Below are 56,389 nucleotides of genomic sequence, written 5' to 3' on the forward strand. Positions count from 1 at the left end.
GACCGGCGGGTTGGGCGCGGACGTGGTGCTGGACTTCGTCGGCATCGCGCCGACGGTGCAGATCGCGGCGCAGTCGGTCGCGGTGGAAGGCGACATCACCATCGTCGGGATCGCCGGAGCACCGCTGCCGGTCGGTTTCGGCCTGCTGCCGCACGAGGTTTCGGTGGCGTCGCCGTACTGGGGCTCCCGCGCGGAGCTGATCGAGGTCTTCGACCTGGCGCGGCAGGGCGCGCTGCGGGCGCACGTGGAGACCTTCGGCCTCGACGAGACGCCGGAGGTCTACGAGCGCTTCCACCACGGCCAGATCAAGGGCCGAGCGGTCATCGTCCCGTAACCCTGGGACCGTGTGTGTTTTGCGCTGCTATAGCAACACAAAACACACACGGATGCCCCTCCGCATCAACCGATCCGATCGTTGGCGAGCGCGAGCAGAAAAGACGGGTGCCCCGAACCGGTTTCGGTTCGGGGCACCCGTGCGCGTTGCGCGTCAGTACGGCCGGTCGGTGACGTTGCCGGTCGCGGCATCCCAGACGACGTAACCGTGCTGGAAGTCGCTGCGGCGCCCACCCGGGACCGCGTACTCGTCGCTGGTCGGGTAGCCCAGGTACGACCGCTCCCAGCCCACCTGCGCCCAGCGGTCCTTGATCGCCCCGCGGATCTCGTGCGCGCCGGTGCCCGGCGTCCAGTAGACCGAGCCGTTCGAGCGGTCGAAGTGGTTGTAGCGCCCCACCCCGTCGGGCGTGCCCAGCTCGTCGGTGCGCGGGTAGCCCAGCGGGCCGTTCTCCCACCCGAGCTGCGCCCACTTCGCCTTGATGAGGCCCCGGATCTCGTGCGCCCCGGTCCAAGGCGTCCAGTAGATGGAGCCGTCGGCACCGGCGAAGTGGTTGTAACGACCGGAACCGTCCGGTGTGGACAGTTCGTCGGTGCGCGGGTAGCCCAGCGCCCCGGCCTCCGCGCCGTGCTCACGCCACTTGTCCCGGATCATGCCCTCGATCAGCGACGCCTCGGTTGCCGGGGACCAGTACGCGGACTTGGCTCCGCGCGCGAACGCGGTCTGGCGCCCGCCGTCGGCGGCATCCTGCTCCAGCTCGTAGGCGCCGCCCAGCGGGCCCGCGTCGGCGCCGGCGGCCTGCCACTTCTGGTAGATCGCGCCCGCGGTCCAGTCGCCCATCAGCTCGGCCACCCGCTGCCGCAGCGCCGGGAGTTCCTGGTAGGCCAGGTCGCCGGGGCATTCGGTGTAGCCGACGTCGCGGTGGCCGTGGATCACCGGCAGGGTCACCGCGGTCCCGAGCGGGTACTTCGCGGACGATCCCCCGTAGCCGGACACCATCGTGACCTCGCCGAGCGGATCGCGGTAGTTGCCGGCGAGCTTCCACGCCAGGACCTGCGCCACGGATTCGAGCTGCGTCGCGCTCGGCGCCACCGAGGTGAACTCGCCGAGCATCGACACGCCGACCGTGTCCTTGTTGAAGCCCTGCGCGTGCGCGCCCCACACCGGGAGTTCCAGGCCGCCGTAGCGCCCTTCGAAGACCTGCCCGAACTTGTCGACCAGCACGTTGTAGCCGATGTCGCACCACTGCAGTTCGCTCGCGTGGTAGGCGTAGATGCCGCGCACGATGCGCGCGGAGTCGGCCGCGGTGTAGTCGTTGCTGCCCGCGGTGTGGTGGACGATCGCGGCCTTGACCGTGTCGCCGTACTCGACGCCGACGCCCTGCTGCTGGAAGCACTGGGTGCGCAGCGATTCGTCGGCGCCCCATTCGGCGCGGCTGATCGCGGTGGGCTTCGCGGCGGTGCTCGCGGCCTGCGCGGTCCCGGGGTCGATCAGCAGCACGGACACGGTTTTCGCGTCGACCGGGGCGCCGTCGGATTCGGCGCGCACCCGGATCGCGGTCGAGTCGCCGAGCCAGGCCGCTTCGCTCGCCTGGTTCTTGCCCGGTCGGCCGCGGTCCTGGCCGTCCACGGCGGGCAGCCGCAGCCACTCGCCCCAGGTGCCGTCGAGGTGCTGCGCCTGCACCTCGACGAGGTCCGGGTTCTTGCCGTTCCACCGCAGGGCGGCCATCGCGAACGGCTTGGACCGGCGGATCTCCCGCCCCTTGCCGGGGACTTCAGGTGCGGCGTCGGCGAGCGGCACGCGCTCGACGGACACCTTCTTCGACGGCGGCGCGGCGGTTGCGGACGGCGCTGCGGCACCCGCGGTCAGGACCACGATCAGCGCAGCAAGACATCGACGAATCACGCTACTCCCTTACCGAACGATCACGAACGGTCGCGGGGGGAAGCGGCGACCACGGAGATATTAACCCGATCAGACGAAAAAGCTAGTCCACAATGGTCACTGATAGTGCCAACTTCCCGCGGCGAACAGAGATCACCGCTCGCCGCGCCGGACGGCCGGCACAGTCGTCAGAGATCGGCGGCGTAGGGGATCTCGTTGGATGCTTCGGAGGTCATCCAGCGGCGGATCGTCCAGGTCGCCCGGACGTCGTCCTCGTTGTAGTCGAGGATCCGGTCGCGCTGGGACAGCACCGGCACACCGCCGCCGAGGCCCACCGCGTCGCGGTACCAGCGCATCGAGTTCTCGCCGCTGGCCTCCGCGTCCCGCCAGCCGAACCCGGCGCTCGGCGCGATCACCTTCAGGCCCTTGCCGTTCGGGCACAGGAACTGCTCCCGCACCGACGCGAACAGGTCGACCCACTCGGCCGAGCCGATGAACTCGCGCACCTCGGCCACCGATGGCACGCCCGGCTTGCCGGCGAACCGCTCGGCCGAGGCGAGCATCCAGCGGTTCTCCGCGAGCTCGTTGTAGCAGTAGGCGCGGAAGCTCAGGCCCCGCTCGTACGCGCGGCGGCGCACCGAGCCGAACCACGTCCAGAACTCCGCGAAGGACCGCGCCTCATCGTCGGACGGCAGCGGCTCCCAGCTGACGAACGCCCGGTAACCGGGCTCCTCGCCGATGTCCGCACCGGACAGCCAGCAGCCCCACAGGTAGGCCCCGGCGTCGGCGTAGCTCTCCATGTCCACGTCGACTTCCACGTCCGCGCGCGGCACCGACAGGTCGCGGACGCGCCGCACCAGCGGCAGGTTCCGCAGCCACGCCTTGGCGAGCAGGATCGCGTCGGTGTTGCGGACACCGGTCAGCGGCAGCGATTCCGCCTCCGAAAGCGGCATCGCGGCCAGTTCATCCACCGTGGACACACCGACCTCGCGCAGCGCCACCGCGTCCTCGCCGCGCACCACCAGGCTGACGTCCCGGCCCTCGCGCAGCTGGGACTCGCAGGTCGGCCACCACGGGCAGCCCTTGCACTCGTTGATCCGCGAAGGCAGCGCGAGCGGCTCCGCCTCCGCGGCGGCCGCCGAGGCCACCGCCAGGCGATCGGCGAACCGCGCCTCGTACTCGGCGATCGCGGTGCGGCCGCCAGGCCAGTTCGGCACGTCCAGGTAGTGCCAGACCACCACGTCGGCCTCGACGCCGATCACGCCGCCGAGGTTCGGCGCCGCGCTCATCCCGCACGCCTCCAGCAGCCGCAGGGCGTGCGCCAGGCGCAACTGGTCGCGGGGCTGCGCCCGCACCTTGCGGCCCTGGTCGATCCGGGCGGCCGCCGGCACCGGCCGGCCGATCGGCGACACCCGGGCACCGCTGCCCGGATCGGTGATCTTGTGGCGCACCACCAGCACCGGAACGTAACCGTCGCCGCTGCGCACCAGCAGGTCGACCGAACCGCGGCGGCCGCCGGCGGGGTCGGCGGGCAGCTGGGCGGCGGAGATGTAGGGCGTGCCGGCGCGCATCGCGGCGAGCGTGAGCTCCTCGCGGGCGGCCGCGGCCCCGCGCGGGATCTCCGCCCAGTCCTGGCCGAACGCGTTGCCCAGCAGTTTCGCGACGTACCGGCGGTGTTCCGCGGCATCGGCGATGCGCTGCTCGATGCCCAGATCCATCTGCGCGGGCGGTTCGTCCTGCGCCGGATCGTTCTCGAGGTGCACGCGTCGACGGCACCGTGTTACGACGCCCGCGTCGAGCAGCACCTTCTCCTTCACGTGTGAAGCGTATGCCGTCGCTCCGACAGACGCGCCCATCACCCCGGTGACATGCCTCCGAGGCGACTACCCACCGTGCCCGAACAGGCGCAGCTCGAAGTCGTGCCGCCCGAGGTCCGGTCTTAAGGTGATCGCAACGCCAACGCAGGACGGGGAGGTGTCGGCCGCGGTGAGGAAGCGCACGACCGGACGCGGGGTCCGGAAGACGGGCACGAGAGGCTCCCGCAAGGCCGTCAAGGCGGCGAAGAAGGCGGACAAGAAGGCCGCCAAGGCGATCGAGAAGGGCGAGCACGGGCGCATCACCCCGGGCAACGCCAAGAAGATCATCGGAGTGGCCAAGGTGGTCGGCCCGGTGATCGCGCCGTTCGCGATCCACGCGGTGGCGGTGGCGCGCGAGCGCTACGAGCGGATGCGCGCGCATCGGCTCGGCGTGCCGGTGGACCAGCTGGGCAGCTTCACCGGCCGGGGCGCGGCGCTGCACGCGCGGATCGCCGGCGACGGCGAAGCGCTGCGCGAGCTCCGCGAGCAGTCGGCGAGCGGCGAGGAGGCGGCCGTCGCGGAGCAGTACGCGGAGCGGACGGCGACGCGGCTGGCGCAGCTGACGAGCGCCGTGCGGGCCGCGGAGCGGATGCCCGCGCAGCGGCGGAAGTCCGCGCACCGCGCGGTCGACGCGGAGCTCGGGCGGATCGAGGACGACCTGCTCAGCCGCTTCGGCGTCGCCAGGCCCCGGCGCTGAACCCCCTGCCGCATGCCGCAAGCCTGTTCCGGCTCCCGGCATGCCCCGGGGCTTTGGGCGTGAATGCGGGTGACCCTCGCTTGGGTCACCGTCCGCAATTTCAATGGAAATCGAACCTCTGATTTCCATTGAAATTGCGGACCCGATCGGCCCGGACCCGTTCGGTCGCGGGTGCCCCTCTCCTCCGGTCAGCGGCCTGCGGCTTCTCCGCCGGGGAGCTTCACCAGGCCCTGCTGGACCATCCACTCCCTCGCCACGTCCGCCGGGTCCCGGCCGTTGACGTCCACCTGGGCGTTCATCTTCAGCAGTTCCGCGTTCGTCAGCTTTTCCGACACCGGCTCGAAGACCGACGTGATCTGCGGGTAGCGCTGGAGGAGCTCGTCGCGGGTCGTGATGCCGAGGTTGTACCTGGGGAAGAACTGGCGGTCGTCCGCCAGGACCTTCAGGTTCAGCGCCTGGATCCGCCCGTCGGTGGTGAACACCTCGCCGAAGGTGCAGGTCCCGTTCTGGGTGGCCTGGTAGATGCTGCCCTCGGTCAGCACCTTCATCTTCGACCGGTCCGCGGTGAAGCCGTACTCCTTCTCCACCCCGGGCATGCCGTCGTTGCGGCTGGCGAACTCGGTGTCCACGCAGAACGAGGCCTCGTCCGGCTTCTCCGCGATGATCTTCGGGAGCTCGGAGAGCTTCTCCACGCCCAGCCGCTGCGCCGCGTCCTGGTTGACCGCGAACGCGTACGTGTTGTCCACGTTGTAGGTGATCGCCGTCCAGGCGACGCCGTTGCGCTCCAGGTCCAGCTTCTTGACGGCCTCGTACTGGGCGCGGGCGTCCGGGATCGGGTCGGTGTTGCCGTTGTAGCTGATCCAGGACGATCCGGTGTAGTCCCACAGGATGTCGATCTGACTGCTCTCCAGCGCCTTCCGAGCGCTGGCCGAGCCGACGATGCTGGTCAGGTCGCGGACGTCGGCGCCTGCCGCGGACAGCGCGAACTCGGCGATGTAGCCGAGCACCAGCTGCTCCGTGAAGTCCTTGGAGCCGACGGTGATCGTGACGCCCTGCAGCTCCGGCACCGGCCGGATGGTTCCCGGTGCCACCGCGAGCGGCACCGAGCCGCCGGAGCTGAGCCCGCAGCCGGTCAGCAGCACGCCCGTCACCGCCACCGAGGCCAGCTTGAACGCGTCGCGGCGCGACATCTTCCGGTTCATCGCAACCCCCTCGGCGACAGGTACGTCTCGGCCAGCGCGCCCAGCCAGTCGACCAGCAGCGCCAGCGACATCGCCAGCACCGCACCGACGACCATGACGGTCCAGTCGTTCAGCTTGTACCCGGTGTTGATCATCTCGCCGAGCCCGCCGGCGCCGACGAACAGCGCCAGCGTCGCGGTGCCGACGGCCAGCACCAGCGCGGTGCGCAGGCCCGCCAGGATGTAGGGCACCGCCAGCGGCAGCTCGATGCGCGCCAGCACGCCCGTCGCCGACATGCCGATGCCGCGGCCCGCGTCGATCAGCGAGGGATCGACCTGCTGCAGGCCGACGATGGTGTTGCGCAGCACCGGGAGCAGCGCGTAGAAGGCGATCGGCAGCACCGCGATCCAGAACCCGGTCGCGCCGCCGGTGATCAGGAAGAACAGCACCAGCAGGCCCACCGAGGGCGCGGCCTGGCCGATGTTGGCCAGGCCGATGACCAGCGGCACCGCCCGCCGCGCCCAGCTGCGGCTGAGTACCACGCCCAGCGGCACCGCCACCACGACGACGATCACCGCGACCGCGAGGCTGAGCAGGAAGTGCGTCCAGGTCAGGCTGAGGATCGTGGTCGAGTTGATGCTGCGCGCGGTCACCTCGTCGTTGTCCTGGCTGAACGCCCAGCCCAGCACCCCGGCGACCAGCGCCACGACCGCGATCGGCTGCGCCAGCAGCCGCAGCCGCTCCGCCCTGCGGGACCCGGAGTCCGAAGCGAACTGGCTGCTCATGACTGGTCCTCGGTCGGTTCGTCGTCGGCGTGCTCCTCGCGCAGCGCCTTGATCGTGTTCATCACCGTGTCGATGTCGACCACGCCGACGTACTCGCCGCGGGAGCCGGTGACCACCGCGACGCCGTCGTCGTCGGTGAGGATCGCTTCCAGCGCGTCCTGCAGCGTCGAGGCCAGCGCCACGCTGTCCTCCACCGGCCGCCCGGCGCGGTCCAGCGTGGCCACGGCGCCGGCCTCGCGGGCGGTCGCCCAGCGCAGCGGGCGGTTGCGCTTGTCCAGCACCAGGCCGATCGCGCCGCGGCGGGTGCCCAGGCGCTCCTTCAGCACCGCGGGCGACTCGTCGATGGTCGCCGTCGGCACCTGGCCCACCTCGATCTCGCGGACCCGCCGCAGGGTGAGCTGCTTGAGCGCGGCACCGGCGCCGACGAAGCCGGCCACGGTGTCGTCCGCCGGGTTGGCCAGGATGGCCTCCGGCGTGTCGTACTGCAGGATCTTGGAGCGATCGCCGAGCACCGCGATCCGGTCGCCGAGCTTGACCGCCTCGTCGAAGTCGTGCGTCACGAACACGATCGTCTTGCCCAGCTCCGCCTGCAGGCGCATCAGCTCGTCCTGCAGGACCCCGCGGGTGATCGGGTCCACGGCTCCGAAGGGCTCGTCCATCAGCAGCACCGGCGGGTTGGCCGCCAGCGCCCGCGCCACGCCGACGCGCTGCTGCTGACCGCCGGAGAGCTGCCGCGGGTAGCGGCCGCGGAACTCGCCCGGGTCGAGGTTGACCAGGTCGAGCATCTCGTCGACCCGCTCGCGGATGCGCTTCTTGTCCCAGCCGACCAGGCCGGGCACCATGCCGACGTTCTCGCCGACGGTCAGGTGCGGGAACAGGCCGGCCTGCTGGATCGAGTAGCCGATCTCGCGGCGCAGCTTGTCCGGGTCGAGGCCGAGGACGTCCTGCCCACCGATGGTGATCTTGCCGGACGTCGGCTCGATCAGCCGGTTGATCATCCGCATGGTGGTGGTCTTGCCGCTGCCGGACGGCCCGACCAGCACCACGGTCTCGCCGGCCGGGATGGTCATGGTCACCGACTCCACCGCGGACAGCTTCTGCCCCGGGTAGCGCTTGGAGACCTCTTCCAGGCGGATCTCGACGCCGTGCCCGCCGGCGGGGGTGTTCTTGTCGTCAGCCACGAATACCTCTCGATGTCGTCAACCGCCCGAACAGCACGAAGAGGGCGTCCAGCAGCAGCGCCAGGATGATCACGCCGACGGTGCCGGCGATGGCCATGTTCAGCGCGTTCGCGCCGCCCAGCTGGCTCAGGCCGCTGAAGATCAGGTTGCCCAGGCCGGGGCCCTTGGCGTAGGCGGCGATGGCGGCGATGCCCATCAACATCTGGGTGCTCACCCGCATGCCCGCGAGGATCGCGGGCCAGGCCAGCCGCAGCTCGACGCGGGTCAGCACGCCGAACCGGCTCATGCCGATGCCGCGGGCCGCGTCCAAGATCGGCTGGTCGACTGTAGACAACCCGACGATCGTGTTTCGGATGATCGGCAACAGCGCGTACAGCACCAGCGTCACCACCGACGGCGCCACGCCCAGCCCCAGCACGGGGATGAGCAGGCCGAACAGGGCGAACGACGGGATGGTCAGGATCGCGCTCGAGAGAGCGGTGGCGATCGCCGCCCCGGCGGGGCTGCGGTAGACCGCAACCCCGACCAGGACGCCGACGATCGTCGCCAGCACGATGCACTGCACCACCATGCTGGCGTGCTGGTAGGAATCCACCAGCAGCGATTGCCACCTGGATGCGACGTAGTCCAGGAAGTTCACGCTAGTTACTCTTTTCCGCCGGCAGGCGCCGTCGCGGTGGCCTCGCTCTCGTCGGCCTCGGCCGGCGTGGTCACCAGCTGGAACTCGCCGTCGTGCTCCTCGGTACCGGCGATGACCGCCTGTTCGAGCACCTCGGCGCCCTTGGCGTCGCGCAGCGTCACGTCGTCGCTGCGCAGGTCCTTGAGCAGGGCCACGCACATGAACACCATGACGATGGCGAACGGGAGCGCCGCGATGAAGGTCAGCTTCTGGATGCCGTCCAGCGCCTTCTCCTCATCACCACCGGCGCTGCCGATGACCAGCATGATCGCGGCCACGGCACCGGTCGCGGCACCCCAGAAGATGACCACCCACTTGCTGGGCTCGATGGCGCCCCGCTGGGACAGCGTGCCCATCACGATCGACGCGGCGTCGGCACCGGAGACGAAGAAGATCGCCACCAGGACCATCACCAGCACCGAGGTGACCGTGGCCCACGGCATGGTGCCCAGCACGTCGAAGGTCTGAGCCTCCGCGTTGCCCTCGCCGTAGACGTTGGCACCCGCCTTCTGGGCGTCGATCGAGGCACCGCCGAAGATCGCGAACCAGATCAGGCTGACACCGCTGGGGACCAGCAGCACGCCGGCGACGAACTGCCGGATCGTGCGGCCGCGGCTGATGCGGGCGATGAACATGCCCACGAACGGCGTCCACGAGATCCACCAGGCCCAGTAGAAGATCGTCCAGCCGGCCAGCCAGTCCTGCATCTCGTCGCCACCGGTGGCGCCGGCGCGCGAGGCCATCTCGCCGAACTCGCTGAGGTAGGACCCCACCGAGGTGGGCAGCAGGTCGAGGATGAACACCGTCGGGCCGACGACGAACACGAACAGCGCCAGCACGCCGGCCAACACCATGTTGATGTTGGACAGCCACTGGATGCCCTTCTCCACGCCCGACACCGCGGACAGGATGAAGCACACCGTCAGGATGGCGATGATCGCCACCAGGACGGTGCTGCCGGCCGAGTCCTTGGCCAGCCAGCCCGCGCTCTCCAGACCGCTGCGGATCTGGAGGGTGCCGATGCCCAGCGAGGCTGCGGAACCGAACAGCGTCGCGAACAGCGCGAGGATGTCGATCGCCTTGCCGAGCGGCCCCTCGGCGTTGCGCTTGCCGATCAGCGGCAGGAACACGGCGCTGATCGTCTGGCGGCGCCCGCGGCGGAAGGTGCTGTAGGCGATCGCCAGACCCGCCACGGCGTAGATCGCCCACGGGTGCAGCGTCCAGTGGAACAGCGAGGTCGCCATGGCCGTCTTGATGGCCTCTTCGCTCTCCGCGGGGGACGTCCCCGGTGGCGGATCGACGAAGTGGCCCAGCGGCTCGCTAACGCCGAAGAACATCAAACCGATGCCCATACCGGCGCTGAACATCATGGCGATCCAGGAGATCGTCCGGAACTCCGGCTGCTCCCCGTCCTTGCCGAGCGGGATCCGGCCGAACTTGCTGAAGGCCAGGTACAAGGCGAAGATGACGAACCCGGTGGCCGCGAGCACGAAGCCCCAGCCCGTGTTGGTCAGCAGCCAGTCCAGTGCCGTCTTCGACGCGGTGCTCAGCGAGTCGGTGCCCACCGCACCCCAGAGCACCACGACGAACATGATGGCCGCGGTGACTCCGAACACGACCCAGTCCGTGCGCGGTTTCCCGAGGAACTCGGGGCTTCCTGTCAATCCAGTTGTATGGTGACCCTCGGTGGGGTCACCGCTTTGTTTAGTTTCGGTCGACACAGGTTTCGGCGCCGACTTTCGGCGACGCCCCCTCCTCTCCGTCGTCAGTTACGACGATCTGGAACTAAGTGGCCGGCAAATGTGCAGCTGGTAGCTCCGGACCGTCTGCAACCCGTAAACCGTGACCCAATCGGGTGAACAAGGCAAGCTCACCTGCGGTCAGCGTGGCCGAACCGACACCTAGACTTGGCTGCCGTGGCAGCCGGAATCAGACCTACGCAGGGCGCGTTGCGCGTCCTGCGCGGTGCCGGTTTGGCCACCACGTCGGCGTCACTGTCCGTGGCCGCACACGCGGCCGCCGGGGGGTCGTTACCCGATCCGGGTACAACCTTGGTGATCACCGGCCTGTTGGCCGGTGCCGGTGTGGCACTCGCTGATCGCAAGCGCGGGTCGTGGGGCATTCTAGGGGCCTTGAGCGCCAGTCAGCTGGCACTTCACGTATTTCTCCAGCTCGTGGCGTCCCACCAGGACGGCCTCGGGTACGCGGGGATGCGATTCTCGCCGCTGGTCATGACGCTCGGGCACGCCGTCGTGGTGCTGCTGACCGGGCTCGTGATGGCCCGCGCCGAGCGGGCACTCTTCGTAGTCGCGCGCCTCCTCGGATCCATCCTGCCCCGCAGGTCCACCCCACTACCGGTGGTTGCGCAGCCGCGCACGGTGTGCGTCGTCGTGGTCACGGTGCGTACCCTGGCGCAGCTGATCTACCAGCGCATTCATGCCCGTCGTGGGCCGCCGGAATCTCCTGCCGCCGGCGGCGATCACGTGGAATTCGCCACCTGATCGTTGCCCTTTCGTCATTTCGTCGCGTATCCGCGCGCGCGAATAGCTCGAAACGCAGGAGATTCAAGTGAACATGTCGACAAATCGATTCGCGGTTCGATCCGCGGCGCTGACCGCTGCTTGCGGGATTGTTGCGCTAATTGGCGCAGGCACGGCGTCCGCGCACGTTTCCGCACAGCCCGGCGAGGCGGCCAAGGGTGGCTACGCCAAGGTCGCGTTCCGGGTCCCGAACGAGCGGCCGAACGCCGGAACCGTGCAGGTCAAGGTGAACCTGCCGGAGCAGTACCCGCTGAGCTCGGTGCGCACCAAGCCGATGCCGGGCTGGACCGTCGAGGTGGAGCGGGTCGCGATCGCGCCGGTCGAGGTGGCGGGCGCGCAGGTCACCGAGACTGTGCGCAGCATCACGTGGACCGCGCAGCCGGGCAACCGGATCGGGCCGAACGAGTTCAACGAGTTCGAGGCGACGCTCGGCGCCCTGCCGACCAACACCGACGAACTGCTGCTGCCCACCACCCAGACCTACGACAACGGCGAGGTCGTGAACTGGGACGCTCCGACGCCGCCGAACGGCGAGGAGCCGGAGCACCCGGCCCCGACGCTCAAGCTGGTCGAGGAGGCCGAGGAGGGGCACTCGCACGGCGGGAGCTCGGACGGCCAGGAGGCCGGCGAACAGCCCGCCGTCGCCGGTGACGACACGGCCCGCTGGCTGGGCGGTGCCGGACTCCTGGTCGGCGCGCTCGGCCTGGGCGTGGGGGCCGGTGCCCTCGCGCGCAGCCGGAACGCCGGACAGGCTGCGAAGCAGCAGGAATCCGAGAAGGACGAGTCGTGAAGCGGTTGATGGCGATCGCGGTGCTGGCGCTGGCCGCGCTGCTCGGTGGCGCGGGCACGGCGCTCGCGCACAACGTGCTGGTCAGCAGCGACCCGCCGGAAGGCGCTCAGCTGGCCACCGGGCCCCGTGAGGTCCGGTTGACCTTCGATCAGCCGGTGCGCACCGGCGAGGGCTACAACACGGTCAACGTGGTCGGCCCGGACGGCACGTACTGGACCGACGGGGAGGTGCGGGTCGAGGGCAATTCGGTCGTCGCACCGGTCCGCGAGCTCGGTCCGGCGGGTGTCTACACGGTCGGCTACCGGGTGCTGTCCAACGACGGCCACCCGGTGCCCGGCAAGGTCACCTTCACGCTGACCGCACCGGGCAAGGGCACGCCGGCCCCGGCCCCGCAGAACGCGGACCAGCCCGGCCAGCAGGCGGAGTCGGCGGAGTCCGGCGGCACGCCGATCTGGCCGTGGATCGTGGGTGCGGTGGTCGTGGTCGCCCTCGGCCTCGTCCTCGCCCTACGCCTGGGCAAACCGAAGAACTGACGCCCGGGCAGATCGACGGCTGAAGGGCACCTCCGACCAGGTTCACCACCCGATGAGGTGGGTTCTTCCGCAATTTCAATGGAAATTGGACCTTCGATTTCAATGGAAATTGCGGGGCTCGATCGGAACGTGCCTGGTCGGACGATGGGTGAAGGGCACCTCCTGCCGAGCAACTCGGCAAGGGGTGCCCTTCACGTCGTTCAGCCGTCGAACTTGCCGGTCTTGACGGCGGCGACGAACGCCGACCACTGGGCGGCGGTCGTGGTGAAGTGACCGGCGGCGCGGTTCTTGGTGTCGCGAACCGCAGCCCCGCCACCGATGCGCCCGACCTCGACGCAGTTGGTTTCTTGGCTGCTCCGGCTCGACTTCCGCCAACCGGCGGGGGCCTGCGATAACGTCATTTCAGCGTCTCCTCCTGGTTGATGACGCGGGCAATGAGCTCGGCCGTGGCGTCTGGGCTCAACGCCACCTGCTCGACATCCTCCCGCGCTGAGACGAACGCTTTCACGTCTGCCTCGTCACGAAGAAACACCGATGACCTGTGGTGCTCTAGATGCACCACGGGCGCGGCCTTGGCGAACGCCAAGAGGACGAACGGCCCGGCGTGCGCCGGTGTCCATCCGGCAGAACGCGGGATGACTCGGATCTCGACGTTGTCCCGCTCGCCCATTTCCATGAGGAACTGGAGCTGTTCGATCATCACTTCCGGGCCACCGACCGACTGGTGCAGCGCCGACTCAAGCATGAACGCGGTAAATCGAATCGGAGCGCGCTTGCGGACGATCAAGTCACGGCGACCAAGGCGCATCATCACCCGCTTGTCGGCTTCACCGCTGGGAATTCCCTCGCTCATGATCGCCCGCGCGTAGTCAGCGGTCTGCAACAGACCAGGCATGAGAATCGGCGCGACGTCGGTGATCGCGGTGGCCATCCGCTCGAACTCCAGTAACGCGGCCAATTGATCTGCCTCACCGGTCCTACCGACTGACACCGTGTTCGGTGGTTCCGAGACCGCTTCTCGAGTCAGCTTCATCAGCCGATCCCTGGTCGCACCGTTCATGCCGAGCACCGCGCAGAGGGCCGACACGGATTCGGTCGATGGCACGCGTTGGCCGCGTTCCCAGCGCACGACGACCGAATGGGAGACATCCAGCTTCGCCGCGAGCTGGCGAAGTCCAAGCCCTGCCCTGTTTCGCGCATCCCGGAGTTCTGCGCCGAGAACGTACGCACGCGGTGCAGGAGTGGTCTCGTCCATGCACCACACACTAAGCCACCCCATAGTGCCGCGTCGCCATTCAGTCGGGCGATTGTCCACAAACGACAAGACCGAAACCATTGGTCTCGGAAACAACGAGACCAAGAGACCATCGGGGTCGGCATGACACAGCCACTTCAGCGCTACTACTGGCTTCCCGTCGTAGACGAGTCGAGCAGCGGCGGCATGGTCCGCCACGCATTCAGCGGCAGACATGCAGATTCCGGCGCAAACGATGTCTCGTTCTGCGGCAAGCGCTTCTGCCTCGCGAAACCGTCTGAAATGGACTGGATCCAGGCGCCGTCGTGCCAAGACTGCAACTCGCTGCTGAAAGCGTTGAAGGGATGACCATGATCGCCTGGACCATCATCGTCGGTACCGCTGCCGTCCTGCTCACCCTCTGGCCGATGTACCGGAGCTACTTCTACCGAGCCCAGCACGCCGGAAGCGGCGAAGGCGCGCTGACCGTGCGGTACCTGATCGCGCGGATCGAAGCCGAGACCACCAACAGCGGCCAGCACCGCCTTCGCGAAACGCCTGCGATCCGCGGGAATCCGGCCGAGCAGCTCGCCACCGACGCGGACCGGCCGCCAACCGCCGACCACGACGGCTTCACGCGTCATTCCGAGATCCTGAGCCGAATACTCGCCGGGCTCGAACGCCTGTAGACCCGGTCCGGCTGCCGTACCCCCGACCGGCAGCCGGACCATCCCACCTCGTTCCAACGGGAGTCCCCGGAGTTTCTCGGTTCACGTTTCCGCTGGTCACGTGCCGAAAGCTGCGGGCAGGCAGTTCCCCCTCCCCGATGCCTGCCCGCTCCCGCGCCCCGCAGCCCGCCCCCGGCTGCGGGGCGCCTCACATTCCGCCGGGTCACGTCGAGCAGTTGGCGGTTTCGCGCGAAACCGGCGATCCGCCTGCGGGAGCGCGGCGGTTTCGCGCGAAAACGCCGCCCGTGACCGGTCACTTGCTGCGCAGCCGGATGCGGTCGAAGAGCGCCGGGTCGAGCGTCCCGGCGCGGTCCACGGACCGGGCCGGGACCATGAACCACGGCTGGGCGCTCTCCCGCGCCGCGCGCACCGGCACGAAACCCTGGTCCACCAGCGAAATCGCGTAGTCGACCGACACCTCGCAGAGGTCGTTGAGCGCGGCCGTGCCGTGCCACGGCATCACCCCGGCGCCGCCGAGCGGGACGAACCGCAGCCGGCCCGCTGCCGGGCGGATGGACAGGCTCATCCGCACGCAGCCCTCCCGCCACAGCACCGAGTAGTCGAGCTCCTCGTCGACGTGCTTGTTCGCCAGGTAGGTGACCGTTTCCCGCCACGCCGTCGCCAGCAGGTCGCCGCGCGCCCGGCGGACCTCGGCCGGCACCGCAGGATCGGTCAGGTCGAAGGGATTCGCGTAGATCCGCTGCGACCACGCGAACGGATCGCCGCCGGGGCAGGGGATGTCGACGGCCTGCAGCACGGAGCGGAACAGCTCGGCGAACCGCGGCCGCCCAGGCCCGGCCGGGTCCCGGGCGTCGGCTTCCGCCAGCGCCGCCCGCGGATCGCGGCGGACGTCCAGCCCGGCGAACGCCGTGGCGTACCGGTCGCGGTGCTTCGCCAGCAGCTCCGGCCGCTGCGTGCGGTCGCCGCACCGCGGATGCGCGTCGGCGGCGTCGTCGAAGTCCTCGACCGCCACCACGTCCCGCAGCCCCGCGCTTTCCACCTGTGCGACCAGCTCCCGGTGGTAGCCCGCGTAGCGGTCCGGCTCCCGGAACCTGAAGTGGCTGGCATCGGTGAGCGCCCGCACCGCGATGCCCGGCGGGTGGATCTGCCGGACGGCCTCGTCGAGCTGCCGCAACCGGATCAGCATGGCCAGCTCGGCGAGGTCGGGCAGCCCGCCGAGCGCCTTCAGCCGGGAGCCGTCCTGCTTCAGCGACGGCCCCACCACGACGAACGGGATGCGCTCCCCGGCCTCGATCGAGGCGAGCATGTCCCGATCGGCCGCCGCGGGCGGATACGCCGTCCTGGCCGCGCCGAACGGCTTCGCCGTCACGACCCGCCACACCGCCCGGCAGATCGCCGCCGGATCGGCGCGGGCACCGACCTCGCGGCCGAGCCGCCGTCCGTCGGCCACCGCGGTCGCGACCAGCGACTCGACGATCCGCGACTGCTCCCCCGCGGTCAGTTCCACGCCGTGCGACCAGATCGTGGGGCGGGTGCTGAGGTCCCCGATCCGCAGCCTGCTCAGCGACGTCACGTGCGACAGCTGCGGCGCGTCGGCCGAGTGCCCGCGCCCCAACGGGACCGGCTGCGGCAGCGACTCGAACGTCCTTATCCCGCACGGGCCTTGACCACCACCGTCCACAGTGAACCCGGGCGGGCGCGCGGCCACCACCGAGGCGGCGGGGAACGCCGCCCGCAGCGCTTCGCGATTGCCGGCCGAGTCGTCGAAGGCGGCGACGAGCTCGTGCTCCGGCATGTCGTGCAGCGCCGCGACCTTCTGCCCCGCGACCGGCCCGTCATCGGTGGTGCGCAGGTCGAGGTGGCCGAGTCCGTGGCGGCTCAGGACCTCTTCGGTGGCGGCCCGCATCCGGTGGCGGCGACCGGTCAACCAGACGACCCGGGCACCGGCCTGTTCCAGATCCCGGACGAATTCCACCAGGCCCGGCGCCGGTTCGTCGGTCAGCAGGGCTTCCCGGTGCCACGCGACGTTCTGGCGGTACTCGGCGTACAACGCGTCCCAGTCGAGTTCGGGATACCGCGCCGGCAGCCCGTTCGCCGCCAGGAACGGGCGCCAGCCCGGCCGGTACAGCCCGGGCAGCACGTCGAGCCGCGCCGGGGCGACGAACTCGTCGATGCCGTGCGCTTCGCCCAACCGGCGCAACGCCTCGCCGACCCGGTGCTTCGGGTGCAAGGCGCAGAAGTCGAGGTCCACGGCGACCAGCGGGCGCGGCAGGCCCGGCTCGTTCCGGCACCGCGCGCTGCGCGACCGGACCAGCCGGACGACCCGGCTGAGGATCTCGTGCTGCTCCGCCACGACGACGTGCACGAAGCGGAGCCACGGGTGGTCACCGGCGAACGCGGCCGCGGTCGGCTCGGCCAGGTGGCGCAGTTCCTGCGCGATGACGCGCTCGAAGGCGGCCCGGACCCGGTCCTGCTCGTCGCCGCTGATGAACACGCACGCGGCCGCCAGCTCGTCCAACTGCTCGTCCAGCGCGGTGACGACGCCCGGCACCCCGGACCGCGCGCGGCGGATCCCGCCGAGCACGATGCGCCCGGTGGCCGTCGCCGCCGAATCCAGCTCGACGCCGAGCTCGCCGGCCGGCAGGAAACCCCGCGCCAGCAGCCCGCGGAACGTGATCAGCAGCGGCCGGACCACGAACTCGGCGAGGTGCTCCGGCGCCGTCCAGCCCGGCGGCCGGCCGGCCACGATCCGCTTCAACCACAGCACATCGCCGGGGAACTCCCAGCGCGCCAACTCACCCAGGGGGATCGCGTTCCGCGCCGCGGACAGCTCTCCCACCGCCCGGTGCTCGCCGGTCCCGGCCGCCGCCACGCAGTAGAGCCGCAGCAGCGGGTCCTCGTCCAGCAATTCCCCCAGCCGCTCCGACCGGACATCCGGACCGCACAAAACCATCTCCAATCCAACAATTCCGGAAAAAACGCACGCACCACGAATTCCCGCTCGCGTGCGCGAGCGGGCAGTGCAAAAATCAGCGATCACGCCCGAGCGAATTCGCCCGCACTCGAGCAAGAAACACCGGCACCGCAGGCACTACCGGCCCGCGATGCCGAAAAAAGCGACTACTACCAGGGAAAACGTCGAATTCGCCCCGACCGAACCGGCCCATGCCGATCGTCGAAGCACCAGTTCAACCGGCGCGTCGGCGCGCAGACACCCGACGGGACCGCCGATGACGCGCCCGTCGCCGAGTGGTCATTCACCATCGGCGAGTTGCACGAGCGGGACGCAGCAGTCGCCTTCCAGCCGCTGCACCGCGATCCGGCCGCAGCGCTCCAGCTCCTGCCGGGTGATCCAGCCCGCGGCGTAATGGCGGTAGGCCTGGGCCAGCAGGACGAGCTCCGCGAGGTGATCGGCGTGCCGACGCCGGAGGTCTTCGGGCAACCGGGGCAGCGAACCGGCCTGGCTGTCCACCACTTCGTCGAGCACCTGCGCAGCGCGCAACGCGTGCGCACGGCGCCAACGCGGCATCCGCGGCAAGAACTTCGCGATCCTCATCGACAGCCCGTCCCGTAGCAACGCACCGATGCAGCAGTTCGCCCGTATGGTTTACCCCTTCCGCCGGACGCTCGTCAGCAGAAATTGCCCAACGAACGCGGCGATCGACCCAACATCGCCCGTTCGGCCTAGCAATCGACCGGATCAGCTGTACGGCACCCATTGCGTGAAGAGATCTCCGTCCCTGATCGTGCGCAGCCGCTGGTGCAGTTGCTCGCGAACCCCGGGATTGCTGCGCAGGATCGGGAGCACCCCGGTGGTGATCTTCAGCTCGCGCAGTTCGCGCAGCACGGCAAAGCCGTCCCAGCGCGTGATGTCGAAGCCGTAGGCCCTGGCCAGGTCGTCGTGCCAGCCCGGCGGGTGCCCCATCCGCAGCCGCCCCACCGCGATCGGCGTCAGATCCCACTCCGGCGGGCCCATGCACAGCGAATCCAGGTCGCACAGCAGCGGCCCGTCCGCGCCGCCGATCACGTTGCCGAGGTGCGCGTCCGCGTGGATGACGCTGCGCGCCAGCGGGAACCGCAGCCCCGCCAGGCGCTCTTCCAACACGTCGCAGCGCTGCGCGAGAAACCGGTGATCGGCCGGATCGATGTCCACCGCGTCGGTCAGCCGACGACGGATATCCGCCATCGGCTGCCAGTCCAGGAACGTCGGGGACGGCGGCTTCGAGTGCATCTGGCGCAACAGCTCGCCGAGGTCGGCGCCGCCGGGCATCGGCCCGGTCTCGGGCACGTACTCCCAGAAGGTCGCCAGGTGTTCGCCCACCTGGACCGGCTGCTCAAGTCCCGGCAGCAGGCGCACGGCGGGAACCCCGTGCGCGGCCAGCCAGCGCGCGGCCTCCACGGCGTTGAAGGCTCGATAGGTGAACGACGGGGAAAGCACTACGCGGACGACCACGCGCTGGTCCCGAAGCAGGAAAACCCCGTTGTTGACGATTCGGAGCAATCGCGCGCCGGTCGGGTCGAGGCCGACGGCGGCGCAGATCTCGGTCAGTGCCAGCTCCAGCTCCGGCGGGATGCACCGACCCTGTTCCAGTGGTTGTGTCTTCATGCTCATCGTTTCGGACCGACGGCACCGCTGCCCCGGCGCGCCGAGCTCACACCCGGCGGAACCGCCGGACGGCCTCGAACAGGTCGCGGACGTCGGAGTTCATCCGGTGCTTGCTCGCTTCGAGCTCCAGCGGCTTGAGCCGGTCGGCGACGCGCTGGGACTTGACCCGCTCGCCGTGCTCCAGCGCCCGCCGTCCGACCTTGACGCCCTCCTGCAGGTCGCCGGCCCGGATGTGGTTGGTGGCCTGCAGGCTCAGGCCGAAAACGTGGGTGCGCGCCATGTCCGCGCCGTAGGCCTCGTTGCACTTGATGGTCTCGGCGACGGCTATCGACGCGTGCTTCTTGGGGTCGAACACCGACAGCGCGTCGTGCGCGGAGCCGATCATGCCGTGCAGGTCGTTCTCGGTGAAGAAGCGCACCCAGTCGGGCGCCTCGTCGGCGCGGGCGCGGGCGAACTCGTCCTTGGTGCGGCCGACCATCTTCTGCACCTGGTCCGGCTTGTTCAGCATGCCGTAGGCCCAGGCCTCGTTGGCGCACAGCACGGCCACGGTCAGCGCGGAACCGGAGTCCTGCGCGGCGATCTGGCCAAGCTGGAACAGCTTCAGCGCCTCGTTGGGCTCCTCGTAGTGCAGGTAGACGCGGCCCATCCGGTACAGCACGCTGGCCACCAGGCCGTCGTCCTCGGCCTGCTTCGCGAACTCCAGCGCCTTGCCGAAGTGGCCGCGGGCGGGGTCGAGCAGGCCCACGTCGAACGAGGTCCAGCCGGCCAGGCTGTGCATGTCCGCCAGCGCCACGAAGAGCTGCTTGCGCACGGGTTCGGCGGCGCTGGACTCGAGCAGCTGCTGCGCCCAGGACAGCTGGGCCACCACGGCGTCCCGGCAGGTTCCGCCGCCGTAGCGGTAGTCGAGGTCGCGCAAGGCCTTGGTGGCGGCGTGGATCTGCTGCACGTCGGTCATGCCGATCCGGGTCGGCGCCGGGGTCTGGGCGTTGGCCGGCAACCAGGAACTGGTTTCGGTGCCGAAGACCGCGGCGCCCATCGTCACCGCCGCGGCGTGGGACAGGAACTTCCTGCGCTTCACCGACTCGTCCTCCTCAGCGTCGGGGGCGTTGGTCGCCTTCGCGACCCGCATCGCGGTCGCCCCGTCGTACGCGAGGCCCATGTAGCCCCGCGGGATACCCAGCCCGTCTGCGATCCGGGCGAGCACGTCATAAGCCATGACCTGCCGCCCCTTGAGGATCTCGGACACCTCGGATTGCGACTGCCCCGTCGAGGCTGCAATCTGTCGCTGCGAAACGCCGTGCCGGCGAAGCTGCCGGTAGATCTCACTGACGTCCCGCCGGGCCAGTGCATCCCGCATTTCCCGCTCGTTCCAAACGTCGGGTGTAACGGGAGAGCCGCCAGAACCGATGATGTTCATTTAGACCCCCTGACGCTCTGCTCGGGCGTTGGTCGCAGAGTAAGGGCACTGCTGCATCCCGGTGAAGCGCGTATCGGTAGAGGTGATCGGCAGCGGTGAAGTCCACCGACCGCTCGTCGTTGCCGTTGGCCCGGTTATCGCCTGCGCCCTAGGCGCGACGCCCCGGTCCGTTCCAATCTAGTCACCACAGGCAACCGAGCACGAACGGGAACGGTGACGCGAGATGCGGGAAGCACAGGGTGGGAACGGCCGGTCGGCCGGCTTCCCCTCGGCCCCCGCGGACAGCCGCCGGTGGTGGCGAGTGGACTGCCGAGACGTGGCGAACTCGCACCGCTTCCTGGACGTGCTGGTCAACCGGGACAGGGTGGTGCTCGTCGGACCGCCCGGCCACTCCGCGGCGCTGTCGGCCAACGGCCTCGGCCAGTTGTCGGTCGCGTTGCGGGATGCCGCTGTGCAGGCGAGAAAGTGACGGTGACGTTTCGGTGGATGAGATCCTGGGTCAGGTGCTGCGAAGTGCGGTGCGAGAGCGGCTCGACGTGTTGACCGAGCTCGCGAACCGCGCGGACGCCCCTTCCCTGCTCTCCGTTGCGCGTTCCGAACTCCCCCGGCTCACGGAGGGGTGGCGGACGCTGCTCACCGCGCACGATGCCGACGAAAAGGGCAACTGCCCGGAGTGCTCGAGCCGCTGGCGCCCGCAGAAAGCACCGTGCTCGGTGTGGCGCACGGCTTATGAGCACCTGGTGGCAGGAGCCCTGGCACCCCGTCCCGCACGGCACCAGCGCCCGGCGCACGCTCTGCGCCCGGCCGCGCCGGTGCCGTAAGCCGGCGGACTCGGCCCCGGACAGCACTACCTCCTCCCCGACCCGGGTCACCGAGAAACCGCCAGGCGGCGGTCGATGAGCGGCTGGTCGTGTTTCCCCGACCTCGACCACTCGATCATCGGCCGCCGCCGCGAAAACTCCACATCGGACCGGCTGGCACGCCAGCGCGGTCACCCAGATTTCCGCGGGCCGGTGCTGACGCACTCCCCTCCCCCCGACCGGTGCCGGTCCGCGGAACTCCAACCACTCCGGTCACGCCGTTTCCCCGGACGGCCCCGGAGTCTGGAAAGGCCCTGGAGCTCGATTCCCCGACCGAGCCCAGGGCCTTTCCATGTCCGCATGACCGACCCGTGTGCACTTCTTGCTGCTATGGCGACAAGAAGTACGCACGGGTCTCTCAGCGGAGGCGGGCCCCGACTGCCGGGTAGTCGGTGTAGCCCCGCTCGCCGCCGCCGTAGATGCGGTCGGCGTCCACCGGTGCGAGCGGGTGGCCGCCTGCGAACCTGACCGGCAGGTCGGGGTTGCTGATGAACAACCGGCCGTAGGACATCACGTCGGCGAGACCGGATCGCAGGACGCGTTCCCCGGCTTGCCGCGTGGTCGGTTCGGGGCCGTTGAAGTTCGCGATCAGCGTTCCCTGCCACCGAGGTCGCAGATCCGCCAGCGCCGGGTAGTTCCCGCGTTCCACGATGTGGGCCATCGCGATCCGGTTCGGCAGGCTCAGGCGCGCGCCGCGGTACGGCTGCAGCAGCGGACCGGTGGTCTCGATCGTGGTGATGGGTGGCTCCTGGAGTTCCGGTGCGGTCAGCGGGCGAGAGCGATCGCGTCGATCTCGATCTGCCAGTCCGGTCGGGCCAGCGAGGACACTTCCAGCAGCGTGTCGGCGGGGAACGGCTCGGCGAGGAATTCTTCGCGCAGCTCGATGACCGCCGGCAGGTTCGCGGCCATGTCCCGGACGAGGATGGTCACCTTAACGACGTCGGCGAGGGTGGCCCCGGCCGCGGCGAGCACCCGCTCGATGTTGGCGAACGCCTGCCTGCCCTGGGTCTTGAAGTCATCGCCGACGGTGCGGCCGTTTTCGTCGATGCCCGCCTGGCCGGAGACGTGGATGAACCCACCGGCCTTGATCGCCTGCGAGATCCGGTACGGCTCGTACCAGTCGGGAACAGTGGCGATGCGCTCGATGTCGGTGGCGGTCATGGCCGTCCTCCAAGTTTCATGCCCAGTATTTGTATGTACATGCACATCTTGAGCATTCATGTACTTTGATGTCAACCACGACCACCGCGACACCAGGAGACCCGATGACCAAGCCCGCCGCGGACGATCAGCTGTGGAGCCGGGTCGTCACGTTGTCCGGCCGGGTGGAGAGCGAGCTGGCCAAGGCCATGCAGCGCAAGCACCGGCTGGGCCTGTCGGAGTACCGGGCGCTGTGCCACCTGGCCGGCGCGGACCAGGGCGAGCTGCGGATGCAAGAGCTCGCCGACGCCGTCGGGCTGAACCAGAGTTCGGCGAGCCGCCTGGTCGCCAGGCTGGAATCCGCCGGTCTCACGGTTCGCGACCACTGCCCGGCCGACCGCCGCGGCGTCTACAGCGTCATCACCGAAGCCGGGCGCGAACTGCACGCGGCGGCCCAGCCCACCTACCTGGCGGCGCTGGCCGCCGCGCTGGACCGCGCCGCCGCCGACCCCGACCTGGCCACCACCGTCAAGGCACTCCGCGGGTAGACCGTTCCGTTCGGCGAAATGACCCGTGCGCACTTTTTGCTGCTATGGCGACAAGAAGTGCACACGGGTCAGCAGACTTCCCGACTCGGACGAGTAGCGCGCCGATTCCGGTGGACGCTCGACGCATCCGAACCGTCCACAATCGACGTCCGGGTACTTCCGGACTACTTCCGGCGGAGGCGGGCCCGAGCCGCGAAGTCCGGGTCGAGCCGGATCCCCGGCGGGGTCCGCGATCCCCTCGGGGCCGGGACCGCCGCACCGATCGCGCCCGTCAGGTGGGTTCGCTGGGACGGGACCATCAGCCACGGCTGGCGGGGGCCGAGCAGCGGCGAGTACACCGGCACGAAGCCCTGGTCCAGCAGCGAGATCGCGAAGTCCACCGCCACGTTGCCGCGGTCGTCGAGCACCCCGGTGCCCTGCCAGGGCAGCAGGCCGGAGCCGCCGAGGTAGGTGAACCCGAGGCAGCCCTTGCGGACCGCGCTGAGCGTCAGCCGCACCCGGTTCGGGAACATCCGCTCGTAGCCGAACTCCTCGTCGACCTGCATCGTCGCCATGTAGCGGAGCACCGTGTGCCAAGCCCGGCGCAGCACCGCGCAGCGCGCCTGGCGCACCTCGGCCGACACGGTCTGGTCGGTCACGTTGTAGATGTCCGCGTAGACCGCCGTGGACCACTCCAGCCGGTCCGTGCCCGCGGGCACCACGACCGGCACCGAATACACCAGAGACATCAGGATTTCCCGGAACAGCCCGATGACGTGCGGCGCGAACTCGCCCATCTCGGCGGTGCGCAGGTGCACGAGCTCCAGGGTCCGCAGCGGGTTGTCGGTGATGTCGAAGGACCGCAGCGACTCCGCGAGCAACCGGCGGTAGCGGGCTACCCGCGACGCGTGCTCGGCCTTCAGCCCGGGTAAGCCGAGCCGCTGCTCGGCGACCGCGTCGATCTCCTCGACGCTGGTCCGGTCGCCGATGCCGACCAGGTCGACGTATTCGCGCAGCTTCTTCTGGTACGCGTCGGTGATCGCGTGCGGGCGGCTCCGGAAGTGCCTGCCGTCGGTGAGGATGTTGAAGTGCAGGCCGGGCCGGTGCACCGCGCTGACCGCCTGTTGGAGCTCCCGAAGCCGCGCCATGGCACCGAGTTCGGCGAAGTCCGGCAGCGGGCCGCCGGCCTTGAGCCGGTTCAGGCACTGCTTGACCGGGAAGCCGAGCAGCACCACCTCGATGGGCTCGCCGCGCCGCACGAACGGTTCGGCGTCGCGCCGCAGGTCGGCGGGTTGGTAGTTGGCGCGAGAGCCCTTGATGAACTGCTTGCGGGTGAACACGTGGTGCAGCGCCGCTAGCACCTGCTCGGGTTCGCTGCGCTCGTCGATGCCGAACTTCGCGACCGCGCTGCGCCCGGTCCGCGCCGCCGCCCGGTCCGCGTCGGCCACCACCGAATCCACGATGGACAGTGATTCCTGTTCGGTCAGGTGTACGGCCCAGCGCCGCGCCTGGCGGTTCTTGCGCAACGCGCCGATCTGCAGTTCTTCCAGCGAGTGCGTGTTGGACAGCCGCTGACCGCTGCGCGCGCCGGGGCGCGGCGTGGTCTCGAAGGTGGCGATCACCGCGGCGGCGTCGGCCACCGGCTGCGCCGGGAGGCGTTCGGCGGCCAGGCCGGGGATCTCGACGGCGACCGGAATTGCCCCGCCGAACTCCTTGGTCACGGCGATGCGGTTCGCCAGCTCGTCGTCGAAGACCGCCACCACGTCGACGTCGCCGAGCTCGCGGAGCTTCTCCACCTTCAGCTCCGTGCGCGGGCGGCCGCCGTCCTCGGACAGGCACAGCAGCATCGCGTCCGGCACCCCGGCGGTGGCCAGCACTTCTTCGGTGTGCTCGCGGAACCGCTCGCGCCGACCGGTGCAGAACACCACCCGCCCGCCGGCGTCCTGCACGTCCCAGACGAACCGGGCCAGCCCGGCGTTCACGCTGTCGGTGCGCAGCTTCTCCCGCGGCCGGGCCAGGAACGAGCGGGTGAAGTCGGCGCGCACCTCTTCCCAGTCGACGGACGGGTAGCGCTCGCGCAGCCCGCTGAGGGACACGAAGTTGTGCCAGGTGGCGGCCGCGTGGGTCGGCAGCACCGGCAGCGTGCCGGGGCCGGCCAGCTCCAGGATTCCGTCCGGCGCGCCCGGCCGAGGCCCCGAAACCGAGCGGGCGGCGTCCAGGATCCGCTGCAGCGGCACGAGCCCGCACAGGTCGACGTCGATCACGACCGCGGGCTGCGGCAACCGGTCGTCCCAGCGGCGCCGGCGGGTGCGCTGCTGGACCCGGTCCAGCACCGAGTTCAGCACCTCGTCCTGCGCTTCGGGCACGGTGTGGACGTAGCACTGCAGCGGCTGTTCGCCGGAGAGCAGCTCAGCGGTGCGCGGCCCCAGGAAGCGCAGTTCCTCGGCGATCACCCGGTCGACGGCCCGCCGCACCCGGCTCTCCCGCCGCGCGGATTCGAGGCGGCTGAACCCGGCGCTGAGCTCGTCGAGGGTCTCCACCAGTGCACGCGCTCCCGACGACACCTCGGCGCGGGTCGGCTCGTGGCTCACCCGCAGGTAGTCGGTCACCACGATCCGGCCGGTGGCCTGCAGCTCCGGTGAGAGCTCGAAGGCGATTCCGCCGCCGCCCAGGGCGAACAGCCCGATCCCGTGCACGTCCAGGGCCAGCCGGAAGGTGCGCAGCAGCGGGCGGACGAAGTGCTCCAGGAAGTACTCGAGTTCGTCCTCGCGCCGCTCGAAGCGGTTGTCCAGCACCACGCGCAGCAGGCCCGGGGTGCCGTCGTTCACCGGTTGCAGCAGCGTGGCCAGGTCGGCCGCGCTGACCCGCATCGCCGAGCCGGTGCCGGTGTCCACCACGACCGCGGGCACCGGCTGGGTGGCGCAGTGCATCCGCAGGTCGGGGTCGGATTCCACAATGGACGACAGCCGCTCCCAGCCGCGCAGTTGGCGCAGGGCGCGCTCGCGGGGACCGGCGGCCTGCAGCTGCACGGTGCGCTCCGGCCCGCTGACGGTGATCCGCTCGGCGGGGAACGGCACGCTGCGGTTGGGACCGAGCACCGCGGCGAAGCAGTCCTCGGCGAGCTGACGCCGGGTCGAGGGCAGCAGGTCCGCGCGGTCGGCGGGCAGCGGCACCGACCCGCCGGTGTCGCGGTCCGCGGCCAGCGACCGGGTCAGCCGGTGCAGCCACGCCGGGTCGAACACCCGGCGGGTGCGGCGCAGCCGGACCAGCGCGCGGTAGAGATCGGACCAGTTCGGATCGTGTCCCAGCGGCAGCCCCGCCCCAGCCCCGGCGCCGCTGAGCTGCAGCGATCCCCCGGCGGAGCGCTCGACCCGCAGGCCGTAGCCACCGGCGGAGAGCAGGTCGTTCGCGGCCGGGACGGTCAACGGGTGCCACAGCCCGGGCGGCACGTCCGCGGCCGTGGCGGGCGGGCTCGCCGGTGCGGCGAGCTCCGGGGTCAGTCGCGCGGTCACGGGGCTGCGGTGCGCGTCGCGCGCGTGGCAGCCGAACAGGCACGGGTACCGGCGGCAGGTGTGCCACCGCACCAGGTTCTTCCCCCAGTCGATGTCCACCTGGCAAGCAGAGCATGTGGAACGGCGGGAAAACGAGGGGCGGCCGGGCAGTAACCCACGATGACCTTTCTGTCACTGAGAATGACGGCTCGGATCACACTAGATAGCGACCTTGTGCGCTGACAACATGACTCACTGCATATGCCAACGGTGTAACGCGACAAGATCCGCAGGTCAGAGAACTGCCCAGAAAGCACCCGATGACCAACCGACAGGGTCTGGTCAAGCCATCAACAAAGAAACCACCCGAACGACTGATACCGTCCCCGGCATGTCCGGAGCGCACGACCGCCCGTGGGCCGGGAAACTGTGGACATCGCCGGCACCGGGAGAAATCCCCGGAACCAGCCGGTGAACCAGACCGCCGAGTCGAACTCGGCACCATCTCCCCCAGGGCTCCCCTGAAAGAGAAATCATGGTCGTGGTCGGCAAGATGGTCAGTGAACATGATCAAGGAGTCGCCTTGCCTGCCGAAGTAGCCCCGTTGCGCCGGAAGCCGGTCCAGCAACGCAGCGCACAACGTGTGGAGAAGATGCTCTCGGCCTGCGCCGAGCTGATCGACGAGGTGGGCTATGACGGTTTAACCACCACGCTCATCGCCGAACGGGCGGGCGTCGCGGTCGGCTCGCTCTACCAGTTCTTCCCCGACAAGCGCGCCGTGGTCCAGGAACTCACGCTGCGCAACCTGGACCGCTTCGTGCGCACCGTGTCCGCCCGGTTCGACCAGCTGGAGCTGGCGCACTGGTGGGACGCGGTGGACGCCGTCTTCGACGTCTACCTGACGATGCACCGGGAGGTCCCGGCGTTCAGCCGGCTGCACTTCGGCGACGTGGTGGACCTCCGGCTGCTGGATCCGAGCAAGGACAACAACGCGGTGATCGCGGAGAAGCTGACCGGGCTGATCGCCGAGGAGTTCCGGCTCGATCCGGCGGACCTGCTGCTGCCGCTGGCGGTCGCGGTCGAGGCAGCGGATGCGGTGCTGCACCTGGCTTTCCGGCGTGATCCCGCCGGCGAGCCGACGCTCGTCGCGGAGGCGAAGGAACTGGTGCGCGGCTACCTGTCCAACCGGATGCCCGAGGATCAGCCGAAGGATCTGCCTTCGCCGCGGTAGGTCGGCACGGTGGCGGTCAGCCGGTCGGCCGCCACCAGGTGGTAGTACGCGAACCGCTCGGCGGGCTCGCCCGCCTTCGCGTGCCGGAACCACACCCGGTCGCCGAGCCGGAGCCGCCCGGCCGCCGCCCCGACCACGGGCGTCTGCACCTCGCCGGCGCCCTCGGTCGCGAGCAGCCGCAGGCCGCCCGGCGAGTGCGGCACGGGCACCCGGTCGGCCCCGACGGGCCCGGAAGCGAGGTAGCCACCGCCGAACAACGTCGCGATCCGCGAGGCGGGGCGGTGCACGACCGGCAACGCGTAGAACACCGCGGGCCGCGGGCGGAAGGAGCGGTAGCCGTCGAACAGCGTCGGGCCGATCAGCCCGGAGCCGGCGGCGACCTCGGTGACGGCTCGTTCCGCTGCGGTGCCCTCCAGGCTGCCGGTGCCACCGCCGTTGACGAACTCCAGCGGGGTCAACGCCTGCACCGCGCGCACCACGGCGGCGCGGCGTTCGGCGAGCTCGGCGGCCGACCGGCGCTGCATCCAGCGCAGCGCGGCGGCCTTCATCGGCTTGCCGTTCGGCGCGTCGCCGAGCCCCGCGATCTGGCCCTCGTACGCCATCAGCCCGACCAGGCGAAAACCCTTGCGGCGCAACACGGATTCGGCGAGCCGGCGAGCCTGCGCGACGGTGTGCACCGGGGAGCGCCGGGTGCCGACGTGCAGGCCGGGCAGCGGCCGCCAGGCCGCGTCGACCTCCAGGCAGAGCCGGATGGCGGGCCGGTCGAGGCCGAGCGCGGCGTCGATGAGGTCGAGGTGGTCGACGGAGTCGACCATGAGCGAGATCGACGCGGCGGCGGCCGGGTCGGCCGCGAGGTCGCGCAGCGCCGAGCGGTCGACGGTCGGGTAGGCGACGAGGATGTCGTCGCTGAGTCCTTCGCGGTGCAGCCAGATCGCCTCGGCGAGGCTGTAGCACATCAGCCCGGCGTAGCCCGGGACCTGCAGCACCCGGTGCAGGAGCTCGCGGCAGCGCACCGACTTCGTCGCCACCCGGATCGGCCGCCCGGCGGCCCGCCGCACCAGGTCGGCGGCGTTGTGGTCGAACGCGTCGAGGTCGACCACCGCGAACGGGGGGTCGAGCTCGCTGGTGATCTCGTCGAACCGGCGCACGCGGACAACAGTAGGCCGAAAACTCTTGTTATGTGAATCTTTTTCACATAATTTCTCCGCGACGGCACCCGAAGGAGGGTTGGCGATGCAGCGTTGGACCAACTGGGCGGGCACTGCCACCGCCACCCCAAGCGCCCTGGTGGCGCCGCGCGACACCGACGAGGCCGCGGCGGCGATCCGCGACGCGGCCCGCGGCGGCGGCACCGTCCGGCCGCTGGGGACCGGCCACTCGTTCTCCGGCATCGGCTCGCCGGACACCGGCTGCGCCCTGGACCTTTCGCACTGGTCCGGGATCGTGCACGCCGATCCGCACACCGGGCTGGTCAAGGTGCGCGCCGGCACGCCGCTGCACCGCCTCAACGCCGAGCTCGACGGGCTCGGCCTGGCGATGGCGAACCTCGGCGACATCGACCGGCAGACCATCGCGGGCGCCATCTCGACCGGCACCCACGGCACCGGCGCCGGGCTCGGCGGCCTGGCGACCCAGGTCGAAGAGCTGGAACTGCTGCTCGCCGACGGCACCGAGAAACGCTGCTCGGCCGCGGAGAACCCGGAGCTGTTCGCCGCCGCCCGGCTCGGGCTCGGCGCGCTCGGCGTGATCACGACCGTGACGCTGCGCTGCGTGCCGACGTTCTCGCTGGCCGCCGACGAGCGACCGGCGCGGCTGGACGACGTGCTGGACGGCTTCGACCAGCTCGCCGCCGACAACGACCACGTCGAGTTCTACTGGTTCCCGCACGCCTCGAACACGCTGGTCAAGCGGAACAACCGGCTGCCCGCCGGGCAATCGCCGCGGCCGCTGCACCCGCTCCGGCACTTCCTGGAGTACGAGGTGCTGGAGAACCGGCTGTTCGGCGCGGTCTGCCGGCTGGGGCGCGCGGTGCCCGCATCGGTGCGGCCGCTCAACCGGTTCTGCGCCGCGACCTGGTCCGCGCGTTCCTACAGCGACAGCTCGCACCGGGTCTTCACGACGCAGCGCAACGTCCGGTTCGTCGAATCCGAGTACGCCGTGCCGCAGGAGGCGCTGCGCGACGTGCTCCAGGAGCTGCGGGCCGCGGTCGGCCGGCTCGACGATCCGGTGATGTTCCCGGTGGAGGTGCGGGTCGCGGCCGCCGACGACGTGTGGCTGTCGACCGCGTACCAGCGGCCGTCTGCCTACATCGCGATCCACCAGTTCCGGGGCATGCCGCACCGGCGCTGGTTCGACGCGTTCGAGGACATCGCCGGTGCGCACGGTGGACGGCCGCACTGGGGCAAGATGCACCGCCTCGACGCCGCGGCGCTGCGCGAGCGCTACCCGCGGTTCGACGACTTCCGCCGGGTGCGCGCCGAGGTCGACCCCACCGGGGTCTTCCGGAACCCCTACCTGGACCGGGTCCTCGGCGCCTGTGGATAACTCGCGCAATTTCAATGGAAATCAGAGGTCCGATTTCCATTGAAATTGCGGTCGACGGGTCAGCGGAGGGCCGCGCGGACGGCCTCGGGGATCGGTGTCTCGCCGTTGACGAGCTCCAGGGCACGCCTCGCCGCGGCGGGCTGGTCGAGCAGGGCGAGCAGCACCGCGGCGACGTCCGCGCGGGTCACCTCGGCCCGGTCAACCGATGCCGCCAGCGCGACGCGCCCGGTGGGTGGGTCGTCGGTCAGCCGGCCCGGCCGCAGGATCGTCCAGTCCAGCAATCTCGGCCGGAGGTCCTGCTCCGCCGCGCGCTTGGCGTCCAGGTACGCACCGAACACCGGGTCCACGTCCGGCGGGTTCGGGCGCGTCGTCCCCATCGAGCTGACCTGCAGGAATCGGCGAACTCCGGCCCGCTCGCAGGCGTCCGCCAGCAGCTCGGAGGCCGCGCGGTCCACGGTGTCCTTCCGCGACGCGCCGCTGCCCGGACCGGCCCCGGCGGCGAACACCGCGGCGTCCACATCGGACAGCAGAGCGGCGAGCGCATCGGCGTCGAGCCGCTCCAGATCGGCCAGCTGCGGCTGCACCCCATCGGCGCGGAGGTCGTCGGCGTGGTCGGGGTTGCGGATCAGCCCGAGCACGGCGTCACCGCGCTCGACGAGCATCGCCCCCAGGTGCCGCGCGATCTTCCCGTGCGCCCCGGCAATAACGATTCGCATGCCGCCCAACGTAAGCCACCCGGCGGGGCCGAGCAGGGCTGTCTTCGTCTTTGAAGCGGCGCAGCCGCTTAGCCCACCTACGCAACCGGCACCGCCGCGGGTTCTCAGGGGTCTTCTCGCGAGGACAGCCCCGACGTGGTGAATTGGTCATTCATGATGTCGGGGATCCCACAGCGAGAAGGCGCCTGAGGTTCCGCCACCCGCACCGCCACGCAAGGTGAGTTTGGAAACAGGCTTTCCACAGCCTGTGGACAACTCACCACAGGCTGTGGACAACTCGCCCCGTCGGTCGTGAGTGCGCAGCCGGGTGGCGCGCCCGATTGCGCTACGCACTCACGACCCGACCCCAGGGGCTGGCTTCGGGGTTCAGCGGCGCGACGGGGCGGGGGCCTCCGTCGCGAGCAGCTGCTGGTAGACGACCTCGTTCACCCAGCGGGACACCGCGGTGTGCTCGACCGGCGGGGCGTCGTCGAAGCATCGCCCGTCCAGCTCCACCTGCACGTCGTCGCCGTCCGCGCTGAGCACCGCGATGCCGAACTGGCGGGCGCGGATCAGGCAGGTCGAGGCGAAGTCCGGGGCCACCGCGACGTTGCGCGGCACCACGATGGCGGCGCTGGCGAACCGGGCGAACGGCACCGCGGCGGTCAGGGCGCTGCGCCAGTGCCGGGCCGGGGCGAGGACGCCGGTAACCCGGGCCGCGGGCGGCGGCACGCGCCCGTCCATCTCCGGCCACACCCAGGTGGCGATCTCGGCGCGGTCCAGCACCGGCCCGCTGCCGAAGCACAGGCGTTCGGCGTGCGCGTCGGGGAGCAGCTCGGCGGTCGCGATGATCTGCCGCCCGAGCAGCTTCACGGGCGGCAGCACGCTGCCCGCCCAACCCAACGTGTCCACCGACCGCTGGGCGAGCCGGCCCATGGAAGCGGCGAGCCCCAGCGGGGACCGAAGCTGCGTCGTCGAGCAGGCTCGGAGCTCGTCCTCGGTCCAGGCACGTCCCGGCATTCCGGTCACGGCGTTCCGCCTCCCTCAGGCACTGCGCTTGCACTCCGCGGCCTCCGACAACGGGGCCACTGCCGACTTAAACAGCTCGGAGCGGGTTTTGCGCTGCTCAACGGGGTCCCTGCGACCGGCGGCGGGCATCGGTCGGTGACTGGTCGACGAATGACATCAGGACTTCAGCCCAGCGATGCCGCCATTCAGGTGATGCCGGTACGGCACCTGCCAATCGGGTTTTCCGCGACCACCCAAGCCGAATTCGGCCGGTCCCGCAAAACGACCACCGGTGGGGCGGTCAGTGCGACAGCAGGTCGAGGTTGATCCGATCCTGCTCGACGAGCCGCTGGCGGATGCCCTCCGCGGCTGGCAGCAGCGGCTTGACCAGCTTCGAAACCTCCGCGCGGACGCTGTGCGCCACCACGCCGAGCGCCGCGACGACCGTGCCGCCCGCGTCGTGCACCGGGACCGCGACGGAGCAGTTCCCGAGCGTCATCTCCTCGTTGGCCTGCGCGAATCCCCGGCTTCGCACGGTCTGCAGCTCGCGCCCCAGCCGACCGGGCTCGGTGATGGTGTAAGCGGTGTAACGGGACAGCCCGCGTTCGCAGTACTGGTGCATCACCGCGCTCGGCGCATGGGCGAGCAGCACCTTGCCGACGCCGGTCGAGTGCAGCGGCAGCCGACCGCCGCTGCGCGAGATGATCGGCACGGCCCGCGGCGTGGTGAGCTTCTCGACGTAGACGACCTCCAGCCCGTCGCGGACCGCGAGGTGGACGTTGTCGTGGGTGTTCTGGCACAGCTCCTGCATGTACGGCAGGGCTATCTCGCGGAGCCGGCTGTTCACCGGCGCCAGCAGCCCGATCTCCCACAGCCGCAGCCCTATCGCGTAGCGGCCGTCGCCGTCGCGTTCCAGCGCGCCCCACATCTCCAGCTCGCGGACCAGCCGGTGCGCCGTGGCCAGCGGGATCTCCGCACGCCGGGCGATGGCGGTGAGGGTGAGCCGGGTGTGGTCGATGTCGAAGGCGGTGAGGACGCTGAGCGCCCGAGCCGTGACCGACCGGCCAGGATCCCGGCTGTTGCCCGCCATGACTTCCTCCCGTGCAGGTGCTTGAACTGTTCTGCGTAGCGGTGCCGGTAGCGGAGCAAGCTGCGAGGGCGGGCTGAGCGGCTGTGCCGCTGCGAGGACATGCACGTGCCCGCCTCCAGTGTCGACCCCGACGATGCGCAAAGCCCAGCACAGTCCGAGGCTGTCGCCAAGATCTGTTTTACCGCGCACCGGCGAGGTATCGGAGCGGCCATCAGGCGAGGCCGAGCAGGGCGGTGAACGCCTCGGCCTGTTCGACGTTGGCCAGGTGCGCGGCGTGCGGCAGCACTTCCAGCCGGGCGTTGGCACCGATCCCGGCGGCGATCGCGGCGCTGTGCTCCGGCGGCGTGACGGGATCTTCGGCCCCGGCGACGACCAGCGTCGGCGCGGTGATGGCGGGCAGGTCGGCGCGCAGATCAACGCGGCCGGTCAGCTCCGAGCACAGCGCGTACGCCTCGTCGTCGATGCTGGCGATCATCGCGGAGTAGATGGCGGTTTCGGCATGGCACTCGCGGAAGTGCGGGGTGAACCAACGCTCGATGGTCGGCGAGACCAGCTCGTTGGTGCCGTGCTCGCGGGCGGCGGCGGCCCGGTCGAGCTCGACCTGCTCCTGCCCCAGCCAGGCGGAGCTACAGCAGATGGTCAACGCCTCGATGCGGTCGCCGGCGTGCGCGCCCAGCCACAACCCGACCATCCCGCCGAGCGAGGAACCCATGAACGAAGCCCGCGGCACCGCCAGGTGGTCGAGCAGCGCGAGAACGTCCGCACCGAGCTCGGCCAGCGTGTAGGGGCCGGGCAGCACCGGGGATTCGCCGTGCCCGCGCTGGTTGTACCGAACCACGCGGTACGCGCCGTTGAGCGCGTCGAGCTGCGGATCCCACATCTCCCAGGTGCAGCCGAGAGCGTTGGACAGCACGAGAACGGGAGCGTCGGGCTGTCCGGTCTCCCGCCACTGAAGGCCGAGTCGTTCCCACCGAGTCACGGAAGTCCCCCTGTCAGCTCACAACCCAAGCAGCGCCCGCATCCGCGCGTACTTCCGTTCAAGCCGCTCCCGCGTCACCGCGTCCAGCACGGCCAACCGCGCGGGATCGGCGTTGTGCGCCAGATCGGCCTCCTTCACCAGCAACGCTCCAGGAGTTCCCAAGATCCGGGCGGCGTAGTCGGCGGGATCCTCATCGGGCCGCTTCGTCACAGCCAGCACGATCGCCTTGGTCTCGGGCGGCAGCGCGGCGGCCAGCAGCCACTCCTCGGAGAGGGCGTCGTCCTCGACGGCGTCGTGCAACCAGGCGGCAGCGACCTGCGCATCGCTGCCGCCCCGCTCCCGAACCCCGGAAGCGACGGCGGCCAGGTGCTCGACGTAGGGCCGCCCGGCCTTGTCGACCTGGCCGAGATGAGCGCGAGCGGCGATGGAAGCGACCTCATCGAGCCCCAGAACCGGACCAATCACACCGAAACCGTACAACCGAGCGCGAAGAAGAAACCTGTTCGCTGTCCGCTGAAGAAGAACCCGACCCCAAAGCCCCAAACCCCCCAAACCACGCGCAGAAGGCGGCCCAGCTCAACTAAAACCCAACAACGAGCGGGAAAAGCGACCTTCGCCACACCCTGAGCGAAGCACCCGAGGTTCCTGCTGGTCACGGGGGTCGTGAGCACTTTGGGGCGCCATAGCAACCCAAAACACGCACGACCCCCAACCAGCAACAACGGCAGAACCCCAAGAAAAGAAAGAAGAGCCACAAACCAGCCACCACGCCGCCCGAGGCCCGAAGAACCGAGGCCCCAAGCCACGGAGAACGGAAGACCGAGAGGCCAGGCCAAGCCGCGGAGAACCGACGAAGAGAAGCAGCGACCAGGCAAAAGACAGAAGGAAGAAGTGACAGCAGGAACAGGGAGGAGCAGAAGGAAGAAGCGACGTACCCCACAGGCTGGTCGCTGAACAGGCCGGGAACGCTCGAGAGGTGAGGAGCAGCACGAAAAGCGCCCACCGCACCGTGGGGGCCTACGGGGGCTCGGCCTCCGTATAGATATAGGAAGAGGCCCTCCCGGCGAAGCATGAGCCGGGAGGGCCTCTTACGTGGGCGAGGAGGGAGTTGAACCCTCACGTCCTTTCGGACACACGGACCTGAACCGTGCGCGTCTGCCATTCCGCCACTCGCCCGTGGCTTGCCTGGAAGCTTACCTTGCTCTCTTCCGGGCCTTGGCACCGGGGTCGCTTTCGCTTCCCGCTGCCCTGTTGGCGAGAAGAAGATTAGCACGGGCTGACGAGGGGGTTCGGCGGGGGGTTGGACGAGTTGGGAACAGGGCGGTGTCTTGACCCGTTGGCCCAGATACGATGGTCGCCAGGAGTCGTACGCGTGAAGGGATTTTGCCGTGGGCCTCGTGCAGCGCTTTGAGCGCCGACTCGAAGGCATCGTCGGTAACGGCTTTGCGCGCGTGTTCGGCGGAAAGGTCGTCCCTCAGGAGGTCGCCCAGGCTCTGCAGCGGGAAGCCGAGCTGCAGGTCCGGGAGCTTGCCGGGGGACGGCTGCTCGCTTGCAACCACTACGTGGTGCAACTGAGCCCGTCCGACCACGATCGGCTCACCGGCGATGAGGCCCGGGTGACCGACCTCCTCGCCGACTGCGTTCAGGAGCATCTCACCGAGCAGGGGTGGGACACATATGGTGACGTCGTAGTCTCCCTGGAGCGCTCTGAGACGCTGCACACGGGACAGTTTCGAATCAGCTCGACCGTCGACCCCGACGTGACTCGACGGCCGGCACAACCGCGTACCGCAGGAGACCGACCCATGAGCCAGCCACCAGGCCACTACCCCCAGGGAGATCCGTACAACCAGCAGGGGCAGTACGGCTACGACCAGGGTTACGGCCAAGGCCAAGACCCCAACTACGGCTACGGCCAGCAGCAGCCGCAGCAGCCCGGCTACGACCAGGGTTACGGCCAGCAGCCGCAGCCCGGTTACGACCAGGGCGGCTACGGCCAGCAGCCGCAGCAGGGTTACGACCAGGGCTACGGCCAGCCCGGCGGCTATGACCAGGGCTACGGCCAGCAGCCTCAGGGCTACGACCAGGGTTACGGCCAGCAGCCGCAGCAGGGCTACGACCAGGGCTACGGCCAGCCCGGTTTCGACCAGGGCTACGGCCAGCAGCCGGGTGGGGCGTACCCGCAGTCCGGCGGCTTCCCGGACCAGGGCGGCTACGGCCAGCAGCCCGGCGGCGCCTTCCCGCAGAGCGGCGGTTTCGCCGCGGGTGGCCCGCGCGGGCAGATGACCGCGACGCTGCACCTCGACGACGGTTCGAACCGCTCGTACACGCTGCAGCACGGCTCGAACATCATCGGCCGGGGCCAGGAGGGCCAGTTCCGCCTGCCGGACACCGGTGTGTCGCGCAAGCACATCGAGATCACCTGGGACGGCCAGAGCGCGATGTTGGCCGATCTCGGTTCGACGAATGGCACCACGGTGAACGGCACGCCGGTGCAGACTTGGCAGTTGGCAGACGGCGACGTGATCAGGGTGGGCCACTCGTCCCTGGTCTTCCGGGCTCAGCAGGCCTGAGCGCGGAAATCCGCGTCCGGACACGAGTAGGAGCGTTCACAACAAGTGCCAGAGCTGGTGATTCAGCTGACCAGAGCAGGGTTTCTCGCCCTGCTCTGGTTGTTCGTGCTGGCTGCGCTTCGCGTGGTTCGCTCGGATCTCTACTCGGCGTCCGGGATGCGGGTCCCGATTCCAGGTGCGAGTCGGCTCCCGGGCAAGCAGGCCCGGGGCAAGAGCAAGGCGCCCCGCCAGATGGTGGTGACGCACGGCGCTCTGGCCGGCACCCGCATCTCCCTGGACGGCCGGCCGATCCTGATCGGTCGCGCCGACGACTCCACGTTGGTCCTCGACGACGACTACGCGTCGACACGACACGCGAGATTGTCGCTTCGAGGCTCCGATTGGTACGTGGAGGATCTAGGCTCCACTAACGGCACATACCTCGATCGGGCGAAGGTCACGGGGCCGACCAAGGTCCCGCTCGGCGTTCCGATCAGAATCGGCAAGACGGTGATCGAGCTGCGCTCATGACCCTCGTCCTTCACTACGCAGCCCGCAGCGACCGCGGCCTGGTGCGCTCCAACAACCAGGACTCGGTCTATGCCGGCCCACGACTACTCGCCCTCGCGGACGGCATGGGTGGACATGCCGCCGGTGAGGTCGCCAGCAAGGTCGTCATCGCGGCGTTGGCGCCGTTGGACGACGACGAGCCCAGCGACGACCTGCTCGGGCAGCTCCGCGGTGCGGTGCTGGCCGGCAACGGTGCGATCGCCGAGCTGGTGGCCAACGACCCGGACCTGGAGGGGATGGGCACCACGCTCACCGCTGTGCTGTTCGCAGGCAGCAAGCTGGGTCTGGTGCACATCGGCGACTCCCGGGCCTATCTGGTCCGTGGCGGCGAGCTGACCCAGATAACCCACGACGACACCTTCGTGCAGTCGCTGATCGACGAAGGCCGGATCACCGAGGAGGAGGCCGCCAACCACCCGCAGCGCTCGCTGCTGCTGCACGCGTTGACCGGCCACGAGGTGGAACCGAGCCTGGCGATCCGGGAAGCCCGCGCCGGCGACCGCTACCTGCTCTGCTCGGACGGCCTGACCGGGCCGGTGAGCACCGAGACGATGGCGGAGGCGCTGCGCATCCCGGACCCGCAGCAATGCGCGGACCGGATGATCGAGCTCGCCCTCAAGGGCGGTGGTCCGGACAACGTGACCGTGATCATCGCCGACGTCGTCGACGTCGAGTTCGGCGACGACGCCCCGATCGTCGGGGGCGCGGCGGGAAATGGCGATGAGCATCCGCAACCCGATTCGTCGGCGGCGCGCGCATCCGCGGTGACCATGCCGCGGCCGCAGCCGCAGCGTTTCGAGCCCACCTCACCTCCGGCGGAGCGGCCGCGCAAGCGCCGCTGGCTGCGTTCGCTGTTGGTGACGTGCGGCGTGCTCATCGTGTTGGCCGCAATCGCACTGGTCGGGCGTTGGTGGGTGCTCAACCAGTACTACATCGGTGCGAACCGCGCCGACGAGGTGGTGATCTACCAAGGCGTGCAGGGCAGCATGCTCGGCGTTTCGCTGAACTGGCAGGTCGAGACGTCCTGCCCGGCGGACTCGGCGCAGGACTGCACGCCGATCAAGGTGACCGACCTGCAGGAGGCCCAGCGGCCGGACGTCCGCAACGGCATCACCGAGGTCAACGGGCTGCAGGAGGCCCGTGAGGCGATGCGGCGGCTCCGGATGACGGCGTTGCTGCCGGAGTGCCAGCAGCCGGAAGCCCCGACGCCGCCGCAGCAGCCGCCTCAGCAGCCGCCGGGTCAGCCCCAGCCGCCCGAGTCCACTCCGGACGCCACCCCGCTGCAGACGGAGGAGCAGAAACCGGGCGTGACCTGCCGGATGGTGAGTTGATGGCACAACCGGCCGCTACGACCGGAGCTGCCAGCGGGGCCCCCCGAGTCGATACTCGGCGGGGCACCGAGCTGTTCATGCTGGTTTGCTCGGCGGTGATCGTCACCTTCGCGCTGATCCTCGTGGAGCTCGCGCAGGAGCAGACGATCTCCCGGGAGCTCTTCTACTACGGGTTCGCGTTCCTCGCGCTCTACGGCGCCGCGCACTTCGGCGTGCGCCGCTGGGCGCCGTACGCCGACCCGCTGATCCTTCCGCTGGTGTCGCTGATCAACGGGATGGGCCTGGTGATGCTGCACCGGCTCGACCTGGCACCGGTGGTCGGCGCCCCGTACACGCCCAAGCAGATCGTGTTCACCACGGCGGGCGTGGTGCTGTTCATCCTGGTGCTGGTGTTCGTCAAGGACCACCGGACGCTGGCGCAGTACGGCTACACCTGCGGTTTCGTCGGGCTGGCGCTGCTGGCGCTGCCCGGCCTGCTGCCGTCGAGCATCTCCGAGGCCAACGGCGCGAAGCTGTGGATCAACCTGGGCTTCGTGTCCATCCAGCCGAACGAGTTCGCCAAGCTCCTGCTGCTGGTGTTCTTCGCCTCGTTCCTGGTGTCGAAGCGGGAGCTGTTCACCACGGCAGGCAAGCGGTTCCTCGGTGTGGACTGGCCGCGCCCGCGGGACCTGGCTCCGGTGATCGCGGCGTGGCTGCTGTCCATCGGCATCGTCGTGCTGGAGAAGGACCTGGGCACGTCCCTGCTGTTCTTCGGCATCGTGCTGGTGATGATCTACATCGCCACCGAGCGCGCGGTGTGGGTCTTCCTGGGCCTGTCGATGTTCGCGCTGGGCTGCATCATCGCCTTCAACCTGTTCGACCACGTCCAGGCCCGGGTGAACACCTGGTTGGACCCGCTGACCGAGGGGGCGGCGAACGACCAGCTGCGTTCCGCCCTTTTCGGCATGGCCAACGGCGGGATCGGCGGCTCCGGGCTGGGCTCGGGCATGCCGAACCTGACCCCGCTGTCGTTCAGCGACTTCATCATCCCGTCGCTGGCCGAGGAGCTCGGTCTGACCGGGCTGATGGCGCTGCTGATGCTGTACCTGCTGCTGATGATGCGCGGGCTGCGCAGCGCACTGGCGGTGCGCGACTCGTTCGGCAAGCTGTTCGCCGGCGGTCTGTCGTTCACCGTGGCGCTGCAGCTGTTCGTGGTCACCGGAGGTTCCACCGGGCTCATCCCGATGACCGGTCTCACCGCGCCGTTCCTCGCCTCGGGCGGTTCGTCGATGCTGGCGAACTACATGCTGATCGCGCTGCTCCTCCGGGTCTCCGACGCCGCGCGTCGCCCGCAGGCGCCCGCGAAGCAGAAGCCCAAGCAGGCTCCGATCGCGGAGGCACATACCGAATTGGTGGAGCGTCCCCGATGAACAAGCCGCTGCGCCGGGTGGCGCTGGCGATGATGGTGATGGTCGTGCTGCTGATGGGCAACGCGACGTACGTGCAGGTCATCCAGGCCGACGAGCTGCGCGAGCACGCGCTCAACAAGCGCACGCTGTACGAGGAGTACGCCCGGGAGCGAGGGCAGATCACCGCCGGCGGCCAGTCGCTGGCCAGTTCGGTCGCCAACGAGCACGACCGCTTCAAGTTCGTGCGCAACTACCCGAACGGGCCGCTGTACGCGCCGATGACCGGGTTCTACTCGTTCTACTACGGCTCCAACGGCATCGAGCGCGCCGAGGACAAGATCCTCAACGGCACGGACGACAGCATGGCGTTCGGCCGGCTGTCCGACATGATCACCGGGCGCGAGCCGCGCGGCGGCAGCGTGGAGCTGACCATCAACCCGGCGATGCAGCAGGTCGCCTACGAGCAGCTGACAAAGAAGGGCTTCCAGGGCTCCGTGGTGGCGCTGAACCCGTCGACCGGCGAGATCCTGTCGATGGTCAACGCGCCGTCCTACGACCCGAACCCGCTGGCCGCGGTGGACAACAACGCCGTCGCCGCGGAGTGGAACAAGCTGGACGCCGACAAGGACCGGCCGATGGCGAACCGGTCGGTGTCCGAGCTCTACCCGCCCGGTTCGACGTTCAAGCTGATCACCACGGCCGCCGCGCTGGAGAACGGGTACAACCCGAACAGCACGGTGGAGGACGCCGCGTCGATCACGCTGCCCCAGACCAGCACGCAGCTGCCGAACTACGGTGGCAAGCAGTGCGCGGGCAACACCCTGACCAAGGCGCTGGCGCACTCCTGCAACACCGCGTTCGCCAAGATCGCCGGGGAGCTCGGGCCGGACAAGATGCGCAAGACCGCCGCCGCGTTCGGCTTCGGCCAGGACCTGCAGATCCCGATGACCGTCGCCAAGTCGGACCTCGGCCCGATGGCCGACGCGGCCTCGCTGTACCAGAGCGGCATCGGCCAGCGCGACGTCCGCGTCACGCCGATGCAGAACGCGATGATGGCCGCCGCGATCGCCAACGGCGGCAAGCTGATGCAGCCGCAGCTGGTGAAGGCGACCCGCGCGCCGGACATGTCGGAGCTGGACACCCTCCGGCCGGAGGAGATGAGCGACGCCGTCTCCCCGCAGGTCGCCGCGATGCTGCGCGACATGATGATCCAGTCGGAGAAGAACACCAAGGGCGAGGGCAAGATCTCCGGCGTCGAGATCGCCTCGAAGACCGGTACCGCCCAGCACGGCGACGCCAAGGACCAGCCGCACGGCTGGTACGTCGCGTTCGCCCCGGCGGAGAACCCGACCATCGCCGTCGCGGTGATCGTCGAGAACGGCGGCGACGAGGGCACCGAGGCCACGGGTGGCTCCATCGCGGCGCCGATCGGCCGCGCGGTCATCCGGGCCGGTCTGCAGGGGGGTGGCTGACCCGTGCTGACCACCGGCCAGTTACTCGCCGACCGGTACCGCCTCGGCCAGCGGATCGCCGTCGGCGGGATGGGCGAGGTATGGCAGGCGGTGGACGTCCGGCTGGACCGGACCGTCGCCATCAAGGTGCTCAAGGCGGAGCTGTGCGGCGACGCCGAGTTCCTGCACCGCTTCCGCACCGAGGCCCGCACCACCGCGTCGCTGAACCACCCGGGGATCGCCGCGGTGCACGACTACGGTGAGACCGCCGCGATCCCGGACGGGCCGGAGGACACCGCGTACCTGGTGATGGAGCTGGTCGAGGGCGAGCCGCTGGCCGCGATCCTGGCCCGCGAACGCCGGATCAACACCGACCACACGCTGGACATGCTCGAGCAGGCGGGGCGGGCGCTGCAGGCCGCGCACGAACGCGGCCTGGTGCACCGGGACGTCAAGCCGGGCAACATCCTCATCACGCCCGAGGGCAAGGTGAAGCTGACCGACTTCGGCATCGCGAAGGCGGCCGACGCGGCACCGGTGACCCGCTCGGGAATGGTGATGGGGACCGCGCACTACATCGCGCCGGAGCAGGCGCTCGGCGACGACGCGACGCCGTCCAGCGACGTGTACTCGCTGGCCGTGGTCGGCTACGAGTGCCTGATGGGTCACCGCCCCTTCCTGTCCGACAACGCGGTGACGGTCGCGATGATGCACATCCGCGAGATCGCGCCGCCGCTGCCGCCGGACGTGCCGCCGGGCGTGCGGGCGCTGATCGAGGCGACGCTGGCGAAGGACCCGCGGCGGCGCTACGCCGACGGCGGCGAGTTCGCCAACGCCGTCGCCGCGGTGCGCGCGGGCCGGCCGCTGCCCACGCCGTCCTCGCTGGTGGTGCCGCAGCAGCGGCAGCAGCAGCTCAACGTCGCCGTGCCGAACACGGGCGTCCACCAGATGCCCGCGCAGCTGCCGCCGATGGGCAACACGTACCCGCCGGGGCTGATCCCGCCGCAGGCGCCGGCCCCGCAACTGCCGCCTCCGCAGGCGGCGGCACCGCGCACGAACAAGATCGTCGTCTGGCTGCTGGTGGCGGTGCTCGCGATAGCCTTGCTGCTCGCCGTCGGGGTGGCCACGTACTGGGTGGTCAACTTCAACGAGGGATTGGTCGAATCCGGCACTGTGACAACGCACAACCTGGATTCGGCAGCTGCTTTGGGCCAGACTTCGCTACGGCTCGCGCCCGGGATCGGGGCGGCACCGGCGGGGTGGCCGGACACGGAACTCGGGGGAACACCGCTGGTCGCCCGGCCGGTACCGATGGGATTGGGCGACTCGGCATGATGGGACGATCGTTGACAAGGATCGGAACGACGCTTCGATGAGTTCACCTCGACTTCTGTCCAACCGCTACGAGCTCGGTGAGACTCTCGGCTACGGCGGTATGTCCGAGGTGCACCGCGGCCGCGACACCAGGCTGAGCCGCGACGTGGCGGTGAAGATCCTCCGCGCCGACCTCGCCCGCGACCCCACGTTCCAGCTGCGGTTCCGCCGCGAGGCGCAGAACGCGGCGGCGCTGAACCACCCGGCGATCGTGGCCGTCTACGACACCGGCGAGACCGAGTCCGAGAGCGGGCCGCTGCCGTACATCGTGATGGAGTACGTCGACGGCCGGACGCTGCGCGACATCGTCAAGACCGAGGGCCCGCTGTCGCCGCGCCGGGCCATGGAGGTCATGGCGGACGCGTCGGCCGCGCTGGACTTCAGCCACCGCCACGGCATCGTGCACCGGGACGTCAAGCCCGCCAACATCATGATCACCCGCGGCGGCGCCGTGAAGGTGATGGACTTCGGCATCGCCCGCGCGCTGGCCGACGGACAGGCCGCGGTGACGCAGACCGCCGCGGTGATAGGAACCGCGCAGTACCTGTCGCCGGAGCAGGCCCGCGGCGAGGCGGTGGACGCGCGAAGCGACGTCTACGCCTCCGGCTGCGTGCTGTTCGAGCTGCTCACCGGGGAGCCGCCGTTCACCGGTGACTCGCCGGTCGCGGTGGCCTACCAGCACGTCCGGGAGGAGCCGCGCAAGCCCTCCGACGTCAACCCGACGACGCCGGCCTCGCTGGACGCCGTGGTGCTCAAGGCGTTGAGCAAGAACCCGGCGAACCGCTACCAGTCGGCCGCGGAGATGCGGGCCGACCTGGTGCGGGTGCTCTCCGGGCAGCGCCCGAAGGCGCCGATGATCATGTCCGAGGACGAGCGGACGGCGATGCTCACGCAGACCTCGGCGACCGAGCTGCTGACGCCGGGCCGCCACCGGTCGGTGGAGCGGGAGCCGGAGGAGGTCGACGCCGAAGGCGACCGCAAGCGCCGCAAGCACCGGATGATCGCGCTGGTCACGGCGGCCTGCGTGCTCGTGTTCGCGCTCGCCGCCTGGCTGGCGACGTGGGCGTTCACCTCGGAGCCGAAGCCGGAGGCGGCGCCGAACTTCTACGGCATGACCCGGGCGGCGGCGCAGGCCGAGGCCGATTCCAAGCAGTGGCGGATCAACTGGTGCCTGTCACCGTCCAGCGTCGACGATGTCAACAAGGTCGTCCGCCAGGACCCACCGGCGGCGACGCCGATCGTCAAGGAGACCCAGTCGATCAGGCTCTGCGCCGGCACCGGGCCGGGGAGTGTGCAGGTGCCGGACCTGACCGGCCTGAACATCGACGACGCCCAGAAGAAGCTGGAAGAGGCCGGGCTGAAGCTGGGGCTGACCCCGGAGTACCGCGAGACCGACGACTCCAAGCAGGTCGGCAGGGTCATGGACTGGAGCAAGCGGGGCGAGACCGTCACCCAGGGCACCACGATCTCCGTCGTGATCGGCGAGGCGCCCAGGATGGTCGACGTCCGGAACGTGGTCGGCATGCCCTTCGACACGGCGAAGGCCTACCTGGTCGGCGCCGGGTTCAAGGTCAGCAAGCAGGACCGCGACTCCGACCAGCCCGCGGGCACCGTGCTGGAGCAGTCCCCGTCGGGCGGCAGCAAGGCGAAGCCGAACAGCGAGATCGTCCTGGTGGTGTCCAACGGCGGGCAGATCAGCATCCCGTCGCTGGTCGGCATGACGCCCAGCCAAGCCGAGCAGGCCCTGCGGGAGCGCGGCTGGAACGGCAGCATCGTCGAGTCCGACCAGTCGACCACGGACAAGAACATGGACGGCAAGGTGGTCGGCTCGTCGCCGTCCGCCGGGCAGAAGGTGGGCAAGGACCAGCCGGTGACGCTGTACGTGGGCGACTACACCACGGATCCGACCACCAGCACGCCGGCCGACGGCGGGCTCTTCCCGCCGTTCGGCTGACCGCTTCGACGCGAAGGGCACCTGCCACCGGCTTGACCGGGGCGCAGGTGCCCTTTCGCTTCTTCCGACGGAAGATTCCGACGCCCTGCTGGCCCGTCCCCGCAGGGCGACGCCGCTGGGCCGGCGGAGACGTTCCGGGTCTCGGAGAACCAGGTCCGTCGTGGTCATCTCCTCAGCCGGCTGGCCGCCAACGCCTGGACCGCGGCCGAGCCGGGACTCGACGAAGCCCAGCCGGGTCTGCGCCTGGATTTCGGCACGCTGCTCCGACAGGACGCCCTGGACGGCTACCGCAAGCGCGCCCGCTAAGGGTGACGGCGGTCAGCGCCGCGCGGCGGCGGCGACCTGACGCATGCCGTTCTCGAGCTCGTCGACCAGGTGCCCGTCCACCGGGTGACCGGCCGAGGTCATCCAGTTCGCCAGCATCCGGTGGCCGCCGTCGGTGAGCACCGACTCGGGGTGGAACTGGACGCTCTCCACCGGCAGCTCCCGGTGCCGCATGCCCATCACGATGCCGGTCGCGGTCTTCGCGGTGATCTCGAAGTCGTCCGGGATCGTGTCCGCGCGGACGATCAGCGAGTGGTACCGGGTCGCGATGAACGGCTCCGGCAGCCCGGCGAACACGCCGGTACCGGAGTGGTGGATCTCGCTGACCTTGCCGTGCAGCAGCTCCGGCGCCCTCTCGACGACCCCGCCCCACACGGCGCCGACGGCCTGGTGCCCGAGGCACACGCCGAACACCGGCTTGCGCTCGGCGGCGCAGCGCTCGATCAGCTCCATCGTGCGCCCGGCACGATCCGGCGTCCCAGGACCCGGGCTGAGCAGGACGCCGTCGGCGGCGGCAACGTCGTCGTCGGTGACGACATCGTTGCGGCGCACGACGCAGTCCGCGCCCAACTGAGCGAGGTACTGCACGAGGTTGTAGACGAAGCTGTCGTAGTTGTCGACGACGAGTACGCGCACCCCGCCAGAGTACGCGGCGGGTAAAAACCGTTTCCAGACTCACCTTGCGGGGCGGTGCGGGTGGCGGTGCAAGTTACGTAGGTGGGCTAAGCGCCTCCGGCGCTTCAAAGATGAAGAACTGGGCAGCTCCAAAGGCAGCCCGGCTTGCTTTTCACCTGGTGGTGACGTCGTTGAACGGCAGCATCGGCTCGACCTGCGGGAACACCACGAACAGCAGCAGCGCGACGACGGCCGCGACCAGCAGCACGGCCTGCGCTGCCTTCACGGCGGTGCCGCCTGGCAGGCGCCGCCAGATCCACGCGTACATCAGCGTTCCTCCAGCTCGGCCGGCCGCAGCCCGGGATTCGCCGGGTCCTTTGGGTAATGCTTGACCAGCACGCCGTGCACGATCAGCCGCTGCTCGGCGGAGAACTCCGGGTGGCAGGTGGTGAGGGTGATCAGCCGGGTCTGCTGGTCGCGCGGCAGCAGCTCCGGCGGCTTCCCGGGCACCGGGAAGATCACCTCGCCCTGCTCGGGGAGGACGATGCTCCGGCCGACCACCTGCTCGTACGGCCCGCCGATGGGCGCCACGCCCGCGCACCTCGGGTCCGCCCCGCGCCCGTGCCAGCCCGCGACCTCGTCGGTCATCGGGAGCACGCGGTAGACGTACCAGTGCGTCGCGGTCTCGACGACCAGCGCGTCGCAGGAGCGCAGCTGGTCGAGGTCGTTGAACGGCGCGCCCTTGCCGATCCGGTGCCCGGCGACCGCGAAGTTGCCCTGCTCGCCGGGCCACGCCGTGCCGACGTAGTGCCCGGGCCCGGCGGCCAGCGTCTTCGCGTCGGTGCCCTCCAGCACGGCGAAGCGGAAGTCCGGGCCGAAGGCCGGGATGTGCAGCTGCGCGAACCAGGCGCCGGCGACCGGCGCGGGCGGCTCCGCCAGCGGCGGCGGGTGCTGCCACTGCTCCTGCAGCTGATCGGTGGCCTCGGCCTGCTTCTGCGCGGTGAACCAGTCCGTGACGTACACGGCGTAGAAGACGAACAGCAGCAACACCAGCCCCGCGGTGATCAGCAGTTCGCCCAGGACGTGCAGCGCCGTGCGCAGCCGTGCGGGCCGGCTCTCGGGCGGTGGTGCCACCATCAGCTCCGAGGAGGCCACGGTGTTCCTCTCCGGTCACGGCTTGGACCACGGGTTAGATCAACGCTGTGATTACGTTAACGTGGTAACTGGAAAACGAGCCGCATCGCGAGAAGTTGCGCGCGCCCTCGGGCGACGCAGCCCGGGGTGCGGTGACCGCCCGAGCACGCGGCGCACGATGCCGCACCACCTGGCGAGGACACCATGCCGAAGTCCAAGGTCCGCAAGAAGGACTCCCCCACCCCGGTGACCGATCGCCGCACGCCGGTGAAGGCGAAGGCGGTCGGCCCGTCGCACCCGATCTACGTCATCGTGATGTTGGGGATGATGGTGATCGGCCTGCTCTGGCTGGTGGTCAACTACATCGCCGGCGACAAGATCCCGTTCATGGTCGACCTGGGCGGGTGGAACTTCGCCGTCGGTTTCGCGTTCATGATCATCGGCCTGCTGATGACGATGCGCTGGCGCTGACCCGTAGCACGTTAGCTGAATGTGGTCGAGGTCCGAAGGGGTCAATCCCTTCGGACCTCACTCATCTCATCGACTTCTTGACGTTCGGTCAGCGAACAACACAGGTGTAACTCATCCCCAGTGGGGACAACTCCTGTGGATAACTCATCGGTAGCGGGTGGATAACGGTGGATGCGAGCGGATCCCGGCAGTGGTCGACGCCGATCGGACTGGTCACCTGCGGCTGGGCGCTCGCCGCGGCCGCGGCGCTGTGGTGGCTCCTCGCCGAGGAGGCGGTCGACCGGCTGTTCGTCGGCGTGCTGGTGCTGGCTCTGGCCGCCGTCTCCGCGCACGGCAGCATCTGCCGACCGCGACTGCGCGCGGACGCCGAGGGCATCACCGTGCGAACGTTGCTGGGCCGACGGCACTGGGCCTGGCCCACGGTGACGATCCGGGTCCGGCAGGACCGCCGCCTCGGCCGCACGGTACGGACCCTGGAGCTCGACGCGGACCCGCAGCTGATCGTGCTGACCAGGCTCGACCTGGGCACCGACCCGCAGGATGTCGCGGACGAGATCCGCGGCCTGCGCCGCTGACCCGTCAGCTACCCAGGCCGCAGCGGGTTTCCTCGCCGGAGCCGAAGCACACCACGTTGCCGAACTGCAGGTCGCGCGTCACCAGCATCGCGATCAGCACCACCAGCAGCGCCGCCAGCGCACCCGCCTGGACCAGCACCTGCCGCTGGCGAGGGGCGTAGACCAGCGCGGCGGTCGCGATCACGCCGATGACGAGCCCGCCGATGTGGCCCAGCAGGGAAATGCCCGGGATCACCACGCTGGCCACGATGTTGAGCGCGATCACCACCAGCACCGGCCGCAGGCTGACCTTCAGCCGCAGCGCGGCGATCGCGATGCCGCCCATCAGGCCGTACACGGCGCCGGACGCGCCGGCGACCGGCTGCAGCTCATCGCCGAGCAGGAACACCGCGGTGCTGCCGCCGAGCAGCGACAGCAGGTAGACGGCGCCGAACCGCACCCGCCCCAGCAGGAGCTCCAGGTCCCGGCCGATCACCCACAGCGCGATCATGTTCATCGCCAGGTGGAGCAGCCCGATGTGCAGGAACCCGGCGCTGATCAGGCGCCACCACTGCCCGCCCGCGACCAGGATCGGCCACAGCGCGAAGTCGGTGAACAGCGCGGAGGCGGAGTTGCCGGGGATGCTGCCGGCCTGCGCCGCGGTGAGCGCGAAGACCGCCACGTTGACCGCGATCAGCACCGGCACCAGGATCGGCTTCGCGGGCAGCCGGGCGCCGGCCACCGTCACCGGCTGCCGCATGCCGCGCTGCCCCTGCGCCACGCAGTCGACGCATTGCTGGCCGACCGCGGCATCGCGCAGGCATTCCGGGCACGACGGCCGCTCGCACCGGGTGCAGCGCAGCCCGGTGGGGCGGTCGGGGTGCCGGACGCAGGTCGGTAGCTGCGGCGGAGCCCCGTCCGATCCGGGCAGAGATCCGGGCGGAACAGTCACGTCAGACCTGCTCTCCGGTCGAGACCGCTTCGAATGGCCCTGGCGGCGGCGCGGGCAGCGGAACCTCGGGCATCGTCTCGCCGGGGACAGCCCCGACTGGGTGAACGACGCCCGAGGACCCGCGACGGCGCGAGCCGAGCCCCACGCCGCAAGCGGCTACGCCGCTTCCAAAAGCAAGCCTAGTAGGCCGGTTTTCAGCCGCGGTCGATCGAGACCTTCTCGATGACGATGTCGTTGACCGGGCGGTCCAGCCGGCCGGTCGCGGTGTTGCCGATCGCGTCGACGACGTTGCGCGACTCCTGGTCGGCGACCTCGCCGAAGATGGAGTGCTTGTAGTTCAGCCAGTCCGTGGCGCCGACGGTGATGAAGAACTGCGAGCCGTTGGTGTTCGGCCCGGCGTTCGCCATCGCCAGCAGGTAGGGCTTGGTGAACTGCAGCTCGGGGTGGAACTCGTCGGCGAACTGGTAGCCCGGGCCGCCACGGCCGGTGCCGGTCGGGTCCCCGGTCTGGATCATGAAGCCGGAGATGACGCGGTGGAAGATCACCCCGTCGTAGAACGGCCCGGAGCGCTCACCCTTGGCGTTGGGTTCCTTGTACTCCTTGGTTCCTTCGGCCAGGCCCACGAAATTGGCCACTGTCTTGGGCGCCTTGTCGGGGAACAGGTTGATCCGGATGTCGCCCTGCGAGGTGTGCAGGGTCGCGGTCACCTTCGTCCCAACGAGCGATCCGTTGTCTTCAGCCACCAGACCATCCTGCCATCGAAGAGGCCGAACGCCGTGTCTGGGTGCAATATGGGGCTGATCGCCGCCTGCCGGGCGGTGCCCACGCCGCGGGCGTGGGCCGGATAAGTCGACCGGCGAACGCCGGGCCGAGGAGGCACACGATGGACGAGGTGAAGGCGATGGCCCGAGCTGGCGAAAGCGTGGGCAAGGCGGTCGGGACGGGCTTGAAGTCCGCCCGCCACGGCGCGAAACGCGCCGGCGAGGTCGGGGTGGCGCTGTCCAAGCAGGCCGCCGCCCGCGCCGAGCAGGAACTTGCCAACCACGGCTACTCCGCCGACGAGTTGCAGGAGCGCATCACCCAGGCGACCACTGGGATGTCGCGCAAGGAGCTCGCCAAGCGAAGCCGCAAGGCGCGCAAGCAGTGGGACAAGAAGACCGAGAAGTCCCGCAAGCAGCTCGCCAAGAACACCACCGCGGCCCGCAAGGAGCTGGCCGCGATCATCGACCCGGGCAAGCCGAAGCGGCGGCGCAAGTGGCCGTGGGTGCTGCTGGTGCTGGCCGGGCTCGGCGCCGCGGTGGCAGTGGCGTTCTCCCGCCGCCCGGAGGAGCTGCCGATCGCGGAGGCCAACGACGGCTTCCCCAAGCGGGACACCCCGGCCCGCCACCGCGCGGAGCGCCCCGACGTGCCCGCGCAGACCGACGGCCAGTCGCACATCACGCCGGAACGATCCCGCTGACCTCGCACGCACGGGAGGCCGGGCCGGTTCGGCCCGGCCTCCCGCTCTTCGTCGTGTTGCACGTCACCTTCCGACCGGCTGGTCCGGTGGCCACGATGCTGACATGAGCGAACCGACCAGTTACGACCTGCACGCCTCCACGCACGTGTCCGCCACGCCGGACGAGGTCTACCGAGTCGCCAGCGACATCACGCGGATGGGCGAGTGGAGCCCGGAGTGCACCGGCGGCGAGTGGGCGTCCGGCGAACCGGGCACCGCCGGCGCCACCTTCAAGGGCCACAACCGGCACCGCGACGACGTCTGGACGACCGAGTGCGAGGTGACCGCGGCCGAGCCCGGCCGCCGGTTCGCCTGGGCGGTACGGAGCTACCAGCCGACGCCGGACAACTCGGTGTGGTCCTTCGAGATCGAACCCGACGGCGATGGCTGCACCCTGACCCAGCGCTTCCAGATGAAGCAGCCGCCCAGCCGGCTGGCGTCGATCAAGGAGAGCCTGCCCGCCGACCGGGCCGCCACCTTCTACGAGTTCCGCCGATCGCGGCTGCAGCAGGCCATGCAGCAGACCGTCGACGCGATCCGGGACGCAGTCCAGCGCTGACGTCAACTGGGGTTGACACTTCCCTGATTGTCAACATAAGTTGACAGCATGGCAGAAGCGACGGAACTCGCCTCCGCGGCGAGCAGCCGCGATCCGCGGATCGGCCTGCGAGCCGTTGCGGCGCTGCGGAAGCTGCTCGAACAACTTGAATCCGTCCAGGTCCGCAACGCCCGCAACCAGGGCTGGTCGTGGCAGGAGATCGCCGCGGAGCTCGGCGTTTCCCGGCAAGCCGTGCACAAGAAACACGGGAGGTCCTGATCATGTTCGAGAAGTTCGCCCCGACCACCCGGCAGGCGGTGGTCCGCGCGGTGCACGAGGCCGAGCAGCAGGGCGCCCCGGAAGTCACCGACGAGCACCTGCTGCTCGCACTCGTCGACGACCCGAACACCGCGGCGGGGCGCCTGCTGGCCGCGCACGAAGTGCAGCGCGATGCCGTCACGACGGCCTACCAGCAGGCGCGCCGGCTCGGGGGGCTGAGCACATCCGATGCGGAAGCGCTCCGCGAGCTGGGCATCGACGTGCACGACGTCGTCGCCAGCATCGAGCGCTCCCTCGGCGCGGACGCCCTCTCCCGCCGGCCAAGCCGACGGCGGCGCTTCTTCAAGTCGCACATCCCGTTCAGCACCGCGGGCAAGCGCCTGCTCGAAGCCACGCTGCGCGAGGCCATCGAGCTCGGCGACCGCCGCATCGGCGACGAACACCTCTTGCTCGCGCTGCTGCTCGGCAAGGGAGTCGCCGCGGAGCTGCTCGAACGCCACGGCATGACCTACCGAAGCGTTCGCGCATCCCTGCGCAGCGCGGCCTGAACCGGGAAACCGCTACGCCGCCTGCTGGGTCGGCTCGGCCTCGAACTCCTCCGCGGTTGCGGGGCGGCCGACTGCGGCAGCGCCGATCGCACCCAGCACGCCGACCACCGCGAAGGCGTAGAAGCCCCACGGGTACGCGATGCCGGCGGTGAGCATCGCGCCGCCGAGCAGCGGGCCGCAGATCGCCCCGATGCGCCCGATCCCCGCCGACCAGCCGAGCCCGGTCGCCCGGCTCTCCGCCGGGTACACGTGCCCGATGTAGGCGTAGACGAGCACCTGCGAGCTGAACACGAAGCAGCCCGCGATGAGCACCGCCACGTACACGCCGATGCCGGGCAGCTTGACGCTCAGCGCGGCGAGGAACACGGCCGAGGCCGCGAACCAGCCGATCGTCGAAAGCCGCGGCCCCACCCGGTCGGCCACCGCCCCGGCGACGACCAGCCCGATCACGGCCCCGATGTTCAGGGTCAGCAGCAGCCCCAGCGCGGCGCCCAGCGGATACCCGGCGGATTTCATGATCTGCGGCAGCCAGGTGTTGAGCCCGTAGACCAGCAGCAACCCCATGAACGAGGTGACCCAGAACGCGAGCGTGGCGCGGGTGAAACCGCCGCGGAACAGCGAAGCCACCGCGCCGGCGCCGCCGCTGAGCTTGCGCTCCGGTGCGGCCGCGCGCAGGAAGGAAGCCGATTCCGGCAGGTAGCGCAGCATCAGCGGAACGAGCACGAGCGCGGGCGCGGCCCCGATCACGAACATCGCGCGCCACCCGAGGCTCGGCAGCACGGCGATGCCGAGCAGCGCCGTGAGCACGGCGCCGACGTGGTAGCCGGTCATGATCGTGGTGGTGGCGCTGCCGCCCTTGCCCGCGCGGGCGTACTCGGTGACCAGCGCGATCGCGGTCGGCAGGCAGCCGCCGAGCCCGAGCCCGGCGAGGAACCGCAGCAACCCGAAGACGAAGACCGAAGGCGCGAGCGCGCACAGCGCGGTGAACACGGAGAAGCTGGCGACGGCGAAGATCAGCGCCTTCCGCCGGCCGACGACGTCGGTGATGGTGCCGATGGCCAGAGCGCCGATGGTCATGCCCACCAGGCCGACGGTGGAAACGACGGAAGCGCTGGCGGCAGTGAGCCCCCACTGCTTGGCGTCCAGCAGCACGGGCAACACGCTGCCGAGCACGACCAGGTCGAACCCGTCCAGCAACACGGCGGTCCAGCACAGGGGCAGAACCCAACGGGCCCGCCCGGCATCAACCTGGCTCGACATGCCACCTCCACTGCACCGTCGCAGAACCGGAATGCGCGAATGCTCCCCGGCGCAGAGGCCCGATCAACCACAGGACCTTCCACTGAACGGAATCGAAGCAAAACCGTCACCCGGCATCGGAACCCGTAAGAACGACGAATCCCCAGGTAACGACCCCGAATACCAAACCACCACGAAACCAGGACCGAACCCGCAACGAAACCGAGACCAACGAAACCAAATGTCCAAAGAGGACAACCAAACCGAGCGGAAGAACCAGCCGAAGGCGAAGGCGCACGCCGAGGTGGAGGTGGAGAGCAGCCCCGGGGAAGGCGAAGCCACCGATGTCCGACGGGATACCAGCAGCCAAGCCGACCAGCACGGAACCAGCACGGCTCGTCCCAGCCGAAGGCGGCACGAGCCATCACAGCCGAAGGCCGCACAAGCGTCACAGCCGAAGGCCGCACAAGCGTCACAGCCGAAGGCTGACCAACAACCAGGAAAAGCACCGACAGCCGAAGGCTGCCAATACCCAAACACAGCCGAAGGCTGACCAAAAGCCCGCAACAGGACGAACAGGCGCTACCCCACAAGCCAAGGCCGAACAAAAGGCCGAACGCCTCGAACGGCACAACGGGAAGCAGCCCAGCACTCCGACAGCCGAAGGCTGGAGAAACCCACGAAAAGGCTGGTCCATGAGCAGGCCGGGAACGCTCCTCAGGCGAGGAGCAGACAAAAAAAGACCCCCACACCGTGGGGGTCTGCGGGGGCTCGGCCCCCGCAAAATAATGACGCGGTAGTAAAGGCCCACGTTTTCCGTGGGCACACTCCACCGAACTAACGCGTGGAGACGAGGGGAATCGAACCCCTAACCCCCGCCTTGCAAAGGCGGTGCTCTGCCAATTGAGCTACGTCCCCGGCTATCGCAGCCCCACTCAGGTCTGCTGACCGGTGACGCGCGATGGCTGCCGGCTCAGCGGCCGACTCAAGCGCCCGGAGAAAGGATCAGGCCTCGGCGGTGGCTTCGCGCCACAGGTCGGCCTCAGCCTTGGCGGCCCGGTTGCGCCGGATGACGAACAGCACGACTCCAGCAACTGCGGCGAGTGCGAGCAGCTTCTTCACTTCCGGTCGCCTCCTAGCACGGCGTCAGCCCGAGCAGTTCTCGGAGCTGGGAAAAATTCCAGTGGGCCTAGAAGGACTTGAACCTTCGACCTCTTCGTTATCAGCGAAGCGCTCTAACCGCCTGAGCTATAGGCCCTTGGTGTGCTTCAAACACTACAGGACGCCTTCCGGCACCCGAAACGGGGGTCCCCGTTGAGATCTCGCCGGACGTGGCGATCCCGGTCAGGGACCGGAATCGCCACGTCAGCGGCTCATTCCCGCTCGGAGAGGGTGACCTCGACGCCGCCGGCGAAGTCGGCCGCCACGTTGTAGATGAACGCGGCCACCGTCGCCAGCGCGGTCACCAGCACGATGTTGATCGCGCCGATGATGGACGCGACGCCGAACACCCGGCCGGCGCTGATCAGCGGCTCGCTGGCCGCGTCGTCGGGCTGGGTCAGCTCGGTGAAGGTGCCGTTGAGCTGGTCCCACACGCCCATGCCGTCGAGCACGCCGTACAGCACCGCGACCGCGATCATCCACACGAAGAACAGCGCGACGCTGAGCACCAGGGCAAGCTTCAGCACCGACCACGGGTCCAGCCGCTTCACCTGCAGGCTGGCCCGCCGCGGGCCTCTGCTCGGCCGCCGCGCCGAGGCCGTCGGCGAGGTGCGGGTGGCCCCGGCGGCACCGGTGGCGCCGCCGGTGAACGACACGGTCGTCCGCGCGGCCTGCGGCACCTTGGTGCGCACCGTTTCCTGGTCCTGCACCTGCTTCGGGATGTTCTGCGTGTCAGCGACGTCCGAACCCGGGGCGGCGGCCGCCACCGGGGTGCCGGCCTCGCCTGGCGCGGTCGCCGAGGCACGTTGCCACGGTGGCGGTGCCTCGGTGCCGTGCAGGGCCTCCCCGTTGCCTTCGGCGTCCGGTTTGGCGGCCGAGCCGGACTCGGTGCCCTCGCCCCCGGTGCTGTCGTCGGCTGTCTGGGTGCTGACCGAAGCCCCGTCCGCATCCTGCTGCGGATCAGCCTGCTCCGGCTTCTCGGAAGGTGTCACGAGCGATCCTTCGATGATCGTCGGCGGCGGTGTGCGACGTGGTCTCCCACGGTTTTACTGCTGCTGCTCCGGCCCCGCAGCGTCCGGGTCGGCGGCCTCGTCGGCGTTGCGCGCGATCGCCACCAGCGCGGACCCCTCATCCAGGTTCATCAGACGAACCCCCTTCGTCTGCCTGCCGGCCTTGCGCACCTCCTTGGCGGTGGTCCGGATGACCCCACCGGTCGAGGTGATCGCATAGAGCTCGTCGTCGATCTCGACGATGAGAGCCCCCACCAGCCTGCCACGCCTGTTGTCGTACTGGAGAGTCAGCACTCCCTTTCCGCCGCGGCCCTGCACGGGGTAGTCATCGATCGGGGTGCGCTTCGCGTAGCCGCCGTCGGTCGCCACCAGCACGTACCGGTCCTCCCGGACCACGCCCATCGCCAGCAGCTCGTCGCCGTCGTTGAACCGCATGCCCAGCACGCCCGAGGTGGCCCGGCCCATCGGCCGCAGCGCCTCGTCGGTGGCGTGGAACCGGATCGACTGGCCCTCGGCGGACACCAGCAGCAGGTCGTCCTCGGCGGAGCACAGCACCGCGCCGACCAGCTCGTCGTCGTCCTTGAGGTTGACGCCGATCAGACCACCCGATCGGTTGGAGTCGAAGTCGGTCAGGCGGGACTTCTTCACCAGCCCGTTCCGGGTGGCCAGCACCAGGTACGGCGCCGCGGTGTAGTCCTTGATCTGCATGACCTGGGCGATCTGTTCGTCCGGCTGGAACGCCAGCAGGTTCGCCACGTGCTGGCCGCGCGCGGTGCGGTTGGCCTCCGGCAGCTCGTAGGCCTTCGCCCGGTAGACCCGGCCCTTGTTGGTGAAGAACAGGATCCAGTCGTGCGTGGAGCACACGAAGAAGTGCGACACGATGTCGTCCTGCTTCAGCTGCGCGCCCTGCACGCCCTTGCCGCCGCGCTTCTGCGCCCGGTACAGGTCGGTGCGGGTCCGCTTGGCGTAGCCGGTGCGGGTGATCGTGACGACCACGTCCTCGTCGGCGATGAGGTCCTCCATGGAGACCTCGCCCTCGAACGGGATGATCTTCGTGCGGCGGTCCTCGCCGTACTTGTCGACGATCTCCATCAGCTCGTCGCGGATGATCTGCCGCTGCCGCTCCGGCTTGGCGAGGATGTCCTTGAGGTCCTCGATCTCCCGCTCGATCTCGGCCAACTGGTCGACGATCTTCTGCCGCTCCAGGGCGGCCAGGCGGCGCAGCTGCATCTCCAGGATCGCGTTGGCCTGGATCTCGTCGACGTCGAGCAGCTCGATCAGCCCGGTGCGCGCGTCGTCCACCGTGGGCGACCGTCGGATCAGGGCGATGACCTCGTCCAGCATGTCCAGCGCCTTGACCAGACCGCGCAGGATGTGGGCGCGCTCCTCGGCCTTCTTCAGCCGGAACTTGGTGCGCCGGACGATGACCTCGACCTGGTGCTTGACGTAGTACCGGATGATCTGGTCCAGCCGCAGGG

General features: G+C 69.8%; 55 protein-coding genes, 3 tRNA genes and 1 pseudogene (2 of these 59 cut by a window edge). 25 read left to right on the plus strand and 34 right to left on the minus strand.

Going from position 1 to position 56,389, the window contains the following annotated elements:
• Window positions 1-334 carry the 3' portion of an NAD(P)-dependent alcohol dehydrogenase gene (locus tag E1288_RS01125; protein ID WP_235883251.1) on the plus strand. 713 nt of this gene lie to the left of the window's left edge, so the window shows 334 of its 1,047 coding nt (coding positions 714-1,047); its start codon lies beyond the left edge, outside the window; it ends in the stop codon at window positions 332-334.
• 153 nt (window positions 335-487) lie between these two features.
• Here E1288_RS01125 and E1288_RS01130 read toward each other — a convergent pair whose 3' ends face one another.
• Entirely contained in the window at window positions 488-2,236 is a 1,749-nt protein-coding gene (locus E1288_RS01130; protein ID WP_235883252.1) for an N-acetylmuramoyl-L-alanine amidase, read from the minus strand.
• Between the two features lie 167 nt (window positions 2,237-2,403).
• A complete protein-coding gene (locus tag E1288_RS01135; protein WP_132479363.1) occupies window positions 2,404-4,032 on the minus strand; it encodes a TM0106 family RecB-like putative nuclease in 1,629 nt (542 codons plus the stop codon).
• Between the two features lie 169 nt (window positions 4,033-4,201).
• Here E1288_RS01135 and E1288_RS01140 point away from each other — a divergent pair, with 169 nt between their 5' ends.
• Window positions 4,202-4,768, plus strand: coding sequence for a DUF6474 family protein (locus E1288_RS01140; RefSeq protein ID WP_235883253.1), 567 nt, complete (start codon window positions 4,202-4,204; stop codon window positions 4,766-4,768).
• A gap of 188 nt (window positions 4,769-4,956) precedes the next feature.
• Here the strand turns inward: E1288_RS01140 and E1288_RS01145 are convergent, their stop codons facing one another.
• Genes E1288_RS01145 through E1288_RS01165 form a run of 5 tightly spaced genes read right to left on the minus strand, consistent with a single transcriptional unit; the run spans window position 4,957 to window position 10,258 of the window.
• Window positions 4,957-5,970 (minus strand): glycine betaine ABC transporter substrate-binding protein, encoded by a 1,014-nt coding sequence (locus E1288_RS01145; protein ID WP_235883254.1) that lies wholly within the window; start codon window positions 5,968-5,970, stop codon window positions 4,957-4,959.
• Window positions 5,967-6,734, minus strand: coding sequence for an ABC transporter permease (locus E1288_RS01150; protein ID WP_132479367.1), 768 nt, complete (start codon window positions 6,732-6,734; stop codon window positions 5,967-5,969). The genes E1288_RS01145 and E1288_RS01150 overlap by 4 nt, the downstream gene beginning before the upstream one ends.
• Window positions 6,731-7,915, minus strand: coding sequence for an ABC transporter ATP-binding protein (locus E1288_RS01155; protein ID WP_132479369.1), 1,185 nt, complete (start codon window positions 7,913-7,915; stop codon window positions 6,731-6,733). Before E1288_RS01155 ends, E1288_RS01150 begins: the two co-directional genes overlap by 4 nt.
• Window positions 7,908-8,555, minus strand: coding sequence for an ABC transporter permease (locus tag E1288_RS01160; protein ID WP_093260758.1), 648 nt, complete (start codon window positions 8,553-8,555; stop codon window positions 7,908-7,910). Before E1288_RS01160 ends, E1288_RS01155 begins: the two co-directional genes overlap by 8 nt.
• A 5-nt stretch (window positions 8,556-8,560) precedes the next feature.
• Complete coding sequence (locus tag E1288_RS01165) at window positions 8,561-10,258, minus strand: BCCT family transporter (RefSeq protein WP_132479371.1); 1,698 nt, start codon at window positions 10,256-10,258, stop codon at window positions 8,561-8,563.
• Between the two features lie 468 nt (window positions 10,259-10,726).
• On the opposite strand from E1288_RS01165, the gene E1288_RS01170 reads away from it, so the two are divergent.
• The 3 genes from E1288_RS01170 to E1288_RS01180 all read left to right on the plus strand — a co-directional run bounded on the left by E1288_RS01170 (window position 10,727) and on the right by E1288_RS01180 (window position 12,457).
• A complete protein-coding gene (locus E1288_RS01170) occupies window positions 10,727-11,095 on the plus strand; it encodes a hypothetical protein (RefSeq protein ID WP_132479373.1) in 369 nt (122 codons plus the stop codon).
• 73 nt (window positions 11,096-11,168) lie between these two features.
• The gene (locus E1288_RS01175; protein ID WP_132479375.1) at window positions 11,169-11,924 is read left to right on the plus strand and encodes a YcnI family copper-binding membrane protein; all 756 of its coding nucleotides are present in this window, start codon (window positions 11,169-11,171) and stop codon (window positions 11,922-11,924) included.
• The gene (locus E1288_RS01180; RefSeq protein ID WP_132479377.1) at window positions 11,921-12,457 is read left to right on the plus strand and encodes a copper resistance CopC family protein; all 537 of its coding nucleotides are present in this window, start codon (window positions 11,921-11,923) and stop codon (window positions 12,455-12,457) included. Before E1288_RS01175 ends, E1288_RS01180 begins: the two co-directional genes overlap by 4 nt.
• A gap of 200 nt (window positions 12,458-12,657) precedes the next feature.
• Here the strand turns inward: E1288_RS01180 and E1288_RS01185 are convergent, their stop codons facing one another.
• Together E1288_RS01185 and E1288_RS01190 are read right to left on the minus strand one after the other, a co-directional pair.
• The gene (locus tag E1288_RS01185; protein WP_132479379.1) at window positions 12,658-12,858 is read right to left on the minus strand and encodes a DUF397 domain-containing protein; all 201 of its coding nucleotides are present in this window, start codon (window positions 12,856-12,858) and stop codon (window positions 12,658-12,660) included.
• The gene (locus E1288_RS01190) at window positions 12,855-13,712 is read right to left on the minus strand and encodes a helix-turn-helix domain-containing protein (protein ID WP_132479381.1); all 858 of its coding nucleotides are present in this window, start codon (window positions 13,710-13,712) and stop codon (window positions 12,855-12,857) included. Before E1288_RS01190 ends, E1288_RS01185 begins: the two co-directional genes overlap by 4 nt.
• 123 nt (window positions 13,713-13,835) lie before the next feature.
• Here E1288_RS01190 and E1288_RS01195 point away from each other — a divergent pair, with 123 nt between their 5' ends.
• Window positions 13,836-14,060 carry a hypothetical protein gene (locus E1288_RS01195; RefSeq protein WP_132479383.1) on the plus strand — a complete coding sequence of 75 codons (225 nt, stop codon included), beginning with the start codon at window positions 13,836-13,838 and terminating at the stop codon, window positions 14,058-14,060.
• Window positions 14,057-14,380 carry a hypothetical protein gene (locus E1288_RS01200; RefSeq protein WP_165967924.1) on the plus strand — a complete coding sequence of 108 codons (324 nt, stop codon included), beginning with the start codon at window positions 14,057-14,059 and terminating at the stop codon, window positions 14,378-14,380. Before E1288_RS01195 ends, E1288_RS01200 begins: the two co-directional genes overlap by 4 nt.
• A gap of 292 nt (window positions 14,381-14,672) precedes the next feature.
• Here the strand turns inward: E1288_RS01200 and E1288_RS01205 are convergent, their stop codons facing one another.
• The 4 genes from E1288_RS01205 to E1288_RS01220 form a co-directional block, all read right to left on the minus strand.
• A complete protein-coding gene (locus E1288_RS01205) occupies window positions 14,673-17,333 on the minus strand; it encodes an L-tyrosine/L-tryptophan isonitrile synthase family protein (RefSeq protein ID WP_132479387.1) in 2,661 nt (886 codons plus the stop codon).
• A gap of 300 nt (window positions 17,334-17,633) precedes the next feature.
• Window positions 17,634-17,936 (minus strand): hypothetical protein, encoded by a 303-nt coding sequence (locus E1288_RS01210; protein WP_132479389.1) that lies wholly within the window; start codon window positions 17,934-17,936, stop codon window positions 17,634-17,636.
• A 144-nt stretch (window positions 17,937-18,080) separates the two neighbouring features.
• Window positions 18,081-18,986, minus strand: a complete 906-nt coding sequence (locus E1288_RS01215) for a phosphotransferase enzyme family protein (protein WP_235883255.1) — start codon at window positions 18,984-18,986, stop codon at window positions 18,081-18,083.
• A 46-nt stretch (window positions 18,987-19,032) separates the two neighbouring features.
• Window positions 19,033-20,403: a helix-turn-helix domain-containing protein gene (locus E1288_RS01220; protein WP_132479391.1), complete on the minus strand. Its 1,371-nt coding sequence runs from the start codon at window positions 20,401-20,403 to the stop codon at window positions 19,033-19,035.
• A gap of 223 nt (window positions 20,404-20,626) precedes the next feature.
• Here E1288_RS01220 and E1288_RS01225 point away from each other — a divergent pair, with 223 nt between their 5' ends.
• Together E1288_RS01225 and E1288_RS01230 are read left to right on the plus strand one after the other, a co-directional pair.
• The gene (locus tag E1288_RS01225; RefSeq protein WP_132479392.1) at window positions 20,627-20,872 is read left to right on the plus strand and encodes a hypothetical protein; all 246 of its coding nucleotides are present in this window, start codon (window positions 20,627-20,629) and stop codon (window positions 20,870-20,872) included.
• Window positions 20,873-20,885: 13 nt separating this feature from the next.
• Complete coding sequence (locus E1288_RS01230) at window positions 20,886-21,224, plus strand: hypothetical protein (protein ID WP_093260776.1); 339 nt, start codon at window positions 20,886-20,888, stop codon at window positions 21,222-21,224.
• 397 nt (window positions 21,225-21,621) lie between these two features.
• On the opposite strand, the gene E1288_RS01235 is transcribed toward E1288_RS01230, so the two are convergent.
• Window positions 21,622-21,924: a hypothetical protein gene (locus E1288_RS01235; RefSeq protein ID WP_207954104.1), complete on the minus strand. Its 303-nt coding sequence runs from the start codon at window positions 21,922-21,924 to the stop codon at window positions 21,622-21,624.
• Between the two features lie 104 nt (window positions 21,925-22,028).
• Window positions 22,029-22,424 carry a RidA family protein gene (locus E1288_RS01240; protein WP_132479393.1) on the minus strand — a complete coding sequence of 132 codons (396 nt, stop codon included), beginning with the start codon at window positions 22,422-22,424 and terminating at the stop codon, window positions 22,029-22,031.
• 104 nt (window positions 22,425-22,528) lie between these two features.
• Between E1288_RS01240 and E1288_RS01245 the strand changes: the two genes are divergently transcribed.
• The gene (locus tag E1288_RS01245) at window positions 22,529-22,951 is read left to right on the plus strand and encodes a MarR family winged helix-turn-helix transcriptional regulator (RefSeq protein ID WP_132479394.1); all 423 of its coding nucleotides are present in this window, start codon (window positions 22,529-22,531) and stop codon (window positions 22,949-22,951) included.
• A 164-nt stretch (window positions 22,952-23,115) separates the two neighbouring features.
• On the opposite strand, the gene E1288_RS01250 is transcribed toward E1288_RS01245, so the two are convergent.
• Window positions 23,116-26,541 (minus strand): L-tyrosine/L-tryptophan isonitrile synthase family protein, encoded by a 3,426-nt coding sequence (locus E1288_RS01250; protein WP_235883257.1) that lies wholly within the window; start codon window positions 26,539-26,541, stop codon window positions 23,116-23,118.
• A gap of 433 nt (window positions 26,542-26,974) precedes the next feature.
• Between E1288_RS01250 and E1288_RS01255 the strand changes: the two genes are divergently transcribed.
• The gene (locus E1288_RS01255; protein WP_207954118.1) at window positions 26,975-27,652 is read left to right on the plus strand and encodes a TetR family transcriptional regulator; all 678 of its coding nucleotides are present in this window, start codon (window positions 26,975-26,977) and stop codon (window positions 27,650-27,652) included.
• On the opposite strand, the gene E1288_RS01260 is transcribed toward E1288_RS01255, so the two are convergent.
• Complete coding sequence (locus E1288_RS01260) at window positions 27,622-28,800, minus strand: amino acid deaminase/aldolase (RefSeq protein ID WP_132479395.1); 1,179 nt, start codon at window positions 28,798-28,800, stop codon at window positions 27,622-27,624. The genes E1288_RS01255 and E1288_RS01260 overlap by 31 nt on opposite strands.
• An 85-nt stretch (window positions 28,801-28,885) precedes the next feature.
• Here E1288_RS01260 and E1288_RS01265 point away from each other — a divergent pair, with 85 nt between their 5' ends.
• Entirely contained in the window at window positions 28,886-30,196 is a 1,311-nt protein-coding gene (locus tag E1288_RS01265) for a D-arabinono-1,4-lactone oxidase (protein ID WP_132479396.1), read from the plus strand.
• 59 nt (window positions 30,197-30,255) lie between these two features.
• Here E1288_RS01265 and E1288_RS01270 read toward each other — a convergent pair whose 3' ends face one another.
• The 6 genes from E1288_RS01270 to E1288_RS01295 form a co-directional block, all read right to left on the minus strand.
• A complete protein-coding gene (locus E1288_RS01270) occupies window positions 30,256-30,912 on the minus strand; it encodes an SDR family oxidoreductase (RefSeq protein ID WP_132479397.1) in 657 nt (218 codons plus the stop codon).
• 366 nt (window positions 30,913-31,278) lie between these two features.
• Entirely contained in the window at window positions 31,279-31,911 is a 633-nt protein-coding gene (locus E1288_RS01275; RefSeq protein ID WP_207954119.1) for a hypothetical protein, read from the minus strand.
• Between the two features lie 289 nt (window positions 31,912-32,200).
• Window positions 32,201-32,989, minus strand: a complete 789-nt coding sequence (locus E1288_RS01280) for an IclR family transcriptional regulator (protein WP_132479399.1) — start codon at window positions 32,987-32,989, stop codon at window positions 32,201-32,203.
• 211 nt (window positions 32,990-33,200) lie between these two features.
• Window positions 33,201-33,968: a 3-oxoadipate enol-lactonase gene (pcaD, locus tag E1288_RS01285; protein WP_132479400.1), complete on the minus strand. Its 768-nt coding sequence runs from the start codon at window positions 33,966-33,968 to the stop codon at window positions 33,201-33,203.
• Between the two features lie 18 nt (window positions 33,969-33,986).
• On the minus strand, window positions 33,987-34,433 hold the full coding sequence (locus E1288_RS01290; protein WP_235883258.1) for an HD domain-containing protein: 447 nt from the start codon (window positions 34,431-34,433) through the stop codon (window positions 33,987-33,989).
• A 628-nt stretch (window positions 34,434-35,061) separates the two neighbouring features.
• Window positions 35,062-35,144: transfer RNA gene (locus tag E1288_RS01295), tRNA-Leu, on the minus strand.
• Between the two features lie 212 nt (window positions 35,145-35,356).
• Here E1288_RS01295 and E1288_RS01300 point away from each other — a divergent pair.
• From E1288_RS01300 to pknB, 7 genes are read left to right on the plus strand one after another with little or no spacing between them, the layout of a single operon-like run.
• Window positions 35,357-36,541: an FhaA domain-containing protein gene (locus E1288_RS01300; RefSeq protein WP_132479401.1), complete on the plus strand. Its 1,185-nt coding sequence runs from the start codon at window positions 35,357-35,359 to the stop codon at window positions 36,539-36,541.
• Between the two features lie 45 nt (window positions 36,542-36,586).
• Complete coding sequence (locus E1288_RS01305) at window positions 36,587-37,051, plus strand: FHA domain-containing protein FhaB/FipA (RefSeq protein WP_132479402.1); 465 nt, start codon at window positions 36,587-36,589, stop codon at window positions 37,049-37,051.
• On the plus strand, window positions 37,048-38,421 hold the full coding sequence (locus E1288_RS01310) for a PP2C family protein-serine/threonine phosphatase (RefSeq protein ID WP_132479403.1): 1,374 nt from the start codon (window positions 37,048-37,050) through the stop codon (window positions 38,419-38,421). The genes E1288_RS01305 and E1288_RS01310 overlap by 4 nt, the downstream gene beginning before the upstream one ends.
• Window positions 38,421-39,830 (plus strand): FtsW/RodA/SpoVE family cell cycle protein, encoded by a 1,410-nt coding sequence (locus E1288_RS01315; protein ID WP_132479404.1) that lies wholly within the window; start codon window positions 38,421-38,423, stop codon window positions 39,828-39,830. Before E1288_RS01310 ends, E1288_RS01315 begins: the two co-directional genes overlap by 1 nt.
• Window positions 39,827-41,281: a peptidoglycan D,D-transpeptidase FtsI family protein gene (locus E1288_RS01320; protein ID WP_132479405.1), complete on the plus strand. Its 1,455-nt coding sequence runs from the start codon at window positions 39,827-39,829 to the stop codon at window positions 41,279-41,281. The genes E1288_RS01315 and E1288_RS01320 overlap by 4 nt, the downstream gene beginning before the upstream one ends.
• 3 nt (window positions 41,282-41,284) lie before the next feature.
• Window positions 41,285-42,595: a serine/threonine-protein kinase gene (locus E1288_RS01325; RefSeq protein ID WP_132479406.1), complete on the plus strand. Its 1,311-nt coding sequence runs from the start codon at window positions 41,285-41,287 to the stop codon at window positions 42,593-42,595.
• A 37-nt stretch (window positions 42,596-42,632) separates the two neighbouring features.
• Window positions 42,633-44,588 carry a Stk1 family PASTA domain-containing Ser/Thr kinase gene (pknB, locus tag E1288_RS01330; RefSeq protein ID WP_132479407.1) on the plus strand — a complete coding sequence of 652 codons (1,956 nt, stop codon included), beginning with the start codon at window positions 42,633-42,635 and terminating at the stop codon, window positions 44,586-44,588.
• 318 nt (window positions 44,589-44,906) lie between these two features.
• On the opposite strand, the gene E1288_RS01340 is transcribed toward pknB, so the two are convergent.
• The 3 genes from E1288_RS01340 to E1288_RS01345 all read right to left on the minus strand — a co-directional run bounded on the left by E1288_RS01340 (window position 44,907) and on the right by E1288_RS01345 (window position 46,682).
• Window positions 44,907-45,548 carry an aminodeoxychorismate/anthranilate synthase component II gene (locus E1288_RS01340; protein ID WP_132479408.1) on the minus strand — a complete coding sequence of 214 codons (642 nt, stop codon included), beginning with the start codon at window positions 45,546-45,548 and terminating at the stop codon, window positions 44,907-44,909.
• Between the two features lie 151 nt (window positions 45,549-45,699).
• Entirely contained in the window at window positions 45,700-45,855 is a 156-nt protein-coding gene (locus tag E1288_RS46675; RefSeq protein WP_165967925.1) for a hypothetical protein, read from the minus strand.
• Window positions 45,855-46,682, minus strand: a complete 828-nt coding sequence (locus E1288_RS01345; RefSeq protein ID WP_132479409.1) for a class E sortase — start codon at window positions 46,680-46,682, stop codon at window positions 45,855-45,857. Before E1288_RS01345 ends, E1288_RS46675 begins: the two co-directional genes overlap by 1 nt.
• A gap of 183 nt (window positions 46,683-46,865) precedes the next feature.
• Here E1288_RS01345 and crgA point away from each other — a divergent pair, with 183 nt between their 5' ends.
• The gene (crgA, locus tag E1288_RS01350) at window positions 46,866-47,132 is read left to right on the plus strand and encodes a cell division protein CrgA (protein WP_132479410.1); all 267 of its coding nucleotides are present in this window, start codon (window positions 46,866-46,868) and stop codon (window positions 47,130-47,132) included.
• Window positions 47,133-47,299: 167 nt separating this feature from the next.
• A complete protein-coding gene (locus E1288_RS01355; protein ID WP_132479411.1) occupies window positions 47,300-47,707 on the plus strand; it encodes a PH domain-containing protein in 408 nt (135 codons plus the stop codon).
• Between the two features lie 4 nt (window positions 47,708-47,711).
• On the opposite strand, the gene E1288_RS01360 is transcribed toward E1288_RS01355, so the two are convergent.
• Together E1288_RS01360 and E1288_RS01365 are read right to left on the minus strand one after the other, a co-directional pair.
• Window positions 47,712-48,638: a rhomboid family intramembrane serine protease gene (locus tag E1288_RS01360; RefSeq protein ID WP_132479412.1), complete on the minus strand. Its 927-nt coding sequence runs from the start codon at window positions 48,636-48,638 to the stop codon at window positions 47,712-47,714.
• A 194-nt stretch (window positions 48,639-48,832) separates the two neighbouring features.
• On the minus strand, window positions 48,833-49,381 hold the full coding sequence (locus tag E1288_RS01365; protein WP_207954105.1) for a peptidylprolyl isomerase: 549 nt from the start codon (window positions 49,379-49,381) through the stop codon (window positions 48,833-48,835).
• Window positions 49,382-49,521: 140 nt separating this feature from the next.
• Between E1288_RS01365 and E1288_RS01370 the strand changes: the two genes are divergently transcribed.
• The 4 genes from E1288_RS01370 to E1288_RS01385 all read left to right on the plus strand — a co-directional run bounded on the left by E1288_RS01370 (window position 49,522) and on the right by E1288_RS01385 (window position 51,501).
• Complete coding sequence (locus E1288_RS01370) at window positions 49,522-50,097, plus strand: hypothetical protein (protein WP_132479413.1); 576 nt, start codon at window positions 49,522-49,524, stop codon at window positions 50,095-50,097.
• A gap of 103 nt (window positions 50,098-50,200) precedes the next feature.
• Window positions 50,201-50,695, plus strand: a complete 495-nt coding sequence (locus tag E1288_RS01375; protein ID WP_132479414.1) for an SRPBCC family protein — start codon at window positions 50,201-50,203, stop codon at window positions 50,693-50,695.
• 48 nt (window positions 50,696-50,743) lie between these two features.
• Complete coding sequence (locus E1288_RS01380) at window positions 50,744-50,953, plus strand: helix-turn-helix domain-containing protein (protein WP_093260818.1); 210 nt, start codon at window positions 50,744-50,746, stop codon at window positions 50,951-50,953.
• A 2-nt stretch (window positions 50,954-50,955) separates the two neighbouring features.
• Window positions 50,956-51,501, plus strand: coding sequence for a Clp protease N-terminal domain-containing protein (locus E1288_RS01385; RefSeq protein ID WP_132479415.1), 546 nt, complete (start codon window positions 50,956-50,958; stop codon window positions 51,499-51,501).
• A 12-nt stretch (window positions 51,502-51,513) separates the two neighbouring features.
• Here the strand turns inward: E1288_RS01385 and E1288_RS01390 are convergent, their stop codons facing one another.
• The 6 genes and pseudogenes from E1288_RS01390 to gyrA all read right to left on the minus strand — a co-directional run.
• Window positions 51,514-52,761 (minus strand): MFS transporter, encoded by a 1,248-nt coding sequence (locus E1288_RS01390; RefSeq protein ID WP_132479417.1) that lies wholly within the window; start codon window positions 52,759-52,761, stop codon window positions 51,514-51,516.
• Between the two features lie 824 nt (window positions 52,762-53,585).
• Window positions 53,586-53,658: transfer RNA gene (locus E1288_RS01395), tRNA-Ala, on the minus strand.
• 96 nt (window positions 53,659-53,754) lie between these two features.
• A pseudogene (locus tag E1288_RS48535) lies at window positions 53,755-53,862 on the minus strand (DLW-39 family protein); the annotation flags it as partial.
• Between the two features lie 62 nt (window positions 53,863-53,924).
• Window positions 53,925-53,998: transfer RNA gene (locus tag E1288_RS01400), tRNA-Ile, on the minus strand.
• Between the two features lie 115 nt (window positions 53,999-54,113).
• Window positions 54,114-54,893, minus strand: coding sequence for a DUF3566 domain-containing protein (locus E1288_RS01405; RefSeq protein ID WP_132479419.1), 780 nt, complete (start codon window positions 54,891-54,893; stop codon window positions 54,114-54,116).
• 54 nt (window positions 54,894-54,947) lie between these two features.
• Window positions 54,948-56,389, minus strand: partial view of a DNA gyrase subunit A gene (gyrA, locus tag E1288_RS01410; protein ID WP_132479421.1) — the 3' portion only. 1,054 nt of this gene lie beyond the right edge of the window; only the last 1,442 of its 2,496 coding nucleotides appear in the window; its start codon lies off the right edge, out of view — the gene reads right to left on this strand; it ends in the stop codon at window positions 54,948-54,950.

Source organism: Saccharopolyspora elongata, from assembly GCF_004348985.1.
In the GTDB taxonomy this organism is placed as follows: domain Bacteria; phylum Actinomycetota; class Actinomycetes; order Mycobacteriales; family Pseudonocardiaceae; genus Saccharopolyspora; species Saccharopolyspora elongata.

Coding starts and splice junctions, on each gene's coding strand:
- E1288_RS01145 (WP_235883254.1), bottom strand. CDS start 5,970: ATGAACCGGAAGATGTCGCGCCGCGACGCGTTCAAGCTGGCCTCGGTG.
- E1288_RS01150 (WP_132479367.1), bottom strand. CDS start 6,734: ATGAGCAGCCAGTTCGCTTCGGACTCCGGGTCCCGCAGGGCGGAGCGG.
- E1288_RS01175 (WP_132479375.1), top strand. CDS start 11,169: ATGTCGACAAATCGATTCGCGGTTCGATCCGCGGCGCTGACCGCTGCT.
- E1288_RS01185 (WP_132479379.1), bottom strand. CDS start 12,858: ATGACGTTATCGCAGGCCCCCGCCGGTTGGCGGAAGTCGAGCCGGAGC.
- E1288_RS01190 (WP_132479381.1), bottom strand. CDS start 13,712: ATGGACGAGACCACTCCTGCACCGCGTGCGTACGTTCTCGGCGCAGAA.
- E1288_RS01195 (WP_132479383.1), top strand. CDS start 13,836: ATGACACAGCCACTTCAGCGCTACTACTGGCTTCCCGTCGTAGACGAG.
- E1288_RS01200 (WP_165967924.1), top strand. CDS start 14,057: ATGACCATGATCGCCTGGACCATCATCGTCGGTACCGCTGCCGTCCTG.
- E1288_RS01205 (WP_132479387.1), bottom strand. CDS start 17,333: ATGGTTTTGTGCGGTCCGGATGTCCGGTCGGAGCGGCTGGGGGAATTG.
- E1288_RS01210 (WP_132479389.1), bottom strand. CDS start 17,936: ATGAGGATCGCGAAGTTCTTGCCGCGGATGCCGCGTTGGCGCCGTGCG.
- E1288_RS01215 (WP_235883255.1), bottom strand. CDS start 18,986: ATGAAGACACAACCACTGGAACAGGGTCGGTGCATCCCGCCGGAGCTG.
- E1288_RS01220 (WP_132479391.1), bottom strand. CDS start 20,403: ATGAACATCATCGGTTCTGGCGGCTCTCCCGTTACACCCGACGTTTGG.
- E1288_RS01225 (WP_132479392.1), top strand. CDS start 20,627: ATGCGGGAAGCACAGGGTGGGAACGGCCGGTCGGCCGGCTTCCCCTCG.
- E1288_RS01235 (WP_207954104.1), bottom strand. CDS start 21,924: ATGGCCCACATCGTGGAACGCGGGAACTACCCGGCGCTGGCGGATCTG.
- E1288_RS01240 (WP_132479393.1), bottom strand. CDS start 22,424: ATGACCGCCACCGACATCGAGCGCATCGCCACTGTTCCCGACTGGTAC.
- E1288_RS01245 (WP_132479394.1), top strand. CDS start 22,529: ATGACCAAGCCCGCCGCGGACGATCAGCTGTGGAGCCGGGTCGTCACG.
- E1288_RS01255 (WP_207954118.1), top strand. CDS start 26,975: ATGGTCAGTGAACATGATCAAGGAGTCGCCTTGCCTGCCGAAGTAGCC.
- E1288_RS01265 (WP_132479396.1), top strand. CDS start 28,886: ATGCAGCGTTGGACCAACTGGGCGGGCACTGCCACCGCCACCCCAAGC.
- E1288_RS01270 (WP_132479397.1), bottom strand. CDS start 30,912: ATGCGAATCGTTATTGCCGGGGCGCACGGGAAGATCGCGCGGCACCTG.
- E1288_RS01275 (WP_207954119.1), bottom strand. CDS start 31,911: ATGCCGGGACGTGCCTGGACCGAGGACGAGCTCCGAGCCTGCTCGACG.
- E1288_RS01280 (WP_132479399.1), bottom strand. CDS start 32,989: ATGGCGGGCAACAGCCGGGATCCTGGCCGGTCGGTCACGGCTCGGGCG.
- E1288_RS01310 (WP_132479403.1), top strand. CDS start 37,048: ATGACCCTCGTCCTTCACTACGCAGCCCGCAGCGACCGCGGCCTGGTG.
- E1288_RS01315 (WP_132479404.1), top strand. CDS start 38,421: ATGGCACAACCGGCCGCTACGACCGGAGCTGCCAGCGGGGCCCCCCGA.
- E1288_RS01320 (WP_132479405.1), top strand. CDS start 39,827: ATGAACAAGCCGCTGCGCCGGGTGGCGCTGGCGATGATGGTGATGGTC.
- pknB (WP_132479407.1), top strand. CDS start 42,633: ATGAGTTCACCTCGACTTCTGTCCAACCGCTACGAGCTCGGTGAGACT.
- E1288_RS46675 (WP_165967925.1), bottom strand. CDS start 45,855: ATGTACGCGTGGATCTGGCGGCGCCTGCCAGGCGGCACCGCCGTGAAG.
- crgA (WP_132479410.1), top strand. CDS start 46,866: ATGCCGAAGTCCAAGGTCCGCAAGAAGGACTCCCCCACCCCGGTGACC.
- E1288_RS01370 (WP_132479413.1), top strand. CDS start 49,522: ATGGACGAGGTGAAGGCGATGGCCCGAGCTGGCGAAAGCGTGGGCAAG.
- E1288_RS01375 (WP_132479414.1), top strand. CDS start 50,201: ATGAGCGAACCGACCAGTTACGACCTGCACGCCTCCACGCACGTGTCC.
- E1288_RS01380 (WP_093260818.1), top strand. CDS start 50,744: ATGGCAGAAGCGACGGAACTCGCCTCCGCGGCGAGCAGCCGCGATCCG.
- E1288_RS01385 (WP_132479415.1), top strand. CDS start 50,956: ATGTTCGAGAAGTTCGCCCCGACCACCCGGCAGGCGGTGGTCCGCGCG.
- E1288_RS01390 (WP_132479417.1), bottom strand. CDS start 52,761: ATGTCGAGCCAGGTTGATGCCGGGCGGGCCCGTTGGGTTCTGCCCCTG.